A 55,932-nucleotide genomic window follows, 5' to 3' on the forward strand; every position below is an offset into this window, starting at 1 on the left:
CCACTGGAACGCCCACTGGAACGCCCACTGGAACGCCCATGGGGCCTTCATCGGACGGCCCCCCGCGCCATGCCTTGCGCTGCCGCCACATCCTCCAATTCCTCCTCCGGCGTCGGCGCGTCGGGGTCGGGCAGCAGCAGGGCGGTGACGGAACCCTGGCCGCCCAGCACATCGCGCAGGACGCGGTCCACATCCTCCACCGTCACAGCGGCGATGCGGTCAGGCCAGGCCTCGACATCGGCCACGCTTTGCCCCGTGGTCAGCGCCACGCCGAATTCCGAGGCGGGACCCTGCAGGCTGTCGCGGGCGTAGATGGCGCCGACCTGCAGGCGCCGGATGGCGGCCGCCACCTCCGCCGCGCTTACCCCGTCATGCAGCAGGCGGGCCAGCTCGGCGTTCAGGCCGGCCTCGGCGTCCGCCACCGCCACGTCCGGCCCCGGCACAACGCCCAGGCTGAACTGCCCCGGCCCCAGCGCATCGGCCAGGTAATCGACGCTGACCCCGGCCGCCAGGCCCTGGCGCACCACCAGCGCCTGGTAGAGGCGGCCGGTTGCGCCACCGCCCAGGATGGTCTGCAACACCTCCAGCGCGTAGACCTGCGCCGGCTCGGCGGCCCAGCCGTGAGAGGGCGCCACCCACACCCGGCTCAGGGATGGCTGGCGCACCTGGGCATCTTTCAGTTCGATGCGACGATCCTGATCGCTGGCCAACGCCGCCCCCCGTGCCACCACCCGGTCGGGCACCGGGCGGGCGGGGATGCGGCCGAAGGTGGCCTCCGCCAGGGGGCGCAGGGTCCCGGCGCTGATGTCGCCCGCCACCACCAGCACGGCGTTGTTGGGGGCGTACCAAGCCAGGTAATAGGCCCGGGCGTCGGCGGGGGCCAGGGCCGCCAGCTCCGCCGGCCGGCCCACCACCGGCCGGGCATAGGGATAGGCCTGGAACAGGGCCGCCTGCACCTGTTCCCGCAGGCGGGCGGCGGGGCTGGCCTCCGTCCGCTGCCGCCGCTCGTTCAGCACCACCGCCAGTTCCGGCGCCGCCGTTTCCGGCCGGATGCGCAGGTTGGCCATGCGGTCGGCCTCCAACCGCAGGGTCAGGGGCAGCTGGTCGCGGGCGATGGTCTGGAAATAGACCGTCTGGTCCTGGTTGGTGTAGGCGTTTTCAACCCCGCCGTGCGCCGCGACCTCGCGGGAAAAGGCGCCGGAGGGGACGGTTGCAGTGCCCCGGAACATCAGGTGCTCCAGGTAATGCGCGACACCGGACTTGCCTGCCGGCTCATCCGCGGCACCGGCCTTATAAAACAGCATCTGAGTGACGACCGGGGCGCGGTGGTTGGGCACCACCACCACCTGCAGGCCATTGGCCAGCGTGAAGGTCTCGGGATCGAAGACCCGGGCCGAGGCCGCCGCCGGCACCATGAGGGCAAGCGCCAGGGCCGCGAACCGCACCCCCCAGAAAGGCCGCCAAAAGACGCCCAAGCCCCCGCCACTCCCGCTACATGCCGCCCCGTATCCCAAAGGAATAACATGGGTACGGCGGGGCCCCAAGGGAAGCTGGCCGTTGGGATGGGCGCGCGCCGGCATCGCCTTGCCACCCCGCGCTCACGCCCATGATAAAAGGCCCGGGCGGGAGGGCATCCCGTCCGGGCCTTTGAATCCTGGTCCCTTAGCGGGAACCGGCCGAGCTGCTGTCGCGCTGCACGGTCGGGCCGTTCGCTGCCGGCTTGTCATCGCCCTTCCAGAACATCAGGCCGTCCAGGAAGCCGCGGTCGCCGACCACGGTGCCCGGCCATTCCTTGTCGATGATCCTGCGGATCTGGGGATCGGCCTGATCGCCGCCGGCCTTGGCCACCAGGGCGGCCTCGCCCTTGCTTTGGTTCGCGGTGGCGGAAGCCACGGCCGTCGCCTCGGTGGTGGCGGCGCCGAACACGGTGCTGGTGGCCCGCGTCTCCTTCACGATTTCCTGCGGGCGCGGGCTGCCCGGCTGCGGCGGACGCAGGTTGAAATCGGGCGGCACCTCCAGCGGCGCGCGCGCCAGCACCCGAAACTCGTCCGGAGTCGGCCGCGACCCGCCGAACAGGTAGTCCAGGCTGTCACACCCCGTCAGGGCTGCCAAACCGGCCGCCGCGAGCATCAGCCGCGCGCTAAACACCTTAGAATTCTCGCCCATATCCTCGTCCGTCGAATGTAGGCCCCGAACCTCGGGACCCCCGTGAACCTGACCCAAAAACGGAACCAACCCCATCGCCGGGCGCCGCCCCCCACGGCGGCGTCCCCAATGACGGCGACACCCTACCGCGTCGCGGGCTTGACGAACAGCCCATCCACGACCAGCACCAGCATGCCGACGACGATGCCGCTATCGGCAACGTTGAATGCCGGCCAATGCCACGCCGCGATGTGGAAGTCCAGAAAATCAACGACGGCGCCCAGGCGCAGCCGGTCGATCACGTTCCCCAAAGCCCCGCCGATCACCATGCCGGCGCATACCGCCTCGATCAGGCGGGCCGCGCGGCGCATCCACACCGCCATGGCGGCGGTGATGACCAGGGCTAACACGATCAACAGGGCCGTGCCCGTCGCGCCGCCCTGATTAAACAGGCCGAAGCTGACGCCGTGGTTCCACACCAGCACCAGGTTGAAGAAGGGCAGCAGGGTCACGCCGTCGCCAGCCTCGGCGAAGCGGCCCAGGATGGCGGCCTTGCTGGCCTGGTCGGCGGCCAGGATCACGGCCACCGCCAGCAGGCCCGGAACGCCGAACCGCCCCAACACGCGGGTCAGCATGCTCATGCGTGGTGGCCCCCCGCTGGACCAACCGCGTCGTCGCAGCGATGGCACAGCTGCTCCACGCCCTCAGCCGCAGCCGGCACCTCCGGCAGGATGCGCCAGCAGCGCTCGCACTTCTCGCCTTCAGCCGGGCCGAAGACCACGCCCACGCCGGCCACGTCGGCCAGGGTGAAGGCGCCCTCGGGCGCCACCCCCACCATCACGGTGATGCCGGAGGTGATGCTGATCTCCGCCAGGTCCAGGCCGGCCAGGGCCGCGTGGTGGGCCTCCTGCACGTACACCGTGGGGTGCGCCTGCAGGGAAGAGCCGATGGTCTTGTCGGCGCGCTTCAGTTCCAGGGCGCCCGTGACCGCGCGGCGCACATCGCGCACGACGGTCCAGCGGGCGGCCAGGGCATCGTCGCGCCAATCTGCCGGTATCTCGGGGAACTGGCGCAGGTGCACGCTTTCCGGCCAGGCGGCGCGGCGGGCGTCGTCGCCCTCCGCCAGGAAGGCCAGCCAGGCCTCTTCCGCCGTGAAGCACAGGATGGGGGCCAGCCAAGCGGTCAGCGCCACGAACAGCCGTTCCAGCACCGTGCGCACGGCGCGGCGGCGGGCACTGGCCGGCGCGTCGCAGTACAGGCTGTCCTTACGGACGTCGAAGTAGAAGGCCGACAGGTCCACCGCGCAGAAATTATGCAGCTCGGTGATCAGGCGGTGCAGATCGTATTCCTTGGTGGACTGGCGCACGATGGCGTCCATCTCCGCCAGGCGGTGCAGCACCCAGCGCTCCAGATCCGGCATGGCGGCCGGTTCCACCCGCTCCGCCTCCGTGAAATCGGCCAGGGCGCCCAGCAGGTAGCGCAGGGTATTGCGCAAGCGCCGGTAGAGATCGGCGTTGCTCTTCAGGATCTCCTTGCCGACCTTCAGGTCCTCCGAATAGTCGGAGCCCACGACCCACAGGCGCAGGATGTCGGCGCCGTATTCTTCCATCACCTGCTGCGGCGCCACCACGTTGCCAAGGGACTTGGACATCTTGCGGCCCTGCTCATCGAGCGCGAAGCCGTGGGTCAGCACCGCCTTGAAGGGCGCGCGGCCCCGGGTGCCGCAGCTTTCCAGCAGCGAGGAATGGAACCAGCCGCGATGCTGGTCGGACCCTTCCAGGTAGAGGTCGGCGGGCGAGGACAGGTCGTTGCGCCGCTCCAGCACGAAGGCGTGGGTGGAGCCCGATTCGAACCAGACGTCGACGATGTCGAACACCTGGTCGTAGTCGGCCGGATCATAATCCGGACCCAGGAAGTCGGCGGCGGGCCGGTTGTACCAGGCGTCCGCCCCCTCGGTCTCGAAGAAGCTGGCGATGCGGTTCAGCACGCCCTCGTCCTTCAGGGGCTGGCCGTCCGCCTTGGACAGGAACAGGGCGATGGGCACGCCCCAGGCACGCTGGCGGCTGATGCACCAGTCGGGGCGGCTTTCCACCATGGCGTGGATGCGGTTGCGTCCCTGCGGCGGCACCCACTGCGTCTCGTCGATGGCCGCCAGCGCCCGCGCCCGCAGGTCGTTAGTGTCCATGGAGATGAACCACTGCGGCGTGGTGCGGAAGATCAGCGGCGCCTTGGAGCGCCAGCTGTGCGGGTAGCTGTGCTTCAGGTTGCCCTTGGCCAGCAGCGCCCCTTGCGCGATCAGGGCGCTGATGGACTTGCCGTTGGCGTCGCCCGGCTTGCCTTCCGGCGTATAGACGCGGGCACCGGCGAACAGCGGCACATGGGCATAGTAGCTGCCGTCCGCGTCCACGGTCTGCGGCACCTCCAGCCCGAACTTGCGGCCCAGGTCGAAGTCTTCGGCACCATGGCCGGGCGCGGTGTGGACGAAACCGGTGCCGGCATCGGACGTGACATGGTCGCCCGGCAGCAGCGGCACGGCGTAGTCGTAGCCGCCATTGGCCTCCGGATGGCCCCGGAAGGGATGGGCCAGGATGGCGCCATTGAGGTCGGCGGCGGTGACGTCCGCCCCCTTCTCGAAGGTCGCCTTGGCCGATGCCGCGACACCCTCGGCCAGGGCCTGGGCCAGGATGAGCTTCTCACCCACCTTGGCCAACGAGCCTTCTTGGGCATCGGTGACGGTGTAGACGGCGTAGGGGATCTCCTCGCCATAGGCCACGGCACGGTTGCCCGGCATGGTCCAGGGGGTGGTGGTCCAAATGACGACCGCGGCACCGTTCAGCACCGGCGTCGGCGCCGTCACCACGGGGAAGCGCACCCAGATCATGGGCGAAGTCACGTCCTGGTATTCGACCTCCGCCTCGGCCAGGGCGGTCTTTTCCACCACCGACCACATGACGGGCTTGGCGCCCTTGTACAGGCCGCCGTTCAGCAGGAACTTATGGATCTCGCGCACGATGGCGGATTCGGCGTCGAACGCCATGGTCAGGTAGGGGTTCTGCCAGTCGCCTTCCACGCCCAGGCGGCGGAACTCGGCGGCCTGGATGCCCACCCACTCGGCGGCGAAGTTGCGGCACTCGGCACGGAACTGCAGGACGGGCACCTCGTCCTTGTCCTTGCCGGCCTTGCGGTACTTCTCCTCGATCTTCCATTCGATGGGCAGGCCGTGGCAGTCCCAGCCGGGGACGTAGACGGCGTTGCGACCCTGCATCTGCTGGCTGCGGATGACCACATCCTTCAGGATCTTGTTGACCGCGTGGCCGATGTGGATGTTGCCGTTGGCGTAAGGCGGGCCGTCATGCAGCACGAAGGGCGCGCGCTCCGCCCCATCCTGGCGCAGCTTGCCGTAAAGGTCGATGGCCGCCCAGTGGGCCAGCAGCTCCGGCTCCTTCTTCGGCAGGCCGCCGCGCATGGGGAAATCGGTGCGCGGCAGGAAAACGGTGTCTTTAAGATCGCGGGTCATGGCGGGTCAGGAAATCCGGTGTTCGGATGGCGGCCTTGCCCTTGTCCGGAGGCGGATGCGGGCGCCCCGGGGGTAAGGCCGGCGGGATAGTCGGCGGTGGTGGTACGCGGATGAGCGCGCCCTGGTCCCGGCCCCCCTCAGGAGACCGGGTCGATAATTCGCAGGTCCATGACCCTGATCTGGCGCGTTGGCAACATGGGGGCGGATGTTAGCAGCCGGCCCCCGTGGGTCAAGGGAGATGGGACGAGACCGGGGGATGTCAAGACGGTGACCAGGTTCACGCTTTGAGGTTCACGCTTTGGGCAGGGTCGCCAGGCGCGCGCGCGCCTCATCGGCGTCCCGGGCGATCTGGTCCCTCAGTGCCTGGAAGTTCTCGAACTTCATCTCGGGCCGGATGAAGTCCAGCAACTGCACGCGGACATGGCGGCCGTAGAGATCACCGTCGAAGTCGAACAGGTGGGCTTCCAGCCGCTCCACGGTGCCGCCCACCGTGGGCCGGCGGCCCAGGTTGGCCACACCGTCGTGCCAGACGGTGCCCGCCCCCTCGTCCACGCCGGCGCGCACGGCGTAAACGCCGAAATGGGGGCGAAGGTAATCGTGGATTTCGATGTTGGCGGTGGGGAAGCCGATGGTGCGGCCCCGCTTGTCGCCATGCTCCACCCGGCCCTCGATCTCGAAGGGGTGGCCCAGGATGGCGGCCGCTTCTTGCGGCCGGCCCTCCTGCAGGTGACGGCGGACGGCGGTGGAGGAATAGGGCTCGCCCGCGCCGTTGGCCACCGGCCGCGCCTCGGTCACGCCGAAGCCGTGGCGGGCGCCCAGGGCGCGCAGCAGCGCCATGTCGCCGCTCCGGTTGTGACCGAACAGGAAGTCGTAGCCAGCCACCACATGGCGCACGCCTAAACCCTGGACCAGCACCGTCTCCACGAACTCCTCCGCCGTCATGCCCGCCAGGGCGGCGTCGAAGTGCAGCACCACCATGGCGTCCATGCCCAAGGCCTCGATCAGGTGGGTCTTGATGCGCAGGGGCGTCAGGCGGAAGGGCGGATCGTTTGGGCGGAAGAAGCCGCGCGGGTGCGGCTCGAACGTCACCACGGCCGCCGGGCGGCCCAGATCGTCGGCCAGCGCGCGGGCCTGGCCGATGACGGCGCGGTGGCCCTGATGCACGCCATCGAAATTGCCCAGGGCCACGACGGCCCCACGCAACTCGGCGGGCGCATCCTCATAGTGGCGCAGTAACTTCATGACCGGCGGCTTTCCGTCGACTTGAGGTGGGCCGTGAACAGGCGGGGGATCCGACGTGTCCGGATATAGGCGCTAACGCCCCGCGGTGCAAAGCCCTTCCCGCGCATGCGCCCCGTCCTCAGGCCGCATGCGCGGGTTCGGAATGAAATCGCAGCCGGGCGTTCAGGGCGGCGCTGGCGAACAGCAGGACGGCGGTGACGATGAACACGGCGCGCATGCCAACGTGGCCGCCGATGAACCCGCCCAGCAGCGGCCCCGCCACCTGCCCCGCGAACTGGGCGGAGGTGGAATAGCCCAGGATGGCGCCGGCCACCCGGTCGGGCACGGCATGGCGGATCAGGGTGGTGATGGCCGGCAGCAGGCCGGCCAGGGTCAGGCCCATGAGGAAGCGCAAGGCCACCAATTGCCAGGTATGGGTGACGAAGGCCTGCGGAATCATCAGCAGGCCGGTAGCAGCCAGGCAGGCGATGACCACGGTGCGCGGCCCCAGCCGATCGGTCAGCCGGCCCACACGGGGTGCCGCCAGCATGCTGGCCAGGGCGCCGCCCGCCATCACCAGGCCGGACAGGAAGGCGATGTCGCTGCCCGGGGCGGCGATCTGGCCGACATAGACGGTGATGATGGGTTCGATCGACATGTTGGCCACCATCAGCATGCAGGCGGTCAGCAGCATGGCGTAGACCGGCCGCCGGTCGGGAATCTGGCGCCAGGGGCTGCCGGTTAGGTGGGGATCGGCGGCCCTGGCCCGCGGTTCCTCCCGGATCAGGGTGGCGGTGGCGATGAAGGTCAGGAAGATGACGCCGGCGGCGGCGAAAAAGGTCTGGCGCAAGCCGATGAGGCCGGGCAGCGCCCCACCGATCAGCGGCCCGGCCAGGCTGCCGGCCAGCATGCCGGTGGACAGGATACCCAGCGCCCAACCGGAGCGGGCCTTAGGCGTCTGGGTCGCCACCAGCACGATGGAGCCGGAGGCGTAACCACCCAGCAGGCCCGCCAGCAGGCGCAGGGCCACCAGCTGATAGACATCCTGGAGCAGGCCGGTCAGGGCGATGGCCACCGTCATGCTCAAGCTGGCACGGATCAGGATGAGCTTGCGGCCATAGCGGTCGGCGAACTTGCCCCACAGGGGGGCGGTGGCGCCCGCGCCAAAGAAGGTGGCGCCATAGGCGATGCCCGACCACTGCACGATGGCGGCATGCCCCGCCACCCCCAGATGCTCCACGTACAGCGGCAGGAAGGGCAGGATCAGGCTGAGGCCCGCGATGGTGGTGAAGGACCCGAATAGGCAGACGTAGAGGTTCCGCCGCCAATGCAGGGATTCCATGATGGCCATCCTTAAAAACAACAGTTCACCCTGAAAACTGGCGCGGCCGAGGTCAGAGGTCCAATATATGGCACAGGCGAAGGTGATCGCTTTTAGCAATGGCGCTGCCAGGAACCGAGGCCAGGAACATGGAACTGCGCCACATCCGCTATTTCCTGGCGGTGGCCGAGGAAGGCAACTTCACCCACGCGGCGGCCCGACTGGGCATCGGCCAGCCGCCGTTGAGCCAGCAGATCAAGGACCTGGAGCGCGAGGTGGGCGCGAGGCTGTTCCACCGCGTGCCCCATGGCGCTGAACTGACGGAGGCCGGCCGCGCCTTCCTGGATCGCGTGCGCCCTTTCCCCGCCTTGGCGCAGCAGGCGCTGGATGGCGCGCGGCGGGCGGCGCGGGGGGAGCTGGGCAGCCTGCGGGCGGGCTTCACCTCCTCCTCCGCCTTCAACCCGGCGGTGGCCGGCGCTATCCGGTCCTTCCGCCGGGCCTACCCCGAGGTGGATTTGGGCTTGGTCGAATCGAATTCCATTCCCTTGCTGGCGGCGCTGGAAGGGGGTGAGGTCGACATCATCTTCCTGCGCACCGATCCGCCCCCGGGCGGCCCGGTGCAGACCCGCCTGCTGGCGGTGGAGCCCATGGTGGCCGTCCTGCCCGCCGGCCATCCGGCGGCGGGCGCCCCTGTGCTGGACCTGGGGCGGCTGAGGGACGACCCCTTCATCCTGTTCCCCAAGGGCGCCGGCCCCAGCATGTTCGAGACTACCCTGGCCGCCTGCCACGCCGCGGGGTTCGAGCCGCGGCTGTACCAGACGGCGCCGCAGATGAGTTCCATCGTCAACCTGGTGGCCGCCGAATTGGGCGTGTCCATCATGCCGGCGTCGATGTCCCAGGTGCGGGTGGCGGGCGTGGTCTTCCTGCCCCTGGCCCCGTTGCCAGGCATTCCCCAGCCGACGGCCCGGCTGGCGCTGGCCTGGCGGCGGGGTGATACGCGTGTACTGGTCCGTAACTTCATCAACCACGCGGGCCCCGCCGTGGCCGAACCCAAGGGCATGGATGAAACTTTTCCACCCGCCCTGTGAGCACGCGCATAGCAGGAAGCGCCACTTGGCTAATAATCTGACAAAATGTGCAAATATGGATCGGCGACTTGATCGCGGCCCCGAATCGCGCCGACAATGCGGACAATAACGCCGAGAACTATGCGGGCCGGAACCGTCGCTGTCATGGACAACGCAGTCGAAACAACCCCTGGCGAAACATCCGCCGGCGCCGAGCCGGCGGGCTGGATCTATCCATCGGGCGGCGCCGGATGGGCCTGCCTGTATCTGGACCGTCCGGACGGCGCGCGGTTGCGCCTGGGCTGCTGGCAAAGTGGAAAGAGCGAGGGCCGCCGCGGCACTTGCCTGCTGGTCAACGGCCGCAGCGAATTCCTGGAAAAGTATGCGGAGCAGGCGGCGGAGTGGGCCGCCAGGGGCTGGCGGGTCGTGTCCTTCGACTGGCGCGGCCAGGGCCTGTCCACCCGGCCGCTGCCCAACCGCCAGCTGGGGCACATCGACGACTTCTCCACATACCTGGAGGATCTGGAGGCCATCATGGCCGCCCTGTGCCCGCCCACCGGGCCGGTCGTCGCCTTCGCCCATAGCATGGGCGGCCATCTGATGCTGCGTCATGTGCTGGACTGCGACACGGCGATGGAGGTACCGCGGCTGAAGGCCCTGATCCTGTCAGCCGCCATGGTGCAGATCAACACCGCCCCGCTGCCCGGCCGCGTCGCCGCCCTGATCGCCAATCTGGCCTGCCGCCAAGGCAAGGCTGAGGCCTATGCCCCCGGCCAGCGCGATTTCGACCCCGACGCGCAACGGTTCGAGGGCAACCCCCTGACCAGCGATCCGCGCCGCTTCAAGGTGGCGCTGGACGCCTGCCGCCAGCAGCAGGACCTTTGCCTGGGCGGCGTGACCTATGGCTGGCTGGCGGCCGCCTACCGCTCCACCGACTATCTCGCCCACGCCACCATGTCGGGCCTGGATCTGCCCATCCAGATCCTGGCGGCCGGGGCCGACCGGATCGTCAGTTCCCCAGCCTTGCGCGCCCTGGCCCGCCGCCTGCCCGACGCCCGCTTTCACAACTATCCCGGCGCCCGGCATGAACTGATGATGGAGAACGACGCCATCCGCCGCGCCGTGTGGGAAGATGTGGACCACTTCCTGGAGGAAACGGGGTTGTAGTTAGCCCTGGTCCGGCGGCATCAGCATCAAGGGCTGCAGCGCCGGGGCCAGGACACGGAGCAGCTGGGCCGGCAGGGCGCTGGTGAAGTGGTAGTTGGCGGCCTGGGGCCCATGGACATGGGCGGTGATGACGCCGAAGAAGCGGTCGCCGGCGTAAAAGACGAACGTGGCGGTGCGGTTCACCACCCGTGATTCCAGCAGCACCCCGCCGGGCCCGAAGCGGTCGAAGCGCTGGTCGCCCGTGCCAGTCTTGCCGCCCAGGGGCAGCGGATTGCCGTCGGCGTCATGGAAGGCGCCCTTGGCGCGCTGGGCCGTGCCGTTCTGCACCACGTCCAGCAGGTGGGCCTTCACCACCTCAACCAGGTCATGGGACAGAACGCGCTCCCCCTTCATCTGGTCATCCAGGCCCACCACCGTCTCATAGGGCGTTCCGGCGGCGAAATGCAGGCGGGTGACGCGGGCGGTGGGCAGGCGGACGCCGTCATTGACGATGATGCCCATCAGGTCGGCCAGCGCCCCCGGCCGGTCGCCCGAACTGCCGATGGATGTGGCGTAGGACGGCACCAGCGCCTCGAAGGGATAGCCCAGGCGCTTCCAATCGGCATGGATGCGGGCGAAGGCCTCCTCCTCCAGCACGATGCCGATGCGCGTGTCCTGGGCATGCTTGTAGCGGGTGGAGAATAGCCACTGATAGCTTTCCTGGCGCGAGGTGCTGCTTTCCTTCAGCATCTGACGCTTGGGCGCCTTGGGGCTGTCCTGAAGATAGGCCACCAGCCACAGCTCCAGCGGATGGACGCCCGCCATGTAGCCGCGGTCGTTCAGGCTCCACTTTTCCGGATCGGCCTTCTCGAACAGGGCAGCCACGGTGGCCGGCTTCAGCGGCTGGGGCTTGGCACCGGGTCGGGTGTCATTTTCCACCGCGCCGTGGGCGGCCAGGAAGCGGGCCAGATCCTCGGGCGTCGAATTCGGACGGACGGAGCGGTAGATGACGGCCAGCCGCTCCTCGCGCGTGCCGGCCTTGGCCGCCAGCTTCTCCAGCGCCTTGTCGGGGCTGAGGCCGCCATACTCGTCCCAGAAATGGTTCAGGAACGTGCTGCCTTCCCGGTCCGCGAACTGGGCCAGATAGGTCTGGCGGGCCGGATGGTGCGGGTCGTCCAGGACGTCGTCCTTCCGCGCCGGCCCCTCGGCGATATAATGGTTCACCACGTCGCGCATCAGGCGGATGAACACCAGGTTCACCGAGCGGCGCAACGCCTCCGACACCGTCAGGATGCGGTGGTCGTCCGACTTTTCGAAATTGTTGAAGCTATGCAGGCCACCACCGGTGAAGAAGCGCTCGCCCGTGCCGGCGGAATAGGTGCGCTCCATGGCCGCGTTCAGCATGGCCGGCAGGCCCTGGTCCCCCGTCTGCGCCAACGTGTCGGTCACCCAGCGCGTCAGGTTGTCGTCCGCCGCCGCCGAAATATCGCGCAGGGAGGCGGCGTCGCGCTGGTGATAGTCGCGGTACAGCTTTTCGATGATCTCAAGATAAGAGATCAAGGTGCGCAGCTTGGCGGTGGACCCCAAATCCAGCCGCGCCCCCTCGTTCAGATCCAGCGGCTGGTCCAGGGTGTCGACCTGCACCCGCACCAGGTTGGCGTGGGGAGCCCGTTCATACAGCGTGACGGAATAGACCACCTTGGCCGGATCGGCGCCGGTCAGCAGCCGGTCGCCGGTCAGGCCCAGTTCCGCCGTCGCCGCCGGATCCGCCAGGCGCTTCAGCACCCCGGTCACCCGCTCCTGCGCCGCCTGGTCCAGCGTCGTCTCGGTGGTCAGGTCCAGCCGATCCAACTGGTACAGCGTATGGGCGCCCAGCATGGTGGTCAGGCGGTTACGGATGGCGTTGACCGCCTTCTGCTCCACATACGACACGTCGGGCGGGTCCGGCGTTTCCTCGCGGAAGCGCAGTTTGAAGTTCTGCGCCGCGTCGGCCAGCGCCGGCGGGATGACGCCTGCCTTCTCCAGCACCCGCAGATGCTCGTTGCACAGGGCGTCCAGCGCCGTGCGGTTGGTGGTGAGGTAGAAGGATGGCCGCCGCTGGGCCAGCAGCAGGCTCAGCACCTGTTTGTAGACCACCGCCTGGGTCGCCAGATCCTCTTCCGTTTGGGGCGTCGCCCGCAGGATCTGGTTGGCGGCGGCGAAGTCGGTGCCGTACCAGGCCCACAGGCCGTCGCCCAGGCCGTTGATCTCGCCAATGCCGGGCCGCGCGGACAGGGGTGTGGAATTCAGATAGTCCACCAGGATGCGGTAGCGGGTCTGCGTGGTGTCGGCACCGTCCATATAGGCGCGCATGCTGGCCGACGCCATCTGGCGCAGCTTCTCCACCCCGTCCGCCGTCTGCCCGCCGGCGGAATGGCGGTACTTCTCCGTCTGGGTCGCCAGCGTGCTGCCGCCGATGCGCTGGGCACCCGGGTTGACGACCTGCAGGGGGATCTGCAGCAAGGCCAGGCCGAATCGGTCCCAATCCACCGCCGGGTTGCGGTAGGGATGGGCCGGGTCCAGCAGCTGGCGATTCTCGATGAACAGCAGGGTGTTGGCCACCAGGGGCGGGACGGAGGCGTAGCTGGTGAACACCCGCTCCGGATAGCTGGCGCCGTAGAGCAGCGTGCCGCCGCGGTCCAGCACCTGCAGCCCGGCCGAGGTCTTCTCCGCATAGGGCGGATAGAAGCTGAGGTCCAGATAGTCCAGCAGCGTGGGCGACATGCGTGCCTGGGCGGTGACGCGATAGGGCCCAGCCGTCAGCCGCTCCAGGAAGCTCGGCATCTGGGTATAGCCCAGCCGCTCGTCATACGGCCCCGCCGTGGGATAGCGCACGGCCGTGGTGGGGCCGGGGTAGACGGAATAGCGCAGGTCACGCCCGACCCGGGCCAGCAGCACGGATTCGAAGCCCGACGTCTCCGTTTCCAGCCAGGCGGCGCCGCCGATGCAGCCCAGGATAGCCAGGCTGGTGGTCCAGCCGAGGATGCGCACCCAAAGCGGCGTGCCCCGTCGGCGGACCTTCGGCGGCTTGGGCGCGGCGTCCGCCGTGCCCGCCCCCGGCGCCAGGCGCGAAACGGGTGGACGCAGGGCGGCCAAGGTGTCGGCCCGCCCACTAACACCCGTCAACGGTCCCCCGCCCAAGCTGTTGTCGGTGCTGGTCGTCATCGCCCGCGTATGCGGTCCCCCCTCAGCGCAGACCCGTCATGGGCCACCGGGCAGAGGCTCACCCCCCATCCCAACTAAGCGGCCTATCCTGCCCGCGATCAAGCGATATCAGGATCAGCCCCCTGTTGGGGGTAGCTTTTGCCGGCATCGTGGCCAAACACGTCCCTTTAACGCAAGGTCCGTGCCGGTTCCGGTGATCTCAGCGGGTCCGGCCGAACGCCGCCAGCAGATGGCCAGCCAAGTCGGCGCGGGCCACGGCGGCCTGCTCGCCGCTGGCCAGGCGCTTCACCGTCACGGTGCCGGCGGCGGCCTCGTCCGGGCCCATCATCAGCACCACCGGGATGCCGGCGCGATCGGCATATTTCATCTGCTTGGCGATTTTTGCCGGTTCCAGGTGCACCTCGACGTTCAGGCCGGCGGTGCGCAGCTCACCCGCCAGGGCCAGGTAGTCGGGCAGCAGCTCGGGCGCGAACTGGGTGACCAGCACGTCGATGGTGCTGGTCTGGTCCTTCACCAGGCCGGCCTGGTCCAGCACGTAGAACAGACGGGTGGCGCCGATGGAGATGCCCACGCCCGGCAGCTTGCTTTTGGTGTACTGGCTGGCCAGGTTGTCATAGCGCCCGCCGGAGCAGACGCTGCCCATCTGCGGGAAGTCGGTCAGGAAGGTCTCATACACCGTGCCGGTGTAGTAATCGAGGCCGCGGGTGATGGAGAAATTGACGCGGAAATGGCTGTCCGGCACGCCCAGGGCGCGCAATCCCGCCACCACCTGGGTCAGCTCCCCCAGGCCCTCATGGGCCAGGGCGCTGGTGCCGCCCAGATCCTTGGCCTTGGCCAGCATCTCATCCGTGGTGCCATCGATGCTGACGAAGGCCAGAATGGCATCGGCCGTCTCGGCCGGCAGCGCCTGCTCCCCCGTCAGGGTGGCGCGCACGGCATCCACGCCCACCTTGGGCAGCTTGTCGATCTCGCGCAGCACGGCGGCCTGAGCCTCGCCCTCGCTCAACCCCAGGCCTTCCAGGAAACCGCGCAGGATCTTGCGGTTGGACAGGTTGATCTGGAAGGGGCCGACATCGATGCCCACCTGCGCCAGATCGCGGAACACGGTGTAGATGACGGCCGGCATCTCGGCGTCATAGACGATGGACAGGCTGTCCTTGCCGATGACGTCGATGTCGCACTGGTAGAACTCGCGATAGCGTCCCTTCTGCGCCCGCTCCCCACGATAGACGCGCTGGATCTGGTAGCGACGGAAGGGGAAGCTCAGGTCATGCTCATGCTCCGCCACATAGCGAGCGGTGGGCACGGTCAGGTCGAAGCGCAGGGCGATATCGGGCCGCTTGGCCTGTTCCAGGGCGCCGGTCGACTGTACGAAATAGATCTGCTTTTCCGTCTCGCCGCCCGACTTGGTCAGCAGCACGTCCACGGTTTCGAACACCGGGGTTTCGATCTGCAGGAAGCCGAAGCGCTCAAAGCCCCGCCGGATGGTGTCCAGCATGCGCTGGAAGGCGATCTGCTTGGACGGCAGCAGTTCCATCGTGCCGGGCGGCGTGCGGGGGGCGATCAGGGCCATGGGATCGAACTCGGAATCTAAGAGACGGACAAGACGGGCTTCATACCCGATTTGCCCGGTGGCGCGCCACAGGCATGGGCAACCCCAAACCCACGGGGGTTGAGCCCGCGCGCCTCAGCGCGTACCACTGGCGCCCGGACATCATAAGCCGGACCCCTGCCCCATGAGCGCGACCCCCGCCGCCCGCCTGATCCTGCGACGCCCCGACGACTGGCACTTGCACGTCCGCACCGGCGCCATGCTGCGCGCGGTGCTGCCGCATTCCGCCCGCCAGATGGGCCGGGCCATCATCATGCCCAACCTGGTGCCGCCGGTGACCGACCGCGCCGCCGCACGGCGCTACAAGGCGGAGATCGAGGAGGCCTTGGGAAGCTTGCCGGAAAACGGCGGTGCCCGCTTCCAGCCGCTGATGACCGCCTACCTGACGGACGGCAGCAGCGCCGATGAGATCGCCGCCGGCTATGAGGAAGGCCTGTTCCGGGCGGTGAAGCTGTACCCCGCCCACGCCACCACCAATTCCGCCCATGGCGTCACCGACCTCGCCAATGTCGCCGGCGTGCTGGCGCGCATGCAGGACATCGGCATGCCCCTGCTGGTCCATGGCGAGGTGACCGACCCCGCCATCGACATCTTCGACCGCGAGGCGGTGTTCATCGAGCGCGTGCTGCTGCCGCTGATGGATCGCTACCCGGCCCTGAAGATCGTGCTGGAACACGCCACGACGGAAGAGGCGGTGGCCGTGGTGGAGGCGCACGGGGCCAGCGGGCGCCTCGCCTGCACCATCACCGCCCACCATCTGATGATCAACCGGTCGTCCATCTTCGCGGGCGGCATCCGGCCCCACCTCTATTGCCTGCCCATCGCCAAGCGGGAGAAGCACCGCCTGGCCCTGCGCCGCGCTGCCACCAGCGGCCAGCCGTGGTTCTTCCTGGGCACCGACAGCGCGCCGCACCCCACCAGCGCCAAGGAATCGGGCTGCGGCTGCGCCGGCATCTACACGGCGGCCAGCGCCATCGAACTCTACGCCCAGGTCTTCGACGAGGAAGGCAAGCTGGACGCGCTGGAGACCTTCGCCAGCCTGAACGGCCCGCGCTTCCACGGCCTGGCGCCCAACGAGGACACCATCACCCTGGTGCGCGACGGCTACACCGTTCCCGATCTGGTGGACGCCGGCGGCAGCAACGCTGTCCTGCCCTTCCGCGCCGGCGAACGGCTGGACTGGCGCCTGCTGCAGGACTAATACCTCCACCAATTTATCTTCCGCCCGAGGTCCCCATGATCGACGCCCAGACCGCCGCCAGCCTGACCGCCCGCATCCTCCTGGACATCAAGGCGATCCACTTCAACGCCGCCCAGCCCTTCATCCTGACCTCGGGCAAGGCCAGCCCGGTCTATATCGACTGCCGCAAGGTCATCAGCTTCCCCCGCGCCCGCTCGGCCATCATCGATTACGCCGTGCAAACAGTAATGCGCGACGCCGGATTCGAGGCGTTCGACGGTGTGGCCGGCGGTGAGACGGCCGGCATCTCCTACGCCGCCTGGATGGCCGACCGCATGGGCCTGCCCATGCAGTACGTGCGCAAGAAGCCCAAGGGCTTCGGCCGCAACGCCCAGATCGAGGGCCAGTTCGCCGAAGGCGACCGCATCCTGCTGGTGGAGGATCTGACCACCGACGGCGGCAGCAAGGTGGGCTTCGTCAACGCCCTGCGCCAGGCGGGTGCCGTTTGCGAGCACGCCTTCGTCGTCTTCCACTACGGCATCTTCCCCAAGAGCGTGGAGACGATGCGCGAGATCGGCGTCACCCTTCATGCCCTGACCACCTGGTGGGACGTGCTGAAGGTGGCGCGAGACCACAACTATTTCGATACCGGAACGATGCTGGAAGTGGAGAAGTTCCTGCACGCCCCGGCCGAATGGTCGGCTGCCAACGGCGGCAAGGTGGAAGGATAAGCCTTCCACCAGGCGGATGTTTACCGCAGCGGCATGGGGCGACCCATGCCGCTGTTTGTTTATCAGGCAGACGCAGCCGCCAGCGCCTTGCACCGCTCCGCCGTACGCTCGTCGGCCGGGAACATGCACTCGATGCGCAGTTCCTCCACCGTCACATCGCGGGCGGAGCCGAAGGTGGTGATGGTGGAGAAGAAGCGCAGGGGGTGGCCCTCACCGTCCAAGGCACCGCCGGCGAACACCGTGGTGCACAGCGGCAGGGGGTAGGCGTCGGGATCGCGCGACCGCCAGCGGGCGGGCACGCCGGGATAGGCCAGCACATCGTCCAGCAAGGTGCGCAACCCCTGGTCCAGCGGGGTGGCCGCGAGTTCGTTGTGCAGGTGGCAGATCAGGTCGCCGGCCAGGCTTTCCCAATTGCCCATGACGGGCCGCATGTCCTCCGGATCGAACACCTGGCGCAGGATGTTGTTGTGCCGGGGCATGCCGCCGCGCGCCAGGCTGACGATGCGGGCGGTGGCCCGGTTGATGCGCACCACGTCCCAGCGGCGGTTCATCACCACGGCCGGGTAGGGTTCCTGCTGGCCGATGATGAAGTCGATGGCCTGGCGCACCGGTGCCATGGCCGGGGTGGCCAGCGTCGCCTCGCTGTAGCGCGGGGCATAGCCCGCGGCCACAAGCAGGGCGTTGCGCTCGCGCAGGGGCATGTCCAGCGTATCGGCCAGTCGGGCCAGCAGTTCACGGCTGGGCTGGGCCTTGCCGGTTTCCACACAGCTAAGGTGCCGGGTTGAGACACCAGCCTCCAGCGCCAAGTCCATTTGGCTCATGCGCCGTGCCGCCCGCCATTCGCGCAGCAGCAGGCCCAGCGGCGTCGGCTGGGAGGGAAGGACGGTCACGGTCGCGGCGGCGGCATGGGTCATGGTGCGGGAATGATACGGCGTCCCCGGGCAAAAGCCATGACCTCGGAGGTCAAGAAACCATGACCTGGCGGGTTATCGACCGCGAATAAGGCCCGGGCGTATCCCTGGGGCATCCGAACAACCTTCCCTTGAGGGATGAGAGATGCTTTCCGCACCGTTCGACCGCCGTCATTTCCTGCAGGGCCTGGCCGGGATCGGCGCCACCGTGGCGCTCGGGACCCCCGGTGCCGGCGCCGCCGCCCTGTCCGGCACCGGGCCGCTGAACGCCGCCGCCTACCGCAGCTTGCGCCGCTATGCCGGCACCCCCTTCGGCCATGTCGCCTACATGGACCAGGGCAACGGCCCCGACGCCCTGTTCCTGCACGGCTTCCCCCTGAACAGCTTCCAGTGGCGGGGCGCCATCGACCGGCTGTCGGCCCATCGCCGTTGCCTGGCACCGGACTTCCTGGGCCTGGGCTACAGCCGGGTGCCGGACGGTCAGGCGGTGACGCCGGATGTCCAAGTGCGCATGTTGGCTACTTTCCTGGACAGCGTGGGCGCCAACACGGTGGACATCGTGGCCAACGACAGCGGCGGGGCGGTGGCCCAGCTGTTCGTTACTCAATACCCCAAGCGGGTGCGCAGCCTGCTGCTGACCAACTGCGATACCGAGCCCGACAGCCCACCCCCGGCCCTTCAGCCAGTGCTGGAGATGGCGCGGGCCGGCACCTTCGCCGACCGCTGGCTGGCGCGCTGGGTGGCGGACAAGGATTTGGCGCGCAGCCCCACAGGCCTGGGCGGCCAGACCTTCAGCGACCCCGCCCGCCCCACGGACGAGGCCATCGACTATTACCTGGGTCCGCTGGTCAGCAGCCCCCGGCGCAAGGACCTGGTGCATGCCTACACCCTGGGCCTGGACCCCAACCCCCTGGCGGGGATCGAGAAGGAGTTGCGCCGGGTGACGGCGCCCACGCGGATCGTCTGGGGCACGGCCGACACCATCTTCGACCCCGCCGGCGGCGACTATCTGGCCGGCATCCTGCCTAACTGCCAGGGCGTGCGCCACCTGCCCCAGGCCAAGCTGTTCTTCCCAGAGGAATATCCGGACATCATCGCGGAGGAGGCCCGGAAGCTGTGGGGGGTGACAGCCTGAGAACTTGCCGCCCCCTTCCAATAAAAACCCCGCAGGATCGCTCCTGCGGGGTTTTCGATGCACCAGACCGACTTAGGCGGCGCGGACCTGCTGCAGGAAGCGGTCCACCTGGCCGGCCAGGGTGTCGGACTGCTGGGCCAGGCCGGTGGCCGCGCCCAGGACTTGGGTGGCCGACTTGCCGGTGTCCTCGGCTGCATGCTGCAGCGAGCCAATGTTGCGCGACACTTCCATGGTGCCCATGGAGGCCTGCTGGACGTTCCGGGCGATTTCCTTGGTCGCCGCGTCCTGCTCTTCCACGGCGCCCGCGACCATGTCGGAGATGTCGTTGATCTCGGCGATGGTCCTGGAAATCGTGATGATGGCGTCAACCGCGTCGCGGGTGGCGTCCTGCATGGTGGAGATCTGGGCGGAGATTTCCTCCGTCGCCTTGGCCGTCTGGTTGGCCAGGCTCTTCACCTCGCTGGCCACGACCGCGAAGCCCTTGCCGGCTTCACCGGCGCGGGCCGCCTCAATGGTGGCGTTCAGCGCCAGCAGGTTGGTCTGGCTGGCGATGTCGGAGATCAGCTTCACCACGTCGCCGATGCTTTGGGCGCGCGAGGCCAGCGACTGCACGGTCTCGTTCGTCTTCTCGGCGGTGGAGGCGGCCGCCTTGGCGATGCGGGCCGAGGTGTTGACCTGGTTGGAAATCTCAGCGAGGGAGCCGGCCAGTTCCTCGGTGGCGCTGGCCACCGACTGCACGTTGGCCGAGGCCTGCTGCGTGGCGGCGGCGACGGCGCCGGCCTGGCTGCGGCTCTCGTCGGCCGAACCGGACAGCGTCTGCGCGCTGGACTGCATGCGGGTGGCGGCCTCGGACACCTGGGCCACGACGCCCTTCACGGTGCTCTCGAACTCGTCGGCCAGGCGGTTCATGGTGCGGCGCTTCTCTTCCGCCGACTCCCGCTCCGCCTGCTCCTGCACCTTCTTCAGGCGCTCCACTTCCAGGGCGTTGTCCTTGAACACCTGGACGGAGGCGGCCATGGCGCCGATCTCGTCGCCCCGCTCGGTGCCGGTGATGTCCACGGTCAGGTCGCCGCTGGCCAGACGGCCCATGGCGGTCTGCAGGGTGGTCAGCGGACGGCTGACAAGGAAGTGCAGCAGCACGGCCAGGCCGCCGACCAGGATCGCCAGCACGATGATGGCGGTCAGCAGCGAGCCCTTGACGGTGGAGGAGATGGCCTCGTTCAGGCCCTGGCGGCTCCACGCCACGATCAGGGTGCCGACCTGGTCGTGGTTGGCGCCGGCCTTCACCGGCGACATGACGATCAGGTGGTCGCCGCGATCGAAGGCCTTGGTCTCGGTGACCTTCTTGGGCAGGTCCTTGTCCTTGTCGATGGCGTAGGTCGGCAGGGTCTTGCTGTCGAAGCTGTCCAGGGATTCGCCATCGCCGTCGTTCACGCGCACGCCCGCCAGGCTGCCGCCCGCGCGGGTGCTGAGGTCGGCATAGGCGTCTGCGATCGAGTCCTGCTGCTTGAAGCGGACGGCGGCGCTCATCTGCTGCGCCAGCATTTCCGTTTCCTGGCGCTCAGACGCCACGGACTGGGCCAGCATGGCCTTATGCATCTGATTGGCGCTGAGCCAGATGACAGCACCCAGGCCGATAATCGTGGGAATGGCGACCGCAGGGGCGATCTTGCGCCCAATGGTAAACCAGCTTCTCGAATTTTCCGGCTTCTTCACCAGGCCACTGACACGCCCCAAAAACCCATCTGCCTCATACGACATTATTTACTACCCCTGCTTTGTTCATTGCCCCGCGCCGCTGTCGTCGCCAAGACCGACAACCACCCTATCAAACCGGTGCGCGCCCCCGAACCCCTCGCCCACAGTGCGATCGCGGCTCGGCCCAGGCCCTGGGCTAATACCTAGACATGCTTTCGCAGACCTGTAAACTGACTTATAACCTCAACTACAGTTAACGCCGCCGAGGACCACGACGACTGAAATTTATCTTTCGCAATGCGGAAAGGATTTCAGCCTGGATCCATTAGCGTCAGACTCTGGTTAAAACCCCGGAATCCAAAGCGCTAACGGGGTGAGATAAACGAAACGGGGGGAAAGGGGCTGGGCCCCGGAGTTCTTCTTAGCATTTTAAGTAATAAAAATTCAGCAGAGGTGACAAAAAACGTCACCACTCCGTCATATCGGATCACGACCCGGCAGCGGCTGGGCGACCGGGACGGTGGCTGATCGTGAACAGGGCTCGGGCCCGCAACGGACGGGCCCGAAGTGAAGACAAACGTAGGTAACAATCCGTAAACCCTTGACGGATAGTCTTTTTTAGACCGTGTACTTACTGGACTCTGGGAGGTTGGTGCAGATGAAGAAGCGGGTGGCAGCCATCGTCCTGATGGCTGGTTTGGGGGTTGCGGGCGTGGCGCGGGCGGAGTGCTCGCTGGGCACGCCCCCCGCCGTGCCGGACGGCAGCAAGGCGGCGGAAGCGGAGATGCAGGCGGCATCCGCAGCCGTGAAGAAGTTCATGGCAGAGACCCAGGACTACATGAGCTGCGTCGAGTTCGAAGGCAAAAATGGCAACGGCAACTGGCAGAAGAAGTACAACGACGCCGTCGACCAGATGCAGAAGCTCGCGAGCGAATTCAACAAACAGTTGAAAGCCTTCAAGTCCAAATAATGCCTAACGCCCGCCATTCCGCCGCGCCCCTCCCGGGGCCGGCGGACAGACGGCAGGGATTCCACTCCGAAGCACCACTTCCAGTGGCGGATAATGGTTAAGGCGCCTCACCGCCGGTGCGGCGTTTTGTCCGCCGGCGGCGATCCTATGCCCGGCTTGCCGGGAGCGCCTCCCGGCAAGCCGGGGGCGATCGGCAAGGCCGGCTGGGCATCCTTTCCGCGGGAAGGGACCGCGTCCAGCGGCACCGTCACCACCGTCGGCGGCTTGCGCGGCGTGACGATGGGCGGCATGGCCAGCCCTTGCGGCTGGACGGCGATGGAGGAATACGGCGTGCGCTTAGGCTCCGGCGGACGTTCCAGGTGGCGCGTCACCAAGTTCACCAGCGTAGCATCATCCCAAGGCTCGACCGCGCGGCCCAGGCGCAGGATCACCAGGTCGGCCGCCTTCGACACGTAAAGCCGCTGGCCACCGGCGCCCGCCATGAAGACGGTGTCAGGCTCGGCGAAGGCTTCGGCCGCCTTGATGGGGCCGCCTTTTTCCCGCGGCCAGGCGAGGCGCACCCGCATGCCCTCGTTACGGGCGAACAGCGTAGGCCGCTGCATCTCCTCCACCCAGGGCATGGGCAGGACCGGACGGCTTTCCACCTGGCCGCCATCCTTCAACAGCAGGCCCAGGCGCAGCCAGTCGCGCGCCGTTGCCTTGACGCAGCAGCCCACCAGGGTGGCGCGGCCGCTGTCATCCAGCAGCATCTCCGCCGGGCGGGCGCCGATCGGAGCCCACAGCGCCTGCGACAAATAGGCCGCCAGCGGCTGCCTGGTCGCCTTTTCCAGCACCAGGGCCAGCACCTGCAACTCACCTTCCGCCGGCTTGTAGCGGGTGCCGGGTTCCGCCTCCAGCGCCAGGCCTTTCAGCCAGACGCCGGCATCGGCCGCTGCCGGGCCACCCGGGGTGCCGTTATCGGGCGGGAAGCCGAGGCCGCTGCTGCCCACCAGCAGGTCGCGCACGGTGATCCGACCCCGCGGATCGTCCTTCCAGTCTGGGAAGATCTGGCCCAGCGTCTGATCCGCAGAGGTGAAGAAACCATCCTGGATGGCCTTGCCGGTCAGGAAGGTCAGCAGGCCCGCCTGCAGACCGGCACCGTCCATCAGGTCCGCCGGTCGGGTGCCGGGACCGTAGTCCTCCACCTGCAGGGCGCCGCGATACCAGACCAGCAGGGCCGTGGTGCCGGTGTTGGACTCGAAAGTGTGCAGGGCCTTCAGGCCCTCATCCGAAATCTGGCGGTCATCGGGCGAAGCCACCGTCAGGATCGGACCGTCGCCGCCCGCCACCTCCACCGTCACCGGACCGCGAGGGCTCGGGGGTTCCGCCGCCGCCGGCGGTGAGGGTGGCGGCGTTTCCACATGCCTGCCCCAATGGGCCAGCAGCAGGCCGCCGCCGATGGCCACCACCGCCACCGGCGCCAGCAGCAGGGCCACCCGAAGGTAGCCGCTCCGGGGCTCACCGGGCCTGGCGGTGCCGGGCCTGGAGGCGCCGGGCTTGGGCGGGGTGGCCCCCGATTTCGGTGACTGGGACATCAGTACGCAACGCTCCCCGAAGGCGGACGGGTCCGCCCGGGCGCCGGCCCGGCACGAACTCCGGCATAAGCCTTGGCCGTGACTGTGGCACGGCCAAGGCAGCGAGAGTCGGCGGGGGCCGCCTTACTTGCGTTCGCGGACCGGGTAATCGACGCCATCAACCACTTCCCAGCTGCCGTCGGGCTGGCGGCAGATGAAGCCGGTCTGGTGGCGGAACAACTGGCCCTGGAACACCACCGAGTGGAATTCGCGGCACGGGCGGTTTTTGGCGTCGAAGCCGTCACGCAGCATCTTCACGGTGCCCTGGCGGCCCGTCTGCGGGTTCGTCCAGTTCACGGTTTCCTGGATGGGCTTGCCCGTGGCTTCCTTCAGCGCCGTCTGCAGCGCGGTCAGGTCGCTGGCGTCCAGCGTGATGTCCGTGGGTGGCGGCTTGGGCGCCTCCACCGGCGGCGGCTCGGCCGGCGCCGCGGGCTTCTCCTCGGGCTTGGCGGCACAACCCGCCAGCGCCAGCAGCATCAGTCCGGCGACCGACAGCTTCATCTTCATCCCTTTGGCTCCTGCATCCCCTGGTAAACGCCCCCCAAAATCGACGGCGCCCCGATTGAGCGCCCCTTTTGCCAAAGGTGACGCCCGCCGCGCAATCCCTGCCGAAGCCCGACCCCCGAAAGCCAGAGCCCGAAAGGCGGTATCCCGCCGAAGGGCCGAGCCCGGTGGGATGCGACGGATCGTTCGTGAAACCGCTCCCCTTCACGGGCGCAACTGGCATAATGCCGCCCGTTATTCGTGCCAGTACCGAAAGCCTGCATCGTATGACCGACATGAAAACCGGCGTAAATCCCCTGTTCCTGCGGGAGGAGGAGCTGCGGCAGGCGATGGAGATGCTGTTCTACGCCTACCGCGACTTCACCGCCGAACCCGACACCATGCTGGAGAAGATCGGCCTGGGCCGGGCGCACCACCGCGTCATCTACTTCGTGGGGCGCCATCCCCACATCACGGTGACCGACCTGCTGGGCATCCTGCGCATCACCAAGCAGAGCCTGTCGCGCGTTCTGCAGGATCTGGTGCGTGAGGAGTATATCGTGCAGCGCCAGGGCACCCGTGACCGGCGCCAGCGCCTGCTGGACCTGACGCCCAAGGGCCAGGAACTGGAACGCCAGCTGTCCGAGCCCCAGCGCCAGCTCATTGCCCGGGCCTACCGCCGGGCAGGGGCGGAAGCGGTGGAGGGCTTCCGCAAGGTCATGGTCGGCATCATGGACGACAGCGACCGGGACACGTTCGCCCAGGCCCGACCGGCCGTGGCGGCGCTGGCGAAGCGCTGAGCCCGCATTATGTTATGCTGCCGCCCCGCGACCGTTAGGGAGAGCATTCGGCCATGACGATGACGCAGCAGGCCCTGCCCGAGGAGCAACCCCACATCCTGGTGGTGGACGACGACGACCGCCTGCGCGAGGCGCTGCGGCGCTATTTGTCGCAGAACGGCTTTATCGTGTCGGCCGCGGCGGACGCGGCGGCGGCCCGGCGCATGCTGGCCTCCCTGCACTTCGACCTCATGGTGCTGGATGTGCGCATGCCCGGCGAGTCGGGGCTGCAGCTGACCCGCAGCTTGCGCGCCGATGGCGGCCTGCCCATCCTGCTGCTGACGGCCAACGGCCAACCGGACGACCGCATCGCCGGGCTGGAGGCCGGGGCCGACGACTACCTGCCCAAGCCCTTCGAGCCGCGCGAGCTGGTGCTGCGCATCACCTCCATCCTGCGCCGCCTGCCCAAGCCGGCGTCGGTCGCGGCGGAGGTGCGCCTGGGCCGTTGGGTGTTCGACGCCGAACGGGAAGAACTGCGGTCGGGCGAGGAGACCGTGCGCCTGACCAGCGGCGAGGCCAGCCTGCTGCGCACCCTGGCCGCCCAGCCGGGAGTGGTGTTCACGCGGGAGGATCTGGGGCGCGCCGGCATCGACAGCAACGCCCGCGCCATCGACGTGCAGGTCACCCGCCTGCGCCGCAAGATCGAGACCGACCCGCGCCAGCCGCGCTATCTGCAGACGGTGCGTGGCGAAGGTTATGTGCTGCGGCCCGACTGAGGCCCCCTTTTTAGTCGCTGAAGGACGCCCCATGAGCATGACGCGTGAACAGGCGCCTCGGCGCCAGGGTTTGGGGGCGCCCCCGGTGATCAACCCGTCCGGCGTCGTGAAGCGGCTGCTGCCGCGCACGCTGTTCGGCCGGTCGCTATTGATCATCACCACGCCGGTGATCCTGGCTCAGGCCATCGCGACCTTCTACTTCTATGACCAGCACTGGGAACGGGTGACCAACAACCAGGCCTTCGGCGTGGCGGGCGAGATTGCCATGGTCATTGAGCAGCTGGGCCGCGACCAGACGGAGGAGGACCAGAGCGCGACCCTGGACATGGTGACCCGCACCACCGACCTGATGGTAACCTTCCGCCCGGGCGAACGGCTGCCCAACTGGCACCGCCAGCACCTGTTCGGCATCCTGGAGCACACGCTGGGCCGGGCCCTGGATGAGAAGGTTGGCCGCCCCTGGACCATAGACACCCACGTGGCCCACGAATGGTACGGCATCAACGTGCAGCTGCCCGACGGCGTGCTGCACGTCCTGTCGCCGGAGCGGCGGCTGTTCAGCTTCACCAGCTGGGTGTTCATCCTGTGGATGGCGGGTAGCTCGCTGCTGCTGTTCACCATCGCCATCATGTTCATGCGCAACCAGATCCGGCCCATCCGCCGCCTGGCCATCGCGGCGGAGGCCTTCGGCAAGGGTCGCGACACCCCCTTGTTCAAGCCGGAGGGCGCATCGGAAGTGCGGCAGGCCGCCACGGCCTTCCTGCAGATGCGGGAACGTATCCAGCGCCAGATCAGCCAGCGCACGGAGATGCTGGCCGGGGTCAGCCACGATCTGCGTACCCCCCTGACCCGCATGCGTCTGCAGCTTGCCATGCTACCCGAGGCCCAGGAGGTGGAGGAGCTGAAGGCCGACGTGGCCGAGATGGAGGGGATGATCGAGGCCTACCTGGCCTTCGCCCGGGGCGAAGGCGCCGAACCGCCCGCCCCCACCGATGTGGGCGCCTTGCTGAGCGACGTGGTGGCCAACGCCCTGCGCGAGGGCCGGTCGGTGGAATTGAGCCTGCCGGACGCCACCATCATCGTGCCGCTGCGCGCCAACGACTTCCGCCGCTGTGTCGCCAACTTGGTGGGCAACGCTGTGCGCTACGCCGGCCGCGCCTGGGTGACCCTACAGCGCCAGGGCGGCCACCTCTATGTCCTGGTTGACGATAATGGGCCCGGCATCCCGGCGGAGATGCGGGAGGAGGTTTTCCGTCCCTTCCACCGCCTGGACAGCTCCCGCAACCAGGCCACCGGCGGTGTCGGCCTGGGCCTGGGCATCGCCCGCGACATCGCCAACCGTCACGGTGGCAACGTCCTGCTGGAAGACAGCCCCCGGGGCGGCCTGCGAGCGGTGATCAGGCTGCCTGTGTAAGCAGCGGGACAGCGGAAATGAAAACGGGCGGCACCCGAAGGTGTCGCCCGTCCATTTATCAGCGCGAGGCTGGAACCAGGCTTAGTGCTTGGTCTGGGCCTTGGCGATGGCGGCCTTCACTTCCTCGATGCTTTCCTTCACGCGGTTGGACAGCACGTCGGCGGCTTCGCTGTTGGACTTGGCGATCAGCTCGGCCAGTTCCTTGACGTTGGCCAGGGCCTTCTCGAAAGCGGTCTTCACCAGCTCGGCCTGCTTGGCGACCTTGTCTTCCGGAGTGCCGGTGGACAGGAAATCGGAAACCACGGAGGAGGTCTCCTCCAGGCTCTGACGCAGGATTTCGGCCTGGCGGCGCAGGACGGCCTGGATGCCTTCCACGGCCAGCTGGTTGGCGGCCGTCACCGCCTCGATGTTCTTGCGCTGGGCGGCGACGAAGGCATCGACGTCGATGCCCGGCACTTTGTAGTCAGCCAGCGTCTTGCTGAAGTCCACCTTGGTGAACTCCGCGAACTTGGACGGGTCGAAAAACTTCGTCATGTCGAAGTCGAGGAACGGATTGGTCGCCATAGTGTTCAGATCCCTATACGGCTTGCGCCGCTGCGGTGCGGCAATTCCGGGGGGATAATGCTTGGGGTAAGCCAGCCGGTCAATCGTTTTTGTGCACCGCACAATAAACTCTTTTGGCTAGTACAGGCCGGCCAAGCACCGCCATAGGTCGAACCGGCTAAGACACCGGTGGCACCCGGTCCTTCCGCCTAGGCGACGTCCACCACCCGGGCGCCGCTCAGCCGGGCCAGCACATCGGGGGCGATGGCGAATACGGCATTGGGGGTGCCGGCCGCCGCCCAGACCGTGGGAAATGACAGCAAACGGCGGTCGAATAATGTGACAGGCGTCACCGCGTGGCCCAGCGGCGGAACGCCGCCTATGGGAAAACCCGTGGTCAACCGCACATACTCTGGATCAGCGCGCAGCAGCCGGTCGCCATTCAGCGTGTCGGCCAGGGCCTTGGCCACCAGGGCCTCGTTGATGCGGGTGGCGCCCGACGCCACCACCAGGACGGAGGCGTTTTTTTCGCGTGTGCGAAAAACGATTGACTTGGCGATTTGTGCCGCATCGCAACCAATCACCGCCGCGGCCTCCGCCGCCGTGCGGGTGGTGGCCGCGAATTCCACGACGTGGATGGGCTGGCCCAGATCGTTCAGCAGGTTCTGGATCTTCTGCGCGCTGGGGCTGAGGGGTCCGGCCATGACGCGTCAGCCCGCCAGTTCCCGCGACCGCCGGTTGGCGGCGGCGACCGCGCGGGTCATCAGCGGCGCCAGGCCTTGCCCCTCGTCCATCAACACGTCCAGCGCCGCCTGGGTGGTGCCCTTGGGGCTGGTGACGTTGATGCGCAGCTGGGTGGCCGTGGTATCCGGATTGCGGTACAGCAGCTCGCCCGCCCCCGTCACCGTGGCCCGCGCCAGGCGCAGCGCCAGGTCCGGCGGCAGGCCCACGGCGGCGCCGGCGGCGGCCATGGCCTCCACCAGGTGGAAGACATAGGCGGGGCCGCTGCCCGACACGGCGGTGACCGCGTCGATCAGCCCCTCATTCTCCACCCAGACCACCTCGCCCACGGCGCTCAGCAGCCCCTGGCACAGGTCGCGCTGGCTGGCCGAGACGGCCGGCGTGGCATAGGCGCCGGAGATGCCCCGGCCCACGGCGGCCGGCGTGTTGGGCATGGCCCGTACTAGGGCGGCGCCAGCGCCTAGTACCTTCTGGAAATAGGCGATGGTCTTGCCGGCGGCAATGGACAGGAAGACAGCGCTGCCGCCATACGCGGCGTAGGCCGGCAGCGCCTGATCCATCATCTGGGGCTTCACGGCCAGCACGACGGCGGTGGGACTGAAATCCGCCGGGATGGCGGCGGGATCGGACACCAGGACCGTCCCCTCCGGCGCGGAAGCGGCAGGGGCCACGGGGTCGACGATGACCACGCGGCGGACGGTGCCCGCCGCCTGCCAGCCGGCAAGCATGGCGCCGCCCATCTTGCCGAAGCCCACCAACAACAAATTCACAGCCGTCATCCCCGCACCCAATTTATGACATTCCAACGGAGGTCCCGGGGTGTGGGCTGTATCAAGCTTCGCCAAGCGTGTCCAGAATGGCGGCGGAAACGGCGTCCGCGGCACTTTTGCCGCCCCAGATGACGAACTGGAACGCGGGGTAGTAGCGCTCGCACTCCGCCACCGCGATTTCGACCAGATCCTCGATCTGTTCCACGCTGGCGGCCCGCGTGCCCCGCAGCAGCAGCGTCTGGCGGAACATGGGCGTGTGCTCTTCACTGCACACGTCGAAGTGGCCCAGCCACATCTTGCCGTTCACTTCGGCCAGCAGTTCGGTGACGGCGAGCTTGCGCGCCGGCGGCACCTTCATGTCGAACTGACATGAGAACTGCATGGCGCTGACTTCGTTCTGCCACACGAAAAACAGCCGGTAGTCGCACCACCGGCCGTTGATCTCGACGATCATCTCGTCTTCGCTGGCGCGCTCGAACGGCCATTCGTTGGCCGAGACGATCTCCTCGACGATATCAAGGGGATTGTGTGTGGTGCTGCTAGTCTCGACGGCAAGTGCCGACATGATACGCCCTCCTGTCGCGCGCGATGGCAAGGGACGACCCATCCCACCCGGCGCCGGACCGAAAACGTCCGATCCGCTCAAAAACAAAATCTGGTGCTGCCGGGCGTGGGAGCTACCAGGGGTACGGTGCCAGAGGACAACCGCCCTCGCAACCGTCTTCTACCCGGCCGCCGGGCCCGTTCGGTGCCCACCCCTTGTGAGCAGGGCCGGAAGCCCGGGATCCCTTGGGTTTCGGCCCAAGGCACCCCTTTCGGCCAGGGAGGTGCACGCTCAGGCCGGCTTATCCGCCTCGGCCGCGGCCTTGGCCACAACCGACTCAAGATGGGCGACGCGATCCAGCAGCGCCTGCTGCAGGACCATCAGCCGGTTGATCTCATCCTCCTGCGCGCGGGCGCGGGCCGCCATTTCCTTCACGGCCTCGAACTCGTCCCGGCGGACCATGTCCAGGCCGCTGAGAACGCGTTCCAAACGCTGGCGCACATGGCCCTCGACCTCGTTCTTCAGCCCGGCCACGGCGCCGACGGCGCCCCCGGCCACACGGGCCAAATCGTCCAGCACCTTGTTGTCCACCTGCATCGCCTCGATCCTCAAAGCAGTACCGCCGACGCCCCGGTACCGTTGCGGCGGGACCCGGAAAGCGAACGGCCATCAAGCCGCCATTATCGCGCCCCACGTTCGCACGTGCAACAGCACCTTCGAAGCGCCCTCGGGAGCGCCCCGGGGGAGCGTTACGGGGCATGCCGCAGGGCCCGGATTCCGGCCGCTGGTTGCGACCGGGGCCTGGGGCCCCTATAAAGCCGGACAGCCGAGTCCATTTCTTTCATACGGTCGGCCATGTGGGGGCGGACGCCCGCCGGGACAAGGGCGCGCCGATGTGCCCGGCACCCACCGCATGACAGGCCGGAAGAAGACGTCCACGGGGATATCCGCAGCATCATGGCCCTCGCCTTTCCCAACATCAGCCCGACGATCGTCGAGATCGGCCCCTTCGCCCTGCGCTGGTACGCGCTGGCCTACATCGTGGGGGTGACGCTGGGCTACCGCCTGGCGCTGGGCATGGCCCGGCGCGTGAACGGCCGCCCCACCCCGGCGGAGCTGGATGACTTCCTGGTCTGGGCCGTGGTCGGCGTGCTGGCCGGCGGGCGCCTCGGCTTCATCCTGTTCTATAATCTGGATTTCTACCTGCAACATCCGCTGGACATGCTGAAGGTCTGGAACGGCGGCATGTCCTTCCACGGTGGCATGACGGGCGTGGCCCTGGCCGTGCTGCTGTTTGCACGGCGGCGCGGCTTCAACCCGCTGTTCCTGGGGGACCTGGCCGCCGTGGCCGCCCCCATCGGCCTATTCCTGGGTCGCCTGGCCAATTTCGTGAACGGGGAACTGTGGGGCCGTCCCACCGACGTGCCCTGGGGCATGATCTTCCCCCATGCCGACGACCTGCCCCGCCACCCCAGCCAGCTGTATGAGGCGGGGCTGGAGGGCATCGTGCTGTTCACCGCGCTGTTCCTGCTGTCACGCATCCCGTCGGTCCGGGACCGCACCGGCACGCTGACCGGCGCGTTCCTCATCGGCTACGCCCTGTGCCGCATCACCGCCGAATTCTTCCGCGAGCCCGACGTGCAGGTCGGCTTCCTGCTGGGCGGCGGCGTCACCATGGGCCAGATCCTGTCGGTGCCCATGCTGCTGATCGGCGTGATCCTGGTCGCCCTGGCCCGCCGGCGCGTGCCGGCAGCGGCCTGATGTCCGGCGCGACCCCGGCCACCGCGGCGCCGGCGACCCTGGCTGAACACCTGATTCGCCGCATCGGCGGCGAAGGCCCCCTACGCCTGTCCACCTTCATGGCCGAGGCGCTGGGCCATCCCACGCTGGGCTATTACACCACCCGCGACCCGCTGGGCGCCGCTGGCGACTTCACCACCGCGCCTGAGATCAGCCAGATGTTCGGGGAACTGCTGGGCCTGTGGTGCGCGCAAGCGTGGCTGACCCTGGGCTCCCCCACGCCTCTGCATCTGGTGGAGCTGGGCCCCGGGCGCGGCACGCTGATGGCCGACGCGCTGCGCGCCATGGCCCGGGTTCCCGGCCTGACCCAGGCCCTGCGCGTCCACATGGTGGAGACCAGCCCGTCCTTGCGCGCACGGCAGCGTGCGACGCTGGCAGCCCTGCCCACCGCCGCACAGCCGCCCCAACCCATCGCCTGGGCCGACAGCCTGGAGGCGGTGCCCGACGGGCCGATGCTGCTGCTGGCCAACGAATTCTTCGACGCCCTGCCCATCCGCCAGATGCAGAGGACGGCGCGCGGCTGGGCCGAGCGCTGCGTCACCTGGCTTGAACCGGAAAGCCGTTTCGCCTGGACGCTGGACGCCAGCGGCGGCGCCGAACTGCTGGTGCCGCCTGAGCTTCGGGACGCGCCCCTGGGCGCGGTGGTGGAGCTGTGCCCCGCCGCGCTGACCGTGGCGGGGGAGATCGGGCGCCGCCTGGCCACCTACCCGGGCGCCGCGCTGGTGGTGGACTATGGCTATGACGCGCCGCCCCTGGGCGACACGCTGCAGGCGGTGCGCAGCCACGCCTACGCCCCCGTGCTGGACGCCCCTGGCCAAGCCGATCTGACCGCCCATGTGGATTTCCGCACCCTGGCCGCAACGGCGGTGGCGGTCGGCGCCCAGTCCCATGGCATCGTCGGACAGGGAGTCTTGCTGCACCGTCTGGGCATCCAGCAGCGCGCCGCCACCTTGAAACGGGGCGCCATGCCCCCGCAGGCCCGTGTCATCGACCTGGCGCTGGACCGCCTGACCGCCCCCGACCAGATGGGCCGCCTGTTCAAGGCCCTGGCCCTGACCAGCCCGGGCGCGCCGCCGCCCGCCGGCTTCGAACCCAGCGAAGGCTGATCCATGACACCGTCACCCCCCGCCGCCCCGATCCCTGAAGACCGCCCCTACCTGACCTTGGACGCCCTGGACCTGCCCGGCGTGCGCCATGGCTATTTCACCCGGCGTGGCGGTGTCTCCACTGGGCTCTATGCCGGGCGCAATGTTGGCTTCGGCTCCAACGACGCAGCGGCCGCGGTGGCGGAAAATCGGGCGCGGTGCGCCGCCGACCTGGGCCTGCCGGCGGACAGCCTGGTCACCGTCTACCAGATGCACAGCCCCACGGTGGTGACGGTAGAGCACCCCTGGGCACGGGATGACGCGCCCCAGGCCGATGCCATGGTCACCCGCCGGCGGGGCATCGCCCTGGGCATCCTGACGGCGGATTGCGTGCCCGTTCTGTTTGCTGATTCGACCGCCGGGGTGATCGGCGCCGCCCATGCCGGCTGGAAGGGCGCCTTCACCGGCGTGCTGGAGGCCACGGTGCGGGCCATGGCGGATCTGGGCGCCGATCCCGCCCGCATCGTCGCCGGCGTCGGCCCGCATATCGGCGCCGCCTCTTATGAAGTGGGGCCTGAGTTCGAGGCCCGTTTCCTGGAGGACGACGCCGGCAACGCCCGCTTCTTCCATGCCGGCCAGCGGGCGGACCACCCCCTGTTCGACATCGGGGCCTACGTCGGGCACCGGCTGTCCGGATGCGGCTTGGCCAGCGTGGCGCATACTGGTCATGATACGGTTGAGCGGGAGGATCTGTTCTTCAGCTACCGGCGGTCCACCCTGCGGTGCGAGGTTGATTATGGCCGCCATATCAGCGTCATAGCCCTGGAATCTTTCCCTTGAGACCGTCCCCGGCGGGGGTCCGGCCACCTATTATCAGCGCATGCCCCCCGTGCCCAGACAGCGGGGGGCGGCGGTTTACAGCCTAGGCCTTGCTTGATATGGTCCGCGCGCCTTTATGAAGGTATGAAGACGCCCCGGCGTCGCCCACTTCCTATTATTAAGAGCGACCCCATGAAGCTCATCGCCGGCAACAGCAATCGCCCGCTTGCCGAGGCCATTTCGGTCTGCCTGAAGGTTCCGCTGACGAAGGCCAGCATCCGGCGCTTCAGCGACATGGAAGTCTTCGTGGAAATTCTGGAGAACGTCCGCGGCGAGGACGTGTTCGTCATCCAGTCCACCTCTTATCCCGCCAACGACAACCTGATGGAATTGCTGGTCACCATCGACGCCCTGCGTCGCGGCTCGGCCCGGCGCATCACGGCTGTGCTGCCCTATTACGGCTATGCCCGCCAGGACCGCAAGACGGGTCCCCGCACCCCCATCTCGGCCAAGCTGGTCGCCAACCTAATCACCACCGCCGGTGCCAACCGCGTGCTGACCATGGATTTGCACGCCGGCCAGATTCAGGGCTTCTTCGATATCCCCACCGACAACCTGGTGGCCGCCCCGGTGTTCGTGCAGGACATCGAGGCCACCATGGGCCGTGACAACCTGATGATCGTGTCGCCGGACGTGGGCGGCGTGGTGCGCGCCCGCGCCATCGCCAAGCGGCTGGACGCCGACCTGGCCATCATCGACAAGCGGCGTGAGCGCGCCGGCGTGTCGGAGGTGATGAACGTCATCGGTGACGTCAGCGGCCGCGACTGCATCCTGGTCGACGACATCGTGGACAGCGCCGGCACCCTGTGCAACGCCGCGGTTGCCCTGAAGGAGCGGGGCGCCAAGTCGGTGCGCGCCTACGTCACCCATGGCGTGCTGTCGGGCGGCGCCGTCGCCCGCGTGGCCCAGTCCCCGCTGGAGGCACTGATCACCACCGACAGCATCCAGGCGACCGAGGCCGTCCGCGTCTCGCGCAACGTGCGCCACCTGACCGTCGCCCCCCTGATCGCCGAGGCCATCGAGCGCATCAGCAACGAGAAGTCGGTGTCTTCCCTGTTCGACTGAACCTACGGTCAGCCGCGCCGGCCTGTTCGACTGAACCTTCCCTCGACCAATGCCAAGTGCCTCGAAGGCGGCCTCATGGCCGCCTTCGTGACTCTATGGCTTGACTCCGGGCCGTCGCGCGCATACACCCGCGCATTCCGACCGCGTCAGCACCCCTGGAGGCTGGCGCATTTTCTTAAGGAGAGTACCAATGACCCAGATTATCGCGCTCGCCGCCGAGGCGCGGAACGGGGCAGGCAAGGGGACCGCCCGTCAGACCCGCCGCGATGGCCGCATCCCTGCCGTGATTTACGGCAACAAGGAAAAGCCGGTGACGATCTCCCTGGAGGCGGTCACCTTCACCCGCGTGCTGCACAAGCCGGGCTTTTTCACGCACCTGTACGACGTGACCGTCGACGGCGTGACCACCCGCACCCTGCCGCGCGACGTCCAGTTCGACCCGGTGACCGACCGTCCCCTGCACGTCGACTTCCTGCGCGTCAGCGACACCACCGAAATCGTGGTGAAGGTTCCGGTGGAGTTCACCGGCCATGACGCCAGCCCCGGCCTGAAGCGTGGCGGCGTGCTGAACATCGTCCGCCACGAGGTGGAGATGCACGTCCGCGCCAACGACATTCCGGAACACCTGACCGTGTCCCTGGAAGGCTTCGACGTGGGTGCCTCGATCCACATCAGCGCCGTGAAGCTGCCGGAAGGCGCCCGCCTGGTCGTCACCGACCGCGACTTCACCGTCGCCACCATCGCCGCTCCCTCGGGCCTGAAGTCCGAAGAGAACGCGGCGGCGGCTGCCGAGGCCTGATAGACGATGCGGCTGGTGGTCGGTCTGGGCAACCCTGGCCCGGAATATGCGCACCACCGGCACAACGTCGGCTTCATGGCGGTGGACGAGATCGCCCAACGCCATCGGTTCGGCCCCTGGAAGAAGCGCTTCCAGGGGCTGATCACCGAGGGGCAGATCGGCCCCGAAAAGATCTACCTTCTGAAACCGCAGACTTTCATGAACCTGTCCGGCCAATCGGTCGGGGAGGCGATGCGGTTCTACAAGATGACGCCCGACCAAGTCATCGTCCTGCATGACGAACTGGACCTGCCCCCGGGCAAGCTGCGCGCCAAGAAGGGCGGCGGCCACGGCGGGCACAACGGCCTGCGCTCCATCGACGACCATATCGGCAAGGATTACTGGCGCGTGCGCCTGGGCATCGGCCATCCGGGGGACAAGAACCTGGTGCACGGCTGGGTGCTGTCCAACTTCGCCAAGGCCGAGCAGACCTGGCTGGTCCCCTTCCTGGACGCGGTCGTGGGCGATTTCAGCCTGATGACCGAGGGTGAGCCTGAGAAGTTCCAGAGCCGCGTCGCCCTGGTCACGCAACCGCCCAAGCCGGCCAAGCCCCCTGCCGCCGACAAGGCGCCCAAGGCCTGAGCAAAGGCACCCTGGCCGCACGAAGCGCCGACGTCACCCCTGATTTCCGAATAATACTATAGCGGCACGAGATGTTGACTCGTACCGGTGTAGCCCGCGACTGCGGGCGCCGGAGCGAGTACCGTAGGGCGCAGCGAGGAAGCCAAGGGGCGGATGCCCAGCCGGCGTTTGAGGGCATTTGAGCGGTCACGATCAAATGCCACGCGTATAAGCCGCCTCAGGCGAAAATGTCCAGCAGGCGCTTGCTGTTGTCGTCCACCGTCTGGGCGACCTTGGTCAGGGCCTTGAAGGTCAGGGCGTCGCTGCTGAGGCTGACCACGTCGGTGGGATTGATGTCCCCGCCCTTGGACGCCGTGATGGCCGTGGCGTCCCGGTCCACGCGCGCGCTGCTGGACTGCAGGCCGGCGGCCACGGTGGCGTAGGGGTTGGGGGCGGAGATGCTGGTCATGTCCCCGAATATAGCATCGCCACCGGCCCTGGCACAGGGGCCGCGTCGGAAAGGCGCGGAGCTCAGCTTTGCGGCGGCACCACCAGCACGGTGACGGCGGCCGCCGGGCTGTTGGACAGTTGCAACCGATAGGTGCCGGCGGCCAGACCAAAATCCACCACCTTGTGAATGCCGGAGCAGTTGGGGCCGTGCTTGTGGCTGGTGCTGTCCAGCGACTTGCCGTCCGCCACCACGTCGATCCAAGCTGCCCCATCGATGGCGATGCGGTAGGGACCTGCGGCGGGCACGGTGAAGGCCACGGTGCCGGCGTAGGTCTTCTCCCCCGCCGGCTTGGGTGGGGTGACGGCCAGGGTCACGCCTTCCTTGGTCACCAGAGTCACTCGCGCCGGCGTTCCGGGGGTCAGGGCGGGGGCGACGCCCGGGGCGGTCGCGGCCGTCACCGGCACCGCCGCCAGTCCCCAAGCCTTGAGGTCGGCTGGCCATTCCACCGCGACACCTTTGCAGGAGGGGTCGGCCGGGCCACCCATCTGGGCCCAGGCCGGCGCCGCCAGCGCCATCATCACCGCTACCACCCCGATCGCAGTTCTCCACAGCATGACCGATCCCTTCCCTGACGCGCCGCTATATTCAATCTGATATAGCGCCCGTGTGTCCCCGCCTGACAAGGAAATCGCGCGGCGGCCCGCAGCGGCAAGTCAGCGCGACCACTAAAATTGACCGCCAACCGGCCCTATACTCGCCCCAATCACAACCCTTAGTAAGAGGGCGGCCGATGGGGGCCGGTGATGGACAGGATGGGGATATCCTTGAAAGCCATACTTTATGGGCGGGCGGTGCTGATCGCCCTGGCCTTGGGGTGCGCCGGCGCAGCCGGTGCCCAAACGACGGGGCAGCCAGCGGTGGATCAAGCAGCGACGGCACATACCGAACCCCCGGCGGAAGCGGTGCCGGAAATGGTAGTGACCTCGCGGGAGCAGTTCGGCAAGACCTCTTACGCCAAGCTGGCGGAGGCCCTGAAGGTGCTGGACCGCATGGAGGGCGCCAGCGGCCGGCACCTGCGCATGATCTTCAAGGTGCAACTGGACAAGGACAAGTCCGGCCCGCTGCCTATCCAGCTATGGGCCGTCTACAACGGCAAGGAGGAGGCCATCGAATCCACGCCCGACGGCTATTTCTACATTCCCTACCGCGCCGACTGGGAAGCCGCCGACGCCAAGCTGGTCAGCAATCAGGCCAAGGGGTCGCTGCGCGCCACGGTGATGCTGGAGGTGCTGTCCGACGGGAAGCAGCCCATCGCCTACAGCGAATTGCGCCAAGGCGCCAAGGTGTTGGATCAGGCGATCGAGGAATTCGTGGGGCCGGTCATGGGCTTCTTCGTCCCCAGCATCGACGAACTGGATTTCAGTTGCGAACCGGACGCCCACTGCCAGGTCCATGCCGCCCTCGATGCAGGGGAAGCGCTGGAAGCCGACGACAAGGGACGGCCCATTCTGGAATTCGGCCGCAAGCTGGACCGGCGCAATCCCACCCTGCAGCTCAGCGCCACGGCGGAGGATGGCACCCCCACCCGTCTCTACGCCCTGCCCCAGCTGCATGTGTTCTGACGGCAAAAGGGCGGGGCCAGCGGCATCACCGCCGGCCCCGCCCCTTTCGGCGTCGTTACGCCCTCAAGATCACGTCCCTGGGGGCATGCCCTTTAGGCGGCGCGCACGCGGCTGATGAAGCTGCCCACCTCCGTGCGCAGGATGTCGGAGCTGCGGCCCAGGCCGCTGGCCGCCGCCAACACCAGGGACGCGGCCTGTCCCGCCTCGGCGGACGCCACGGTGACACCGGCGATGCTGCGCGACACGTCCTGGGTGCCGTGGGCCGCCTGGTCGACGTTGCGGGCGATCTCTTGCGTCGCGGCGCTCTGCTCCTCCACCGCCGAGGCGATGGCGCTGGAGATCTGGCTCAACTCGTCGATCACCGCGCCGATGCCCTCGATCGCGCCCACCGCCTGCCGGGTGGAGGCCTGGACCTCCGCGATTTGGGCGACGATTTCGTCAGTGGCCTTGGCGGTCTGGGTCGCCAAGGTCTTGACCTCGCCCGCCACGACCGCGAAGCCCCGGCCGGCGTCACCCGCCCGCGCCGCCTCGATGGTGGCGTTGAGGGCCAGCAGGTTGGTCTGGCTGGCGATATTGCTGATCAGTTCGATGACCCGGCCGATGCGTTCGGCGTTGGAGGCCAGGCCGCGCACCATGTCGTTGGCCAGCCGCGCCCGCTCCACGGCGCTGCTGGATACCTCGCTGGAGAGCCCCACCCGCTGGCTGATCTCGCCGATGGAGGAGGAAAGCTGGTCGGCGGCCGCGGACACCGTCTGGACATTGGCTGTGGTCTGGTCCGCCGCCGCCGCCACGGTGGTGGCCTGGCGGTTGGTCTCCTCGGCGATGGACGACATGGCGCTGGCGGTGGACGACAGCTGCTCGGCGGCGGAAGAAACCGCCTGGACCACCCCGGCCACCTTGGCATCGAACAGGTCGGCCAACTCGTCCATGGCCTTCTTCTTTTCCGCGGCGACGCGCTGCTCCTGTTCCTTGGCCGCGGCCTCCATTTCCCGCGTGCGCAAGATGTTGGTCCTGAACACCTGCATGGTCTCCGCAACCGCCCCCAGTTCATCCTTGCGGCCGATGCCGAAGACGGTGAAGCCAACATCACCGGCCGCCAGGCGCTGCAGGCACTCCACGGTGGCGGCGATGGGGCGGGCCACGCCGACATGACCGATGAACAGGCCCAGGGCGACGCCCAAAAGGGTGCCGGCGGCCGTGCCGATCAGCATGGTACGCTTGGCGCCGTCCGCCATGACCTGGCCCCGGTGCGCCATGTCCGTACCCGCCTTATCATAATGATCCGCCAGCGCCCGGATCCGCTGCTGCAGCTGATCGACCAGGGTCCGGCCTTCCTTGACCGAGGTGATGAGGGCCATCTGGTCCGCCGTCGGCGCCACCCCGCCCAGGGCGCGCGCCTTCTGCATCGTCGTTTCCAGGCTGGTCATAAAGGCGGCATAACCGTCGGCGACCCCGCGCAGCATTTCCTGTTCCTGGGGATCAGCGCTGGACCGCAGGTCATCCAGGCTGCGTTCGAAAAGGGCACGGCTTTCAGCCACCGACTTTTCCACCGTCGCCATCGATTCCTGCGACGCGTCGAGGCCCATCCGGTATTGAGAGCGGTTGAGAGCCAACAGGGTATTGTTCATGCGAGAGGCCCGCAGGGCCTGGCCATCCGCATCGTCGATGTCCTGCCCTGCCATGCCCAGGGTAACGGCGCTGTGGTACCCGGTGTAACCGACATAAATCAAGATGGCGGACAACAAGCCAACGATTATCAATATCTTATGGACAATACGAATGTTCGATAAAGACATGAAATCCCCCTCGGATCACAAGTGCGACACGAAATGTCAACGCTGGGGAATTTTCTGTCCTTGCTCACTTAAGATAAGATTAATACCGGAGAACAATTCGATATTTAATACATCTGTAGTCAAATGGGCGCATTTACATCCGGTTAATACTCAATTTTATTGATTAACTCTGGGATCATTTATTTAGAATCATCTCCAAATCGCGCACAAGGGCGGACGGGGCGCGGAGCCCCGTCCACGGCAATCAGAAGCCGTTGTTCTTGGCGACCTTGGCGTACCAGAGGCCGCTGTCCTTGATGGTCCGCTTCTGGCCGTTCTTGTAATCGACGTAGGTCAGGCCGAAGCGCTGGGTATAGCCCTGGGCCCATTCGAAATTGTCCATCAGGCTCCAGGCGTGATAGGCGCGCACCGGCGCACCGTCCTGGATGGCGCGGGACAGGGCCGCGAAATAAGCCTTCATGTACGCGATGCGCTTTTCATCCTTCACATGGCCGTCGACCAGCGGCGTGTTGTAGGCGGCCCCACTTTCCGTGATCTCGATGGGGCGGTTGCCGATGGCCTTGGCCATGCGCACCAGCGTGTCGTGGAAGCCATCGGGATCGATGTCCCAGCCGATGTCGGTCTTGGCGTGCGGGCCCTCACCCCATTCGTGCGACGTGTTCAGGCCGGGGACGCCGTTGCCCTCGGGTTTATCCGCCACCACCCAGCGGGTGTAGTAATTCAAGCCCACCATGTCGTAGTCGGCGCGCATGATCTTCTCATCGCCCGGCTGGAAGCCCAGCAAGGCATCGCGCTGGTCGGCCGGCAGCACGTCGGGGTAGGTGCCCTCCAGCACCGGCTGCAGGAACCACAGATTCAGGAAGCGGTGGTAGCGTTCGGCCGCGGCCTTGTCGGCCTCGCTGTCGGTGCGCGGCACCATGTTGGCCACGTCGCAGACGCTGCCCACCTGGAACTTGGGATTGATGGCCTTCATGGCGCGGAAGGCCTTGCCCTGGCTGAGGTTCACCACGTGGGTGGCCTTCAGCATCTGCAGCGGGTCCTTGTGGCCCGGGGCGAACATGCCCTCCCAATAGCCGAGGTGGGTAAAGGTTTTGGGCTCGTTCAGGATGGCCCAATGGTTGATGCGGTCGCCCAAGGCGCGGCCGACGATGTCGGCGTATTCCGCCAGACGGTCTGACGTGTCGCGGTTGGTCCAACCGCCTTCATCGTCCAGGGCTTGCGGCAGGTCCCAGTGGTACAGCGTGACCAGGGGGCGGGCCCCCGCCTCCAGCACGGCGTCGGTCAGGCGCTTGTAATAGTCCAGGCCGGCCTGGTTGACCGCCCCCTTGCCCAGCGGCTGCACCCGCGACCAGGCGATGGAATAGCGATAGCTCTTCAGGTTCATCTGCCGGATGAGGGCCGCGTCTTCCTTGTACTTGTGATAGCTGTCGCAGGCCACGTCGCCGGTGTCGTCGTTCTTGATGCGGCCCAGGCCCTTCTGGTGGGTAAACGTGTCCCAGATGGACGGCCCCTTGCCGTCGGCGTTCCAGCCGCCCTCGACCTGATAGGCGGCGGTAGCCGCGCCCCACAGGAAGTCCTTCGGGAACACGACTTGGCCCGCCTTCGTGGCGGCCAGCGCGGACCGCCAGGTCGCGGCCGTCCCCCCCAGGGCGCCCACACCGGCCAGGGCGGCGGCGCCCTGCAAAAGGGTGCGACGATTCATCATGCTTTCAACACTCCGTTCCTTGGTAGCGCCTCATCCCCACGGAGCCCGCCGCGAACGCTCATCCCACGGCAAGATCCGGTATCGGCTGTACGGCAAGGCCAGGGCGCGCCGGCGTGATCGATCCGGCCGATAAAACGGCCTGGAAACGGTGCCAGCCTTGGTTTTTGTCATGCCCTTCCTCCCAGGACGACTTTTACCCCATCCCGGACAACGCTGTCACACGTCATGTGACCGCTACCGCGCCGGATTCTCATCGCCACCCTCGGCTTACCCGATAGGGTCAAATTTCACACTTTTGTGATGGTGATTTATTGGGAGATGCATGGCACCGTTGTGAAAGACGTGCCTGCCCCGCACGGCGTGAAGGTTGTACACGCTCCGGGGCTTATGCATTAATCTCGCGTCTCGAATTTGGGGAAAGGCCGCTCATGACCCGACCGGGTTCGTCTCACGTCGACTTATCCCTTTCGGGCGGGGTAGCCTCGTGACGGCCGCCGCGTCGACCACGGCGACCAAGCCTGCCAGGCGGGGGTGGGCCTTCCTGGCCCCGACCATCCTGCCCGGCTTTGGCACCGCCTTCGGCTTCACCCTGGCCTATCTCTGCCTGATCGTCCTGATCCCCCTGGGCCACATGGCCCTGCGGGCGGCGGACGTGGGTTGGGACCGGTTCTGGGCCATTACCCTGGCCCCCCGGGTGCTGCACGCCTTCTATATCAGCTTCGGCTGCGCGCTGGCGGCCGCCCTGATCAACGCCGTGTTCGGCCTGGTGGTGGCGTGGGTGCTGGTGCGGTACCGCTTTCCCGGCCGACGCCTCATCGACGCCATGGTCGACCTGCCCTTCGCCCTGCCCACCTCCGTCGCCGGCATCGCGCTGACGGCCATCTATGCCCCGAACGGCTGGATCGGGGCCCTGGCCAAGGCGGCCGGGTTCAAGATCGCCTTCACCCCGCTGGGTATCGTCATCGCCCTGGTGTTCGTGGGCATGCCCTTCATCGTGCGCACGGTGGAACCGGTGCTGCAGGATCTGGACGCCGAGGTGGAGGAAGCCGCCGCCTCGCTGGGCGCCACGCGCTGGCAGACCTTCACCAAGGTGCTGTTGCCCGCCATCCTGCCGGCGCTGATCACCGGCGTGGCGCTGGCCTTCGCCCGCGGCGTGGGGGAGTATGGCTCCGTCATCTTCATCGCCGGCAACATCCCGGCGGTGTCGGAGATCGTGCCCCTGCTGATCGTCGCCCGGCTGGAGCAATACGATTATGCCGGCGCCACCGTCATCGCCACGGCCATGATGGGGGTTTCCTTCCTCATGCTGCTGGGCATCAATTTCCTGCAGCGCTGGACCCGGTCGCGTCATGCCCGCTGATCCACATTCCCGCCGCCCCGCCGTGGGCGAGGGCCCGCTCACGCGCCTGGCGCTTATCGGCCTGGCCATCCTGTTCCTGGCGGCCTTCCTGGCCCTGCCGCTGGTGGCGGTGTTCAGCCAGGCCCTGGCCAAGGGTGTCGGCGCCTTCCTCAAGAGCCTGACCGATCCCGACGCCCTGTCGGCCATCCGGCTGACCCTGACGGTGGCCGCCATCGCCGTGCCGCTGAACCTGGTGTTCGGCGTGGCCGCCAGCTGGGCCATCGCCAAATTCAATTTCCGGGGCAAGAGCCTGCTGCTGGCCCTGATCGACCTCCCCTTCTCCGTCTCGCCCGTCATTTCCGGCCTGGTCTATGTGCTGCTGTTCGGCCTGCATGGCAGCTTCGGCCCCTGGCTGCGCGACCACGGGGTGCAGATCATCTTCGCGGTGCCGGGCGTGGTCATGGCCACCGTCTTCGTCACCTTCCCCTTCGTGGCGCGCGAGCTGATCCCGCTGATGCAGGAACAGGGCGTGGAGGATGAGGAGGCCGCGATCGTGCTGGGCGCCAGCGGCTGGCAGACCTTCCGCCTGGTGACCCTGCCCAACATCCGCTGGGGTCTGCTGTACGGCGTGCTGCTTTGCAACGCCCGCGCCATGGGCGAATTCGGGGCGGTGTCCGTCGTTTCCGGCCACATCCGGGGCAAGACCAACACCATGCCCTTGCATGTCGAGATTCTGTACAACGAATACAACTTCGTGGCCGCCTTCGCGGTGGCCTCGCTGCTGGCGCTGCTGGCGCTGGTGACCCTGGCGGCCAAGGCGGCCCTGGAATGGCGCTTCGCCGACCAGATCGCCGCCGCCAAACGGTGAGACCAGACCGGTGAGAGTAGCAGCGACGATGACGATCAAGCAAACGGGCGGCGCGCATGGCCATTGAAATCCGCAACGTGGAAAAGACCTTCGGCGCCTTCACCGCCTTGGGCGGCGTCAGCCTGGACGTGCGCTCGGGCGAGCTCTTGGCCCTGCTGGGGCCCAGCGGTTCCGGCAAGACCACCCTGCTGCGCATCATCGCCGGCCTGGACCATGCCGACGCCGGCGAGGTCAGCTTCGACGGGCAGGACACCCGCGACCGCGCGGCGCGGGACCGCAAGGTGGGCTTCGTCTTCCAGCACTACGCCCTGTTCCGGCACATGACCGTCTTCGACAACGTGGCCTTCGGCCTGCGCGTCAAGAAGAAGGCGGAGCGGCCGGCGGAGATGGACATCCGCCGCCGCGTGGACCAGCTGCTGACCATGGTGCAGCTGTCGCACCTGGCCACCCGCTACCCCAGCCAGCTGTCCGGCGGCCAGCGCCAGCGCGTGGCCCTGGCCCGGGCGCTGGCCATCGAGCCCAAGGTGCTGCTGTTGGACGAGCCCTTTGGCGCCCTGGACGCCAAGGTGCGCAAGGATCTGCGCAAGTGGCTGCGCCATCTGCACGACGACATGCACATCACCTCCATCTTCGTGACCCACGACCAGGAAGAGGCGTTGGAACTGGCGGACCGCGTGGTGGTCATGAACCACGGCCAGATCATCCAGGTGGGCACCCCGGCGGAGGTGTACGACCACCCCGCCGACAGCTTCGTCTTCGACTTCCTGGGCGGCGTGAATCGCCTGAACGGCGTCATCGAGGCGGGCGTGGCGCGCCTGGACGGCAAGGCTGTGCGGGTGGATGGCGCCGTCGGCGCGGACGGCCCGGCCGTCATCTATGTACGCCCCCACCAGGTGGAGCTGGGCGTGGCCCCGGCCGAGGGCGTGCCGGAGGGCAAATGGAGTGCCCGGGTCAGCAGCCTGCACGCCGCCGGCCCCGTGGCCCGGCTGGAGCTGGACCTGGCCGGCCGCGCGCTGGAAGCACAGCTGTCCCGCGACCGGCTGAGCGATCTGGCGCTGGAGGTGGGCAGCTGGTGTACTGTGGACTTCCGTCACGCCCGGGTGTTCCCCGCTAAAAGCTAGGGCTGGGGCGTGACGGCGTAACGGATCAGGGCGTGCGAATCATGGACGGGCAGACGGTCGACCTCACGGCATTGATGCAGGATATCGGACAGCGGGCGCGCGCCGCCAGCGCCGACCTTGCCGTGACCACACCGGAGCAGCGCGTCGCGGGCCTGCGCGCCGCCGCGGCCGCCCTGCGCGCCGACGCCGCCACCATCCTGGACGCCAACGCCCGCGACATGGCGGCCGGCCAGGCCAAGGGGCTGACCCCCGCCCTGCTGGACCGCCTGCGCCTGGACGAGGGCCGGCTGGAGGCTATGGCCAGGGGCTTGGAGGAGGTGGCCGACCTGCCCGACCCCCTGGGCGCCGTCATGGCCGACTGGACCCGGCCCAACGGCCTGCGCATCCAGCGGGTGCGGGTGCCGCTGGGCGTCATCGGCATCATCTATGAAAGCCGGCCCAACGTGACCGCCGATGCCGGCGGCCTGTGCGTGAAGTCCGGCAACGCCGCCATCCTGCGCGGCGGCTCGGAAAGCCTGCACTCATCATCCACCATCGTCGCGGCCATGCGCCGGGGCCTGGTGGAAGGCGGCCTGCCCGCCGACGCCGTGCAGCTGGTGCCCACCACCGACCGCGCCGCCGTGGGCATCCTGCTGACCATGACCGATTTCGTCGATGTCATCATCCCCCGTGGCGGCAAGTCCCTGACGGCGCGGGTGGCGGCGGAATCGCGCGTGCCGGTCATCAAGCACCTGGACGGCATCTGCCACGTCTACCTGGACCGGGCGGCCGATCCGGCCAAGGGCCGCGCCATCGCCCTCAACGCCAAGATGCGCCGCACCGGCATTTGCGGCGCCATGGAGACGCTGCTGGTTCACCGCGACGTGGCGGCCACCCAGCTGCCCGCCCTGATCGAGGATCTGGTCGGTGCCGGCTGCGAGGTGCGGGGCGACGCCACCGTGCAGGCGCTGGACGCCCGCGTGCTGCCGGCCGACGACGCCGACTGGGATACGGAATATCTGGACGCGATCCTGTCGGTGAAGGTGGTGGACGGCGTGGATGAGGCCATCGCCCACGTCGAGCGCCACGGCAGCCACCATACCGACAGTATCGTGACCGAGGATGCCGCCACGGCAGAGTATTTCCTGGCCCGTGTCGACAGCGGCATCGTGCTGTGGAACGCCTCCACCCAGTTCGCCGATGGCGGGGAGTTCGGCTTCGGCGCCGAGATCGGCATTTCCACCGGCAAGCTGCACGCCCGCGGCCCGGTGGGTGCCGAACAGCTGACCAGCTACAAATACGTCGTGCGCGGCGACGGCCAGACGCGCCCGTAAGCGACCGGCCGGCGTCTCCCCCATGTCAACCTCCCACCACGGCCGCTATTGGATTCGCCCGCGGCCGCTGACCGGGGCCAGTTGGGCCGGCCGGCGCATCGGCATCCTGGGCGGGTCCTTCAACCCCGCCCACGCCGGCCACCGCCACGTCAGCCAATGGATGCTGCGCCGCCTGAACCTGGACCAGGTGTGGTGGCTGGTCAGCCCGCAGAACCCGCTGAAGCAGACGCACGGCATGGCCACGCTGGACGCCCGGCTGGATGCCGCCCGCGCCGCCGCCCGCGATCCCCGCATCCTGGTGACGGATCTGGAGACACAGCTGGGCACCCGCTACACCGTGGACACGCTGGAGGCCCTGCGCCGCCGCTATCCCCGCACCCGCTTCGTCTGGATCATGGGCGCCGACAACCTGCTGCAGATTCCGCGCTGGCGGGGATGGACGCGCATCCTGGGCCGCATGCCGGTTGCCGTGTTTCCGCGCCGCCCCTATTCCCTAAAGGCGCTTGTCGGCAAGGCCGCGCGGCGTTATCTCCGCAATCGGGTTCCTCCACGGGACGCGGGCGGGCTGCCGGCACGATCGGCACCGGCCTGGACCTTCCTGGACGGGCCGCTGCATCCCGCCTCCGCCACCGAAATCCGGCGGAAGGGGTGGTGGGCCGGCCGGTGACGGGAAAAGCGGACTGCTAGGACTAATCCCGTAGGCAAGCGCGCCCCGTGCGGCTTGCCCACGGACATCATCGGACTATCATCAGGGTGCGGGCCGGCCATGCCGGATCCTCAGCGCCCTTTTTTGCTTAGAGGTAACGATCATTTCCACCATCGCCCATTTCCCGACGCCGACCGCTGGGCGGACGGCGCCCCAGCCGCTTCCGGACATGGCGGCCCCCGACTTCCCCGAGCAGCTGCGCGACCTGATCGTCGCCAGTGTGGAGGATGACAAGGCCGAAGGCACCGTGGTGCTCGACCTCAAGGGCAAGTCCACCCTGGCCGACTACATCGTCATCACCTCGGGCCGTTCCGCCCGGCAGGTGGATGCCATGGCCGGCCACCTGCTGTCCAAGCTGAAGGAAGTCGGCCTGGTCGGTCTCGACGCCGAAGGCACGCCCCAGTGCGACTGGGTGCTGATCGACGCCGGCGACGTGCTGGTCCACCTGTTCCGTCCCGAGGTCCGCGCCTTCTACAACCTGGAAAAGATGTGGGGCGTGGAACTGCCGCCCGACTTCGCCGGATTCGGCGCGCCCGCCGGCGACTTTTTGTCTGTTTAAGTAAGAACGTCGGCGGGACCGGGCCCATGCGCGTTTGGCTGATCGCCGTCGGCCGCAGCCGGCCGGGCCCCGCCCGCGACCTGTTCGAAGAGTACAAGGGCCGCATCACCTGGCCCTTCACCCTGCGCGAGGTCGAGTGCCGCAAGCGGGTGGAGGGCGATGAGCTGAAGCGGCTGGAGGCCCAGCTGCTGCTGGAGGCCATTCCCCCGAGCGCCACCCTGGTGGCCCTGGACGAACGCGGCAAGGCCCTGCCCAGCGAGGCCTTCGCCCGCCAGGTCGGCACCTGGCGCGACGCCGGCGTGGCCGACCTCGCCTTCGTCATCGGCGGCGCCGATGGCCTGGCCGAAGAGGTGCGCCGCCGCGCCAGCCTGCTCATCGCCTTCGGCCCCATGACCTGGCCGCACATGATGGTGCGCGGCATGCTGGCCGAACAGCTCTATCGCGCCCAGCAAATCCTGGCGGGACATCCCTACCACCGGGTGTGAGCGTGCCGCGCTTGCGGTGCGTCAATGCACGCGCCGTCCCCTTTGGCCATTCTTCCCCAGCGTGTGCGACCGCCCGGTGAGGGCGACCGGAAATGGAGGGGACCATGGCCGTGCTGATCGCCTTTTACTCGCTGACTGGAACAACCCGCACCGTGGTGGCGGAGTTGGCCCGGCACCTGCGGGCCGACATCGAGGAAATCCGCTGCGAGCGCTACGGCATCAGCTTCAGGGGTTGGTGGCGGGCGGCGGCGGATAGCTGGCGCGGCCGGCTGCCCCCGATCGCCCCGGCGACCCACGCCGCCCGCAACTATGATCTGGTGGTGCTGGCGGGCCCCATCTGGGCCTGGCACCCCTGCCCGCCCCTGCGCGCCTATGTGCGGCGCGAGCGGGCGGACCTGCCGGAAACCGCCCTGCTGCTGACCCACGGCGGATCGGCGGGCCAACAGTCGCTGGACGCGCTGCAGGCCTGGGTGGGAAAGCCGCCCAAGGCGCGCGTGACCATCACCGCCGCCGAGATGAAAAGCGGCACCTACGCCGACACGGTGGCGCATTTCGCCCAGACCCTGCGTCCCAAGCCCGCGCCGGCGCCGGTGCCCCTTGCGGTGGATCAATGCGCCGGGTGAACGGTTGGGGCCGACTGGGCGGGTCATACCCTTTCCAGGACCGCCTTCATGGACGACCCCACCACCCTGCTCAGCCGCCTGGCGGTTTCCCTGGCGATCGGGCTGCTGGTGGGGCTGGAACGGGGATGGCACAGCCGTAGCGGCCAGGAATACCAACGGGCGGTGGGGCTGCGCACCTTCGCCTTGTCCGGCCTGCTGGGGGGCATCGCCGGCGCGCTGACCTTGGCGCAGCAACCCTACATCCTGGGCCTGGTGTTCCTGGGCTATGCCGCCGCGTTCACCGCCTTCCACTGGCTGGAAGCCAAGGCCGACACCGATCCCAACCCGGAGCGCGATCTCAGCATCACCTCAGTCGTGGCGGGATTGGTGACCTTCCTGCTGGGGGCGCTGGCCATCCTGGCCGACGTGCGCGTCGCCATCGCCGCCGGCGTGGCCGTGACCGGCCTGCTTGCCTTGCGCGACCCCTTGCACCGCTGGGTGGCGGCGCTAAGCGGGGACGAGGTTCGGGCCATCCTCACGCTGCTGGCCATGTCCTTCCTGCTGTTGCCTGTATTGCCCAACCGGCCGGTGGACCCGTGGGGTGCGCTGAACCCCCATTCCATCTGGCTGCTGGCGGTCATGGTCGCCGCCATCTCCTTCGGCGGCTATGTCGCGGTCCGTGGCCTGGGCGATCGGTTGGGGGTGTTGATGGCGGCGCTGGCCGGCGGCCTCGCCTCCTCCACCGCCACCACGCTGACGCTGGCGCGGCTGGGGCGGATGCATCCCACCTCATCACGGTTGCTGGGCGCCGGGGTGTTGCTGGCCGGGGCCGTGATGATGGCGCGGGTGGGCGTGCTGGCGATGGTCCTGAACCCCGACCTGCTGAGGCCGTTGGCGCCCCCCTTGGCCAGCGCCGGGCTCGTCCAGGTGGTCGGCGCCGCCGCCCTGATCGTGCGCAACCGGCACTACCATGTGCCCAAGCTGAACATCGCCAACCCGCTGGAGGTGGGCATGGCCCTGAAGATGGCCGCCTTCATCGCGGCGGTGGCGCTGGCTAGCCAGTTGTTGGCGCAGTCGATGGGCACCCCGGGGGTGCTGGTCATGGCCGCGCTGTCGGGCGTGGCCGACGTGGACGCCGTCACCCTATCCATGGCCCATCTGGGCGGGCATGGCCTGACCCTCCAGGTGGCCATGGAGGGCGTGCTGATCGTCACCGCCGTCAACACCGTGACCAAGGCGGTCATGGCGGCATGGGTCGGGGGTGCCCGCCTGGGCTTGGTGGTGGGTGGCGTCAGCGCCCTGGCGCTGGCCGCCGGTGCGCTGGCCATGGGCTGGTGAAGAAGGGGCGACCGCCAGAGCGCCCCTTCCCGGGACCGCGCCTCACCAGGTGGTAGGCTTGGGATTGCGGTGGTTGAAGTCCTTCTGGTGCCAGTAGGGATAGATGGGGTCCTTCTGGCTGGCCTGTTCCAGGCGCGCCACCTGGTCCGGCGTCAGCGACCAGCCGACAGCGCCCAGGTTCTGCTTCAACTGTTCCTCATTGCGGGCGCCGATGACCAGATTGGCCACGCCGGGCCGGGCCAACAGCCAGTTCAACGCCACCTGGGGAATGGTCTTGCCCGTCTCCGCCGCCACCGCGTCCAGGGCATCGACCACCGTGTAGAGGTATTCATCGTCCACCTTGGGCCCGCCGGCGGCGCCACCGCTGGCGATGCGGCCGGCCTGCGCCGGCTGGCCGCGCCGGATCTTGCCGGTCAGGCGGCCCCAGCCCAGGGGGCTCCACACCATCAGGCCCACGCCCTGGTCCAGGCCCAGGGGCATCAGTTCCCACTCGTATTCACGCCCCACCAGGGAGTAGTAGCCCTGGTAGGCGACATAGCGGGCCAGGCCGTACTTCTCCGACGTCGCCAGCGCCTTCATCAAATGCCAGCCGGAGAAGTTGGAGGCGCCGATGTAGCCGATCTTGCCGGCGGTTATCAGGTCGTCCAGGGCGCGCAGGGTCTCATCCACCGGGGTGATGGCGTCGAAGCCGTGCATGAAATAGAGGTCGATATGGTCGGTGCCCAGCCGCTTCAGGCTGGCCTCACACGCCCGGATCAGGTGATAGCGTGACGAGCCGACGTCGTTGGGGCCATCGCCCATGGTGAAGGTGGCCTTGGTGGAAATGAGCACCTTGTCCCGCCGACCTTTGACAGCTTGGCCCAGGATCTCCTCCGACGCGCCCCGGGAATAGACGTCGGCGGTATCGAAGAAATTGACGCCCGCCTCCAGGCACAAATCCACCAGCCGCGTGGCCTCGGCCACGTCGGTGCTGCCCCAGCGATTGAAGAACTCCCCCGCCCCACCGAAGGTGCCGGTGCCGAAGCTGAGGACGGGAACCTTCAGGCCCGACCGTCCAAGTTGCCGATATTCCATGGTGTTTTCCTCATGGGTCCATATGGCGCGCCGTAAACGGCCCCCTGCCTGGGACCGCCGGTGCCGGCAGTTGAGCGTATGAGGATGCGAAAGGGGAAGCGTTTTCGTAGGGGCGGGAGGTTCGCAACGACGCGGGACCGCTATCGATTCAACCGGGCCGGCCATTCACGAGCGGTATGACGAACCGCCAGAATATCCACGCAGGTTTCCGCTATTTGGTAAGCGATGATGAAATCCGTGCCTGAAATGACCAACTCGCGCGTACCGTTGATGCGGCCGGGGCGCCCTTTTTGAGGATGAGAACCCAACCCTTGCGCCTGCGCGCGGAGCGACTTGACCAGCTTGAGCGCGGCCGCTGAATTGAACTGGCTCAGGTAATCGTGGATATCCACCAAGTTTCGTGTCGCCGGCCTGGTCCACCGCACCTTCATCGATCAGCTGCCGCCTCGAATTTTTCAAACAAGGCATCCATCTCGGCATCCGTGACGAAGTCGCCAGCCGCCGCCGCCGCCAGTCCCGCTTGCACTTGGGTAGCCCACCGACGCTCTTCGGCGAGATAACGCTCGATGGCCTCGTTGACCACGAAATTGCGCGACCGGTTCTGCGCCTCGGCCAGCTTGTCCAGCTCCGCCAGGGTGGCGGGTTCGGTCCGGATGGAGAAGTTTTGGGTGGCCATGTCCACACCCTCAAGCCGTGACGATTACAGGTGATTACGTTGTAATCATGTGAACCTCAACGCCCCGCCGGTCAAGACCGCTCAAGCCTCCTCCTCGAACACCGGGTACGTCCCGAAATCCCGGATGGGGCGCAGCACCACGTTGCTGACGACGCGGGCGACGCCCATCTCGGCATCGTCGATCCAGCTGTCGGTCAGTTCCTGGTAGGTCTCCAGATCGCGGCAGACCAGCTTGGCGATATAGTCGTAGGGGCCGCTGACCTCGAAGCACTCGATGACCTCGGGCACCTCGCGCAGGCGGCGCTCGAAGGTGCTGGTGCGGGCACGGCCCTGTTTTTCCAGGGAGATTTGGGCCAGGACGAAGACGCAGGACTGGATGCGGCGCACGTCCACCTGGGCCTGGTAGCGCACGATGACGCCCTCGCGCTCCAGCCGGCGCACCCGTTCCAGGCAGGGGCGGGCGGACAGGCCCACCCGTTCCGACAGGGCCTGGTTGGTGACGCGGCCATCGGCCTGCAGTTCCGTCAGGATCTTGATGTCGATGGCGTCGAGCTTGCGCGGCTTCAAGGCGGGGTCCGGAAAGGCCAAAGCGAGGACGCCAGCTTAAGCGCCCTCGCCTCCACCCCCCAAGGCTTTACTTGCCCAAAGGCTTTACTTGGAGGTGCGATCCAACTTCAGGATCAGGCAGAAGGCCGACCCGCCGGACAGGCCGAAGTCGCTGACCGGGGTCTCATGCACGCGGTAGCCGCGCTCCGTCAGCATGCCGCGCAGGGCGGGGCTGGCGGTGGCCAGCACGATGTCGCGGCCCAGGTTCACGGCGTTTACCGCCAGGGTGCAGGCGTCGGGCTCCGGCGCCACGATCAGGTTTTCGGCGCCGAAGCGCTCCAGGATGCGAGCGTTGCCCTCGGCGGAGAAGGCGCCGGGGAAGTACAGCACCTCCCCCCCCGTCAGGGGGCAGAGGCAGGTGTCCATGTGATAGAAGCGCGGGTCGACCAGCTCCAGCGCCTCAACCTCCATGCCGAACAGGTCGCGCACCACGGGCGCGGCCGCCTTGTCGGAACGTTGGCCATAGCCCAGCCAGAAGGTCCGTCGCACGGGATCCCACACGCAGTCGCCCGCCCCCTCCAGCACCACGCCCTCCGGCATGTCGTGCACCTCGGTCAGCAGGCCCCGGTCCTTCAGCGCGTCGAAGGTGCGGCGGAACACCGGCGTCTCGCCCTGGCGCTGGGGATGGCGGAAGGTGGCGACCAGCGCCTTGCCGTCCAGCACCACGGCGGCGTTGGCGGTGAACACCATATCGGGCAGGCCGGCATGGGGCACCGCGAACTCCAGCTCCACACCCAGGCCGCGCAGGGTCGCCACCAGCCGCTCCCAGCCGCTGGATGAGCGGGCGCCCAGCAAGGCCCCCTCCTGCTGCCAGCGATCGGGCCGCATCCACGGATTGATGGCGTAGCTGACCTCGAAATGCTCCGGGGCGCACATCAGGATGCGGCCGCCGGGAAGGGCGTCGGCCACGGCGGAAGCGGCGGCGGTCAGGCGGGTATCGGGCATGGATTGGGATTCCCCGGGATGTTGTTGTCGGTTGATGTCAGGCCAAAATGGGCGTCAGGCCAGCGCCGCCAGGGTCTCGGCCAGGCGGTCCACCGCCCAGTCCAGATCCTCCGGCGCGATCATCAGCGGCGGCGCCAGGCGCACCACCGTGTCGTGGGTTTCCTTGGACAGGACGCCGCGGCGCATCCAGTCCTCCACCACCTGGCGGGCGGTGGCGCGGGCGGGGTCGATCTCCAGGCCCACCCACAGGCCGATGCCGCGGATGTCGCGGATGAGCGGGCTGTTCAGCCCGCGCAGGCGGTCCATCAGATGGGCGCCCAGCTCCGCGCTGCGCTGGACCAGGCCTTCCTCCTCGATCACCGCCAGGGCCTCCAGACCCACGGCGGCGGCCAGCGGGTTGCCGCCGAAGGTGGAGCCGTGGCTGCCGGGATCGAACACGTCGATGACGTCGCGGCGGGCGACGAAGGCGGAGACGGGCAGCACGCCGCCGCCCAGCGCCTTGCCCAGGCACAGGCCATCCGGCTTGATGCCTTCATGCTGGTGGGCGAACCAGCGGCCGGTACGGCCCAGGCCGGACTGGATCTCATCCAGGATCATCAGGATGCCGGCCCGGTCGCAGGCGTCGCGCACACCCTTGAGATAGCCGGCCGGCGGCAGGACGATGCCGGCCTCGCCCTGGATGGGCTCCAGCAGCACGGCCGCCGTGTTGGGCCCGATGGCCGCCGCCAGGGCGTCCAGGTCACCGAAGGGCACGACGCGGAAGCCGGGTGTGTAGGGGCCGAAGCCCTCACGATAGGCCTCTTCGGAGGAGAAGCTGATGATGGTGGTGGTGCGGCCGTGGAAATTGCCGCTGGCCACGATGATCTCCGCCTGGTTGGCGGAAATGCCGCGATGGCGGTAGCCCCAGCGGCGGGCGGCCTTCACCGCCGTCTCCACCGCCTCCGCCCCGCTGTTCATGGGGCAGGCGCCATCCAGGCCGGTCAGGGCGCACAGGCGCTCCAGGAAGGGACCCAGCCTGTCGGTGTGGAAGGCGCGGGAGACGACCGCCACCTTGGACGCCTGCTCGGTCAGGGCCTTCAAGATGCGGGGGTGGCTGTGGCCGACGTTGACGGCGGAATAGGCGCTCATCATGTCCAGGTAGCGGCGGCCGGCGTCGTCGTGCACCCAAGCGCCCTGGGCACGGGTGATGACCACGGGCAGCGGCTTGTAGGTGTGGGCGCACCACCGGTCCTCCAGGGCGATGGCCCCCGGGGACGAGGCATTGGCGATGTCGCCGTTCAGCCGCTGGTCCATGATGTCCTCCACCTTATCCCGGTCTCGTTGCTTGGATGGTGGCATGGGCGGGGCAGCCGAAACGGTCGAAGTTCGCGAGTGGCGCGACAGAACCGGGCAGCGGGTGGTGCGCCCGGCACACCGTTTCTGTCCTGCCGCCTTTGCGCCGGAGGCATGGGAAAGGGGCGGGACGAGCGAACCGCTGGCGCCTATAACGGTTTATCAGGTCGGAAATTCGGATGCGCCGCTTGCCATCGCGCGCGGAAATCCCGATTTTCCCAATAGGTTCGCACCTCCTACCCCCCACCAGGATCAGGGAACAGACAGCCATGGCCGCCACCGACAAGACCAGCAAAGCCCCCCGCCCCGTGGTGCTGTGCATCATGGACGGTTGGGGCTATCGGGAAGAGGTGGCGGACAATGCCGTCGCCCAGGGCAACACCCCCAACTACGACCGCCTGTGGAAGGAGTGCCCACACGGCCTGCTGTCTGCCAGCGAGGAGGATGTGGGCCTGCCCGCCGGCCAGATGGGCAATTCCGAGGTGGGGCACATGAACCTGGGCGCCGGCCGCGTGGTGTTCCAGGATCTGCCCATGATCGACCGCGCCATCGCCCAGGGCGAGTTCGAAACCAACGGGGCGCTGACCGCCTTCAAGGCCGCCCTGAAGAAGTCCGGCGGCACCGCGCACATCCTGGGCCTGGCCTCCCCCGGCGGGGTGCACAGCCACCAGGACCATATGGTCGCCCTGGCCCGCACCCTGGCCCAGGCCGGCATCCCCGTCGCCCTGCACGCCTTCACCGACGGCCGCGATGTGCCGCCGCAGAGCGCCCTGGAGCAATTGGCCGCCATCGAGGCCGGGCTGAAGGATGCCCCCGGCGCCAAAATCGCCACGGTGGACGGCCGCTACTACGCCATGGACCGCGACAAGCGCTGGGACCGGGTGGAAAAGGCCTACCGCGCCCTGGTGTCGGCCGTGGGCGAGAGGGCCGACAGCGCCGAGGCGGCGGTCAAGCAGAGCTATGACGCCGACAAGCATGACGAATTCATCCTGCCCACCGTCATCGGCGACTATGCCGGCATGAAGGACGGCGACGGCGTGCTGATGGCCAATTTCCGCGCCGACCGCGCCCGCGAAATCCTGTCCGCCCTGGTGGAGCCGGAGTTCAGCGGATTCGATCGCGGCACGCCGGTGAAATTCGCCGCCCAGCTGGGCATGGTGGAATACTCCTCCACCCTGGCGAAATACCTGCCAGCCATCTTCCCGCCCAAGGAGATCCGCCATACCCTAGGCGAGATCGTGTCGCAGAAGGGCCTGAAGCAGCTGCGCATTGCCGAGACGGAGAAGTACCCGCACGTCACCTTCTTCTTCAACGGCGGCGAGGAAAAGGTCTACAAGGGGGAGGAGCGCATCCTGATCCCCTCGCCCAAGGTGGCCACCTACGACCTGCAGCCGGAAATGTCGGCCGATGAGCTGACGGACAAGCTGGTGGCGGCGGTGGACAGCGGCGCCTTCGACCTGGTGGTGGTCAACTACGCCAACCCGGACATGGTCGGCCATTCCGGCATCCTGGCCGCCGCCGTCAAGGCGGTGGAGGCGGTGGATCGCAGCATCGGCCGGCTGGAGGCCGCGGTGAAGCGCCAGGGCGGCGCCCTGCTGATCACCGCCGACCACGGCAATTGCGAGCTGATGAAGGACCCGGAGAC

General features: G+C 68.0%; 54 protein-coding genes (2 of these 54 running past the window's edge). 26 read left to right on the forward strand and 28 right to left on the reverse strand.

All coding sequences use genetic code 11. The annotated features are described in order from the left end of the window. The 7 genes from FBZ87_RS24785 to FBZ87_RS24815 form a co-directional block, all read right to left on the reverse strand. A protein-coding gene (locus FBZ87_RS24785; protein ID WP_145613271.1) for a M16 family metallopeptidase crosses the window boundary here: on the reverse strand, positions 1–51 show its start. The gene continues 1,338 nt to the left of window position 1, outside the view; 51 of the gene's 1,389 nt are visible here — the first part of the coding sequence; the start codon lies at positions 49–51; its stop codon lies off the left edge, out of view. Next, complete coding sequence (locus FBZ87_RS24790) at positions 48–1,475, reverse strand: M16 family metallopeptidase (protein ID WP_246134583.1); 1,428 nt, start codon at positions 1,473–1,475, stop codon at positions 48–50. The genes FBZ87_RS24785 and FBZ87_RS24790 overlap by 4 nt, the downstream gene beginning before the upstream one ends. Before the next feature lie 187 nt (positions 1,476–1,662). Then, positions 1,663–2,166, reverse strand: coding sequence for a DUF3035 domain-containing protein (locus FBZ87_RS24795; protein ID WP_186291244.1), 504 nt, complete (start codon positions 2,164–2,166; stop codon positions 1,663–1,665). A 122-nt stretch (positions 2,167–2,288) separates the two neighbouring features. Continuing rightward, positions 2,289–2,786, reverse strand: coding sequence for a signal peptidase II (gene lspA, locus FBZ87_RS24800; protein WP_145613273.1), 498 nt, complete (start codon positions 2,784–2,786; stop codon positions 2,289–2,291). Continuing rightward, the gene (gene ileS, locus FBZ87_RS24805) at positions 2,783–5,662 is read right to left on the reverse strand and encodes an isoleucine--tRNA ligase (protein WP_145613274.1); all 2,880 of its coding nucleotides are present in this window, start codon (positions 5,660–5,662) and stop codon (positions 2,783–2,785) included. Before ileS ends, lspA begins: the two co-directional genes overlap by 4 nt. Before the next feature lie 291 nt (positions 5,663–5,953). After that, positions 5,954–6,904, reverse strand: a complete 951-nt coding sequence (locus FBZ87_RS24810; protein ID WP_145613275.1) for a bifunctional riboflavin kinase/FAD synthetase — start codon at positions 6,902–6,904, stop codon at positions 5,954–5,956. Between the two features lie 118 nt (positions 6,905–7,022). Further along, positions 7,023–8,225 carry an MFS transporter gene (locus FBZ87_RS24815; RefSeq protein WP_211107174.1) on the reverse strand — a complete coding sequence of 401 codons (1,203 nt, stop codon included), beginning with the start codon at positions 8,223–8,225 and terminating at the stop codon, positions 7,023–7,025. 98 nt (positions 8,226–8,323) lie between these two features. Here FBZ87_RS24815 and FBZ87_RS24820 point away from each other — a divergent pair, with 98 nt between their 5' ends. Together FBZ87_RS24820 and FBZ87_RS24825 are read left to right on the forward strand one after the other, a co-directional pair. Continuing rightward, a complete protein-coding gene (locus FBZ87_RS24820) occupies positions 8,324–9,292 on the forward strand; it encodes a LysR family transcriptional regulator (protein ID WP_281289005.1) in 969 nt (322 codons plus the stop codon). A gap of 144 nt (positions 9,293–9,436) precedes the next feature. Next, on the forward strand, positions 9,437–10,438 hold the full coding sequence (locus tag FBZ87_RS24825; RefSeq protein ID WP_186454964.1) for an alpha/beta fold hydrolase: 1,002 nt from the start codon (positions 9,437–9,439) through the stop codon (positions 10,436–10,438). On the opposite strand, the gene FBZ87_RS24830 is transcribed toward FBZ87_RS24825, so the two are convergent. Together FBZ87_RS24830 and hisS are read right to left on the reverse strand one after the other, a co-directional pair. Beyond that, positions 10,439–13,621 (reverse strand): transglycosylase domain-containing protein, encoded by a 3,183-nt coding sequence (locus FBZ87_RS24830; protein ID WP_246134584.1) that lies wholly within the window; start codon positions 13,619–13,621, stop codon positions 10,439–10,441. 199 nt (positions 13,622–13,820) lie between these two features. Beyond that, complete coding sequence (gene hisS, locus FBZ87_RS24835) at positions 13,821–15,194, reverse strand: histidine--tRNA ligase (RefSeq protein ID WP_145613279.1); 1,374 nt, start codon at positions 15,192–15,194, stop codon at positions 13,821–13,823. Between the two features lie 163 nt (positions 15,195–15,357). Here hisS and pyrC point away from each other — a divergent pair, with 163 nt between their 5' ends. Both pyrC and FBZ87_RS24845 read left to right on the forward strand, forming a co-directional pair. After that, positions 15,358–16,434 (forward strand): dihydroorotase, encoded by a 1,077-nt coding sequence (gene pyrC, locus FBZ87_RS24840; RefSeq protein WP_145613280.1) that lies wholly within the window; start codon positions 15,358–15,360, stop codon positions 16,432–16,434. A gap of 35 nt (positions 16,435–16,469) precedes the next feature. Beyond that, positions 16,470–17,144, forward strand: a complete 675-nt coding sequence (locus FBZ87_RS24845; RefSeq protein WP_145613281.1) for an orotate phosphoribosyltransferase — start codon at positions 16,470–16,472, stop codon at positions 17,142–17,144. A gap of 62 nt (positions 17,145–17,206) precedes the next feature. Here the strand turns inward: FBZ87_RS24845 and FBZ87_RS24850 are convergent, their stop codons facing one another. Continuing rightward, a complete protein-coding gene (locus FBZ87_RS24850; RefSeq protein ID WP_145613282.1) occupies positions 17,207–18,058 on the reverse strand; it encodes a helix-turn-helix domain-containing protein in 852 nt (283 codons plus the stop codon). Between the two features lie 142 nt (positions 18,059–18,200). On the opposite strand from FBZ87_RS24850, the gene FBZ87_RS24855 reads away from it, so the two are divergent. Continuing rightward, on the forward strand, positions 18,201–19,190 hold the full coding sequence (locus tag FBZ87_RS24855) for an alpha/beta fold hydrolase (protein WP_145613283.1): 990 nt from the start codon (positions 18,201–18,203) through the stop codon (positions 19,188–19,190). Positions 19,191–19,262: 72 nt separating this feature from the next. Here the strand turns inward: FBZ87_RS24855 and FBZ87_RS30145 are convergent, their stop codons facing one another. After that, a complete protein-coding gene (locus FBZ87_RS30145) occupies positions 19,263–20,927 on the reverse strand; it encodes a methyl-accepting chemotaxis protein (protein ID WP_281289006.1) in 1,665 nt (554 codons plus the stop codon). Between the two features lie 619 nt (positions 20,928–21,546). Between FBZ87_RS30145 and FBZ87_RS24865 the strand changes: the two genes are divergently transcribed. Further along, complete coding sequence (locus tag FBZ87_RS24865) at positions 21,547–21,858, forward strand: hypothetical protein (protein ID WP_145613285.1); 312 nt, start codon at positions 21,547–21,549, stop codon at positions 21,856–21,858. Between the two features lie 107 nt (positions 21,859–21,965). Here FBZ87_RS24865 and FBZ87_RS24870 read toward each other — a convergent pair whose 3' ends face one another. Both FBZ87_RS24870 and FBZ87_RS24875 read right to left on the reverse strand, forming a co-directional pair. Continuing rightward, a complete protein-coding gene (locus FBZ87_RS24870) occupies positions 21,966–23,432 on the reverse strand; it encodes a serine hydrolase domain-containing protein (RefSeq protein ID WP_145613286.1) in 1,467 nt (488 codons plus the stop codon). Positions 23,433–23,555: 123 nt separating this feature from the next. Further along, on the reverse strand, positions 23,556–23,978 hold the full coding sequence (locus tag FBZ87_RS24875) for an RT0821/Lpp0805 family surface protein (RefSeq protein WP_145613287.1): 423 nt from the start codon (positions 23,976–23,978) through the stop codon (positions 23,556–23,558). Between the two features lie 263 nt (positions 23,979–24,241). Here FBZ87_RS24875 and FBZ87_RS24880 point away from each other — a divergent pair, with 263 nt between their 5' ends. Genes FBZ87_RS24880 through FBZ87_RS24890 form a run of 3 tightly spaced genes read left to right on the forward strand, consistent with a single transcriptional unit; the run spans position 24,242 to position 26,923 of the window. Further along, entirely contained in the window at positions 24,242–24,754 is a 513-nt protein-coding gene (locus FBZ87_RS24880) for a MarR family winged helix-turn-helix transcriptional regulator (protein ID WP_145613288.1), read from the forward strand. A 53-nt stretch (positions 24,755–24,807) separates the two neighbouring features. Further along, entirely contained in the window at positions 24,808–25,509 is a 702-nt protein-coding gene (locus FBZ87_RS24885; RefSeq protein WP_145613289.1) for a response regulator, read from the forward strand. Between the two features lie 31 nt (positions 25,510–25,540). Next, entirely contained in the window at positions 25,541–26,923 is a 1,383-nt protein-coding gene (locus FBZ87_RS24890) for an ATP-binding protein (RefSeq protein WP_145613290.1), read from the forward strand. An 81-nt stretch (positions 26,924–27,004) separates the two neighbouring features. Here the strand turns inward: FBZ87_RS24890 and FBZ87_RS24895 are convergent, their stop codons facing one another. From FBZ87_RS24895 to FBZ87_RS24915, 5 genes are all read right to left on the reverse strand, one after another. Next, complete coding sequence (locus FBZ87_RS24895; protein ID WP_004272223.1) at positions 27,005–27,487, reverse strand: phasin family protein; 483 nt, start codon at positions 27,485–27,487, stop codon at positions 27,005–27,007. 188 nt (positions 27,488–27,675) lie between these two features. Then, a complete protein-coding gene (locus FBZ87_RS24900) occupies positions 27,676–28,170 on the reverse strand; it encodes a YbaK/EbsC family protein (protein ID WP_145613291.1) in 495 nt (164 codons plus the stop codon). A 6-nt stretch (positions 28,171–28,176) separates the two neighbouring features. Continuing rightward, entirely contained in the window at positions 28,177–28,986 is an 810-nt protein-coding gene (gene proC, locus FBZ87_RS24905) for a pyrroline-5-carboxylate reductase (RefSeq protein ID WP_145613292.1), read from the reverse strand. Positions 28,987–29,038: 52 nt separating this feature from the next. Continuing rightward, entirely contained in the window at positions 29,039–29,542 is a 504-nt protein-coding gene (locus FBZ87_RS24910) for a type III secretion system chaperone family protein (protein WP_088870881.1), read from the reverse strand. 270 nt (positions 29,543–29,812) lie between these two features. Next, on the reverse strand, positions 29,813–30,118 hold the full coding sequence (locus tag FBZ87_RS24915) for an accessory factor UbiK family protein (RefSeq protein WP_145613293.1): 306 nt from the start codon (positions 30,116–30,118) through the stop codon (positions 29,813–29,815). Between the two features lie 360 nt (positions 30,119–30,478). On the opposite strand from FBZ87_RS24915, the gene lgt reads away from it, so the two are divergent. The 6 genes from lgt (at position 30,479) to pth (ending at position 35,770) form a co-directional block, all read left to right on the forward strand. Continuing rightward, a complete protein-coding gene (gene lgt / locus FBZ87_RS24920) occupies positions 30,479–31,282 on the forward strand; it encodes a prolipoprotein diacylglyceryl transferase (protein ID WP_145613294.1) in 804 nt (267 codons plus the stop codon). Beyond that, a complete protein-coding gene (locus FBZ87_RS24925) occupies positions 31,282–32,427 on the forward strand; it encodes a class I SAM-dependent methyltransferase (RefSeq protein WP_145613295.1) in 1,146 nt (381 codons plus the stop codon). The genes lgt and FBZ87_RS24925 overlap by 1 nt, the downstream gene beginning before the upstream one ends. Positions 32,428–32,430: 3 nt before the next feature. Further along, on the forward strand, positions 32,431–33,246 hold the full coding sequence (pgeF, locus tag FBZ87_RS24930) for a peptidoglycan editing factor PgeF (RefSeq protein ID WP_145613296.1): 816 nt from the start codon (positions 32,431–32,433) through the stop codon (positions 33,244–33,246). A gap of 171 nt (positions 33,247–33,417) precedes the next feature. Continuing rightward, positions 33,418–34,350 carry a ribose-phosphate pyrophosphokinase gene (locus tag FBZ87_RS24935; RefSeq protein ID WP_145613297.1) on the forward strand — a complete coding sequence of 311 codons (933 nt, stop codon included), beginning with the start codon at positions 33,418–33,420 and terminating at the stop codon, positions 34,348–34,350. 190 nt (positions 34,351–34,540) lie between these two features. Further along, positions 34,541–35,149: a 50S ribosomal protein L25/general stress protein Ctc gene (locus FBZ87_RS24940; RefSeq protein ID WP_145613298.1), complete on the forward strand. Its 609-nt coding sequence runs from the start codon at positions 34,541–34,543 to the stop codon at positions 35,147–35,149. A 6-nt stretch (positions 35,150–35,155) separates the two neighbouring features. Further along, positions 35,156–35,770: an aminoacyl-tRNA hydrolase gene (gene pth / locus FBZ87_RS24945; protein WP_145613299.1), complete on the forward strand. Its 615-nt coding sequence runs from the start codon at positions 35,156–35,158 to the stop codon at positions 35,768–35,770. Positions 35,771–35,987: 217 nt separating this feature from the next. Here the strand turns inward: pth and FBZ87_RS24950 are convergent, their stop codons facing one another. Both FBZ87_RS24950 and FBZ87_RS24955 read right to left on the reverse strand, forming a co-directional pair. Next, positions 35,988–36,218: a hypothetical protein gene (locus FBZ87_RS24950; RefSeq protein WP_145613300.1), complete on the reverse strand. Its 231-nt coding sequence runs from the start codon at positions 36,216–36,218 to the stop codon at positions 35,988–35,990. Between the two features lie 62 nt (positions 36,219–36,280). Beyond that, positions 36,281–36,814 (reverse strand): hypothetical protein, encoded by a 534-nt coding sequence (locus tag FBZ87_RS24955; RefSeq protein ID WP_145613301.1) that lies wholly within the window; start codon positions 36,812–36,814, stop codon positions 36,281–36,283. Between the two features lie 210 nt (positions 36,815–37,024). Between FBZ87_RS24955 and FBZ87_RS24960 the strand changes: the two genes are divergently transcribed. Beyond that, positions 37,025–37,822: a DUF2987 domain-containing protein gene (locus FBZ87_RS24960; protein WP_145613302.1), complete on the forward strand. Its 798-nt coding sequence runs from the start codon at positions 37,025–37,027 to the stop codon at positions 37,820–37,822. Positions 37,823–37,914: 92 nt separating this feature from the next. Here the strand turns inward: FBZ87_RS24960 and FBZ87_RS24965 are convergent, their stop codons facing one another. Together FBZ87_RS24965 and FBZ87_RS24970 are read right to left on the reverse strand one after the other, a co-directional pair. Next, entirely contained in the window at positions 37,915–39,618 is a 1,704-nt protein-coding gene (locus FBZ87_RS24965; protein WP_145613303.1) for a methyl-accepting chemotaxis protein, read from the reverse strand. 244 nt (positions 39,619–39,862) lie between these two features. Then, positions 39,863–41,323: a GH1 family beta-glucosidase gene (locus tag FBZ87_RS24970; RefSeq protein ID WP_246134587.1), complete on the reverse strand. Its 1,461-nt coding sequence runs from the start codon at positions 41,321–41,323 to the stop codon at positions 39,863–39,865. Positions 41,324–41,807: 484 nt separating this feature from the next. Here FBZ87_RS24970 and cysT point away from each other — a divergent pair, with 484 nt between their 5' ends. From cysT to FBZ87_RS25015, 9 genes are all read left to right on the forward strand, one after another. Beyond that, positions 41,808–42,683, forward strand: a complete 876-nt coding sequence (cysT, locus tag FBZ87_RS24975) for a sulfate ABC transporter permease subunit CysT (RefSeq protein ID WP_145613304.1) — start codon at positions 41,808–41,810, stop codon at positions 42,681–42,683. Next, a complete protein-coding gene (gene cysW, locus FBZ87_RS24980; protein WP_145613305.1) occupies positions 42,673–43,530 on the forward strand; it encodes a sulfate ABC transporter permease subunit CysW in 858 nt (285 codons plus the stop codon). Before cysT ends, cysW begins: the two co-directional genes overlap by 11 nt. Positions 43,531–43,586: 56 nt before the next feature. Further along, complete coding sequence (locus FBZ87_RS24985) at positions 43,587–44,651, forward strand: sulfate/molybdate ABC transporter ATP-binding protein (RefSeq protein ID WP_088870871.1); 1,065 nt, start codon at positions 43,587–43,589, stop codon at positions 44,649–44,651. Positions 44,652–44,692: 41 nt separating this feature from the next. Beyond that, positions 44,693–45,964 (forward strand): glutamate-5-semialdehyde dehydrogenase, encoded by a 1,272-nt coding sequence (locus FBZ87_RS24990; RefSeq protein WP_145613306.1) that lies wholly within the window; start codon positions 44,693–44,695, stop codon positions 45,962–45,964. A gap of 22 nt (positions 45,965–45,986) precedes the next feature. After that, positions 45,987–46,631, forward strand: coding sequence for a nicotinate-nucleotide adenylyltransferase (locus FBZ87_RS24995; protein WP_145613307.1), 645 nt, complete (start codon positions 45,987–45,989; stop codon positions 46,629–46,631). 208 nt (positions 46,632–46,839) lie between these two features. Beyond that, positions 46,840–47,229, forward strand: a complete 390-nt coding sequence (gene rsfS, locus FBZ87_RS25000) for a ribosome silencing factor (RefSeq protein WP_145613308.1) — start codon at positions 46,840–46,842, stop codon at positions 47,227–47,229. A 26-nt stretch (positions 47,230–47,255) separates the two neighbouring features. Then, the gene (rlmH, locus tag FBZ87_RS25005) at positions 47,256–47,714 is read left to right on the forward strand and encodes a 23S rRNA (pseudouridine(1915)-N(3))-methyltransferase RlmH (protein ID WP_145613309.1); all 459 of its coding nucleotides are present in this window, start codon (positions 47,256–47,258) and stop codon (positions 47,712–47,714) included. A gap of 104 nt (positions 47,715–47,818) precedes the next feature. Beyond that, positions 47,819–48,337: a flavodoxin family protein gene (locus FBZ87_RS25010; protein WP_145613310.1), complete on the forward strand. Its 519-nt coding sequence runs from the start codon at positions 47,819–47,821 to the stop codon at positions 48,335–48,337. A gap of 48 nt (positions 48,338–48,385) precedes the next feature. Next, positions 48,386–49,654 carry an MgtC/SapB family protein gene (locus FBZ87_RS25015; protein WP_145613311.1) on the forward strand — a complete coding sequence of 423 codons (1,269 nt, stop codon included), beginning with the start codon at positions 48,386–48,388 and terminating at the stop codon, positions 49,652–49,654. Between the two features lie 42 nt (positions 49,655–49,696). Here FBZ87_RS25015 and FBZ87_RS25020 read toward each other — a convergent pair whose 3' ends face one another. The 6 genes from FBZ87_RS25020 to rocD form a co-directional block, all read right to left on the reverse strand. Next, positions 49,697–50,728, reverse strand: a complete 1,032-nt coding sequence (locus FBZ87_RS25020) for an aldo/keto reductase (protein ID WP_145613312.1) — start codon at positions 50,726–50,728, stop codon at positions 49,697–49,699. Positions 50,729–50,868: 140 nt separating this feature from the next. Then, entirely contained in the window at positions 50,869–51,159 is a 291-nt protein-coding gene (locus FBZ87_RS25025) for a type II toxin-antitoxin system RelE/ParE family toxin (RefSeq protein WP_145613313.1), read from the reverse strand. After that, on the reverse strand, positions 51,156–51,404 hold the full coding sequence (locus tag FBZ87_RS25030; RefSeq protein ID WP_145613314.1) for a CopG family ribbon-helix-helix protein: 249 nt from the start codon (positions 51,402–51,404) through the stop codon (positions 51,156–51,158). Before FBZ87_RS25030 ends, FBZ87_RS25025 begins: the two co-directional genes overlap by 4 nt. Before the next feature lie 81 nt (positions 51,405–51,485). Next, positions 51,486–51,971, reverse strand: a complete 486-nt coding sequence (locus FBZ87_RS25035) for an Lrp/AsnC family transcriptional regulator (RefSeq protein WP_145613315.1) — start codon at positions 51,969–51,971, stop codon at positions 51,486–51,488. Between the two features lie 84 nt (positions 51,972–52,055). Beyond that, a complete protein-coding gene (locus FBZ87_RS25040) occupies positions 52,056–52,955 on the reverse strand; it encodes a dimethylarginine dimethylaminohydrolase family protein (RefSeq protein ID WP_145613316.1) in 900 nt (299 codons plus the stop codon). Between the two features lie 54 nt (positions 52,956–53,009). Then, a complete protein-coding gene (gene rocD / locus FBZ87_RS25045) occupies positions 53,010–54,248 on the reverse strand; it encodes an ornithine--oxo-acid transaminase (RefSeq protein ID WP_145613317.1) in 1,239 nt (412 codons plus the stop codon). A 308-nt stretch (positions 54,249–54,556) separates the two neighbouring features. On the opposite strand from rocD, the gene gpmI reads away from it, so the two are divergent. Further along, on the forward strand, positions 54,557–55,932 hold the 5' portion of the coding sequence (gene gpmI, locus FBZ87_RS25050; RefSeq protein ID WP_145613318.1) for a 2,3-bisphosphoglycerate-independent phosphoglycerate mutase. Its footprint extends 202 nt past the window's final position; only the first 1,376 of its 1,578 coding nucleotides appear in the window; the start codon lies at positions 54,557–54,559; its stop codon lies off the right edge, out of view.

The sequence above is a fragment of the Nitrospirillum amazonense genome, assembly GCF_007828035.1.
Taxonomy (GTDB): Bacteria; Pseudomonadota; Alphaproteobacteria; order Azospirillales; family Azospirillaceae; genus Nitrospirillum; species Nitrospirillum amazonense.

Bases quoted from the DNA above. Each gene is read 5' to 3' on its own strand.
- FBZ87_RS24795 (WP_186291244.1), bottom strand. From the start codon at position 2,166: ATGGGCGAGAATTCTAAGGTGTTTAGCGCGCGGCTGATGCTCGCGGCG.
- lspA (WP_145613273.1), bottom strand. From the start codon at position 2,786: ATGAGCATGCTGACCCGCGTGTTGGGGCGGTTCGGCGTTCCGGGCCTG.
- ileS (WP_145613274.1), bottom strand. From the start codon at position 5,662: ATGACCCGCGATCTTAAAGACACCGTTTTCCTGCCGCGCACCGATTTC.
- FBZ87_RS24810 (WP_145613275.1), bottom strand. From the start codon at position 6,904: ATGAAGTTACTGCGCCACTATGAGGATGCGCCCGCCGAGTTGCGTGGG.
- FBZ87_RS24815 (WP_211107174.1), bottom strand. From the start codon at position 8,225: ATGGAATCCCTGCATTGGCGGCGGAACCTCTACGTCTGCCTATTCGGG.
- FBZ87_RS24820 (WP_281289005.1), top strand. From the start codon at position 8,324: ATGGCGCTGCCAGGAACCGAGGCCAGGAACATGGAACTGCGCCACATC.
- FBZ87_RS24825 (WP_186454964.1), top strand. From the start codon at position 9,437: ATGGACAACGCAGTCGAAACAACCCCTGGCGAAACATCCGCCGGCGCC.
- FBZ87_RS24830 (WP_246134584.1), bottom strand. From the start codon at position 13,621: ATGACGACCAGCACCGACAACAGCTTGGGCGGGGGACCGTTGACGGGT.
- hisS (WP_145613279.1), bottom strand. From the start codon at position 15,194: ATGGCCCTGATCGCCCCCCGCACGCCGCCCGGCACGATGGAACTGCTG.
- pyrC (WP_145613280.1), top strand. From the start codon at position 15,358: ATGAGCGCGACCCCCGCCGCCCGCCTGATCCTGCGACGCCCCGACGAC.
- FBZ87_RS24845 (WP_145613281.1), top strand. From the start codon at position 16,470: ATGATCGACGCCCAGACCGCCGCCAGCCTGACCGCCCGCATCCTCCTG.
- FBZ87_RS24850 (WP_145613282.1), bottom strand. From the start codon at position 18,058: ATGACCCATGCCGCCGCCGCGACCGTGACCGTCCTTCCCTCCCAGCCG.
- FBZ87_RS24855 (WP_145613283.1), top strand. From the start codon at position 18,201: ATGCTTTCCGCACCGTTCGACCGCCGTCATTTCCTGCAGGGCCTGGCC.
- FBZ87_RS24865 (WP_145613285.1), top strand. From the start codon at position 21,547: ATGAAGAAGCGGGTGGCAGCCATCGTCCTGATGGCTGGTTTGGGGGTT.
- FBZ87_RS24870 (WP_145613286.1), bottom strand. From the start codon at position 23,432: ATGTCCCAGTCACCGAAATCGGGGGCCACCCCGCCCAAGCCCGGCGCC.
- FBZ87_RS24875 (WP_145613287.1), bottom strand. From the start codon at position 23,978: ATGAAGATGAAGCTGTCGGTCGCCGGACTGATGCTGCTGGCGCTGGCG.
- FBZ87_RS24880 (WP_145613288.1), top strand. From the start codon at position 24,242: ATGACCGACATGAAAACCGGCGTAAATCCCCTGTTCCTGCGGGAGGAG.
- FBZ87_RS24885 (WP_145613289.1), top strand. From the start codon at position 24,808: ATGACGATGACGCAGCAGGCCCTGCCCGAGGAGCAACCCCACATCCTG.
- FBZ87_RS24890 (WP_145613290.1), top strand. From the start codon at position 25,541: ATGAGCATGACGCGTGAACAGGCGCCTCGGCGCCAGGGTTTGGGGGCG.
- FBZ87_RS24895 (WP_004272223.1), bottom strand. From the start codon at position 27,487: ATGGCGACCAATCCGTTCCTCGACTTCGACATGACGAAGTTTTTCGAC.
- FBZ87_RS24900 (WP_145613291.1), bottom strand. From the start codon at position 28,170: ATGGCCGGACCCCTCAGCCCCAGCGCGCAGAAGATCCAGAACCTGCTG.
- proC (WP_145613292.1), bottom strand. From the start codon at position 28,986: ATGACGGCTGTGAATTTGTTGTTGGTGGGCTTCGGCAAGATGGGCGGC.
- FBZ87_RS24910 (WP_088870881.1), bottom strand. From the start codon at position 29,542: ATGTCGGCACTTGCCGTCGAGACTAGCAGCACCACACACAATCCCCTT.
- FBZ87_RS24915 (WP_145613293.1), bottom strand. From the start codon at position 30,118: ATGCAGGTGGACAACAAGGTGCTGGACGATTTGGCCCGTGTGGCCGGG.
- lgt (WP_145613294.1), top strand. From the start codon at position 30,479: ATGGCCCTCGCCTTTCCCAACATCAGCCCGACGATCGTCGAGATCGGC.
- FBZ87_RS24925 (WP_145613295.1), top strand. From the start codon at position 31,282: ATGTCCGGCGCGACCCCGGCCACCGCGGCGCCGGCGACCCTGGCTGAA.
- pgeF (WP_145613296.1), top strand. From the start codon at position 32,431: ATGACACCGTCACCCCCCGCCGCCCCGATCCCTGAAGACCGCCCCTAC.
- FBZ87_RS24935 (WP_145613297.1), top strand. From the start codon at position 33,418: ATGAAGCTCATCGCCGGCAACAGCAATCGCCCGCTTGCCGAGGCCATT.
- FBZ87_RS24940 (WP_145613298.1), top strand. From the start codon at position 34,541: ATGACCCAGATTATCGCGCTCGCCGCCGAGGCGCGGAACGGGGCAGGC.
- pth (WP_145613299.1), top strand. From the start codon at position 35,156: ATGCGGCTGGTGGTCGGTCTGGGCAACCCTGGCCCGGAATATGCGCAC.
- FBZ87_RS24950 (WP_145613300.1), bottom strand. From the start codon at position 36,218: ATGACCAGCATCTCCGCCCCCAACCCCTACGCCACCGTGGCCGCCGGC.
- FBZ87_RS24955 (WP_145613301.1), bottom strand. From the start codon at position 36,814: ATGCTGTGGAGAACTGCGATCGGGGTGGTAGCGGTGATGATGGCGCTG.
- FBZ87_RS24965 (WP_145613303.1), bottom strand. From the start codon at position 39,618: ATGTCTTTATCGAACATTCGTATTGTCCATAAGATATTGATAATCGTT.
- FBZ87_RS24970 (WP_246134587.1), bottom strand. From the start codon at position 41,323: ATGATGAATCGTCGCACCCTTTTGCAGGGCGCCGCCGCCCTGGCCGGT.
- cysW (WP_145613305.1), top strand. From the start codon at position 42,673: ATGCCCGCTGATCCACATTCCCGCCGCCCCGCCGTGGGCGAGGGCCCG.
- FBZ87_RS24985 (WP_088870871.1), top strand. From the start codon at position 43,587: ATGGCCATTGAAATCCGCAACGTGGAAAAGACCTTCGGCGCCTTCACC.
- FBZ87_RS24990 (WP_145613306.1), top strand. From the start codon at position 44,693: ATGGACGGGCAGACGGTCGACCTCACGGCATTGATGCAGGATATCGGA.
- FBZ87_RS24995 (WP_145613307.1), top strand. From the start codon at position 45,987: ATGTCAACCTCCCACCACGGCCGCTATTGGATTCGCCCGCGGCCGCTG.
- rsfS (WP_145613308.1), top strand. From the start codon at position 46,840: ATGGCGGCCCCCGACTTCCCCGAGCAGCTGCGCGACCTGATCGTCGCC.
- rlmH (WP_145613309.1), top strand. From the start codon at position 47,256: ATGCGCGTTTGGCTGATCGCCGTCGGCCGCAGCCGGCCGGGCCCCGCC.
- FBZ87_RS25010 (WP_145613310.1), top strand. From the start codon at position 47,819: ATGGCCGTGCTGATCGCCTTTTACTCGCTGACTGGAACAACCCGCACC.
- FBZ87_RS25015 (WP_145613311.1), top strand. From the start codon at position 48,386: ATGGACGACCCCACCACCCTGCTCAGCCGCCTGGCGGTTTCCCTGGCG.
- FBZ87_RS25020 (WP_145613312.1), bottom strand. From the start codon at position 50,728: ATGGAATATCGGCAACTTGGACGGTCGGGCCTGAAGGTTCCCGTCCTC.
- FBZ87_RS25025 (WP_145613313.1), bottom strand. From the start codon at position 51,159: ATGAAGGTGCGGTGGACCAGGCCGGCGACACGAAACTTGGTGGATATC.
- FBZ87_RS25030 (WP_145613314.1), bottom strand. From the start codon at position 51,404: ATGGCCACCCAAAACTTCTCCATCCGGACCGAACCCGCCACCCTGGCG.
- FBZ87_RS25040 (WP_145613316.1), bottom strand. From the start codon at position 52,955: ATGCCCGATACCCGCCTGACCGCCGCCGCTTCCGCCGTGGCCGACGCC.
- rocD (WP_145613317.1), bottom strand. From the start codon at position 54,248: ATGGACCAGCGGCTGAACGGCGACATCGCCAATGCCTCGTCCCCGGGG.